Origin of the sequence: Longimicrobium sp., assembly GCF_036388275.1 — a bacterium.
GTDB lineage: Bacteria > Gemmatimonadota > Gemmatimonadetes > Longimicrobiales > Longimicrobiaceae > Longimicrobium.
Window position 1 is genome coordinate 170,060 of sequence record NZ_DASVSF010000008.1, and the last position, 57,671, is coordinate 227,730.

The following is a 57,671-nucleotide window of genomic DNA, read 5'->3' on the forward strand; positions in this document are numbered from 1 at the left end:
CTGCGCCGAACTTCAATCTGGGCATGGCCGCCTTCTTCTCCGGTGTGCAGTTCGTTCACAAACATGCCCCGCAGGGCCACACAACTGTACATCCCTGCCACATCAATGTCAACACTCTAGACGGATGATGACGAAGTGGGCAGCCGCTCCGCGATGGCGAATGTGTGTGTGCGGGAGAGTTCGTGGCGCGGCCGCGGGTGTGTAGCGCATCCCTCAGTCGCTGCAGAGTACGGCAATGGGTAGGTTCGTCGGGACCGCTCCATCGGGATGACAACCGCGGTGCCGGGGCGCGCCATACGGCCGAAGAGTGCACGTCAACAAGCCAGTCCACGAAGGTGGACTTTGTGTGGTTGTTGCAGCGAATTCATTCGCCCGTGCGGGCCTGGGGCTCCTTACCCGAACCGCCCAGCCGCTCCGCGATGGTCCACGCCAGCAGCGGAACCATGATCTCGTGGTGCCCCGTGATGGAGAACCCGCGCCCCCCGCCCGAGCGCGTGGGGCGCTCCACCACGTTCACCCGCGGCCGGTAGTGGCGCAGCATGTCCAGGTCGCAGGTGACGAAGCCGCGCGGGCGACCCTCGCCCAGGTTGCGCGCCACCGTAAGCGCCTTGAGGAACACCTCCGGCATCACTACGGCCGAGCCGACGTTGATCACCACGCCCCCCTCGTCCAGCCCCGCCAGCGAAGCCGCCAGTCGCCGGAAATCGCGGTGCCCCGTGTCGCCGATGGCCGCCCCGTTCGCGGCCGGATGCTGGTGGATGATCTCTGCCCCCAGCGCCGGGTGAAGCGTGTACGGCACCCCCAGCCGGTACGACTGCAGAAGGAGCGAAAGCTCCGGATACGCCAGGTCGTCGCGGGCGTCCAGGTCGCGGGCCAGCGACTCGCCCATCCCCCACCCCTCGCCCATCCCCCGGACGAACGCGCCGTTCATCCCGCGCCCCGTCTCGTCCGCCATCCCGAAGCTGCCATCGGCCAGGCCGGCCTCCACGTCCTCGCTGGTGCCGCCCCAGCGCGCCATCTCGTAGTCGTGCACCCCGGCGGAGCCGTTCGACGCCAGGTGGGTGATGGCCCCGCGCCTCATCAGGTCGATCAGCACGGGGGCGAGGCCGGTCTTCACCACGTGGCCGCCCAGCATCCACAGCACCGTCCGGCGCCGCTCCACCGCGGCGGCGACGGCATCGGCCACGGCCAGGAACGACTCGGCCTGCAGCACGCGCGGGAGCGAGGCGACGAACGCGACGAAGGTGCGCGCCCCCGGATCGGCGGGCGGGGGCGCGGCGAACTGTTCGGCGAGCACCTTGTTGGGCCGCCCGCCCACGGGAACGGTGGTCACACGCGAAAGGTCCGCCTCGGGAACCGTTCCCGTGGCGGACCCCGCGTCCTGTTCCGGCTGCCGTTCGGCGCTCACGTGCCGGGGCGGAAGGTGCGCAGCAGCATGGTCAGCGAGCCCACCACCGGCACCCGGCTGCGGATGAGCACGGGAATGCGGTGCTGGTCGTCGGAGAGGAACACCTCGGCGCGTCCGCCTTCGCCGAACAGCCCGTCGGTCTTGATCACCGGCTGCACCACGATGGTGCGGAAGCGGCCGGCCGGCACCGTGATCGTTTCGCGCCGCAGCACGCGGATCACCACGGGGTTCCCATCCGCCTTGAAGTACCTCTGCAGCGTGTACGTAGCGCCCACGTCCAGCGGCAGCGTGCGCGCGTAGTACAGGAACGACAGGTCGTCCAGCGGCTGGTTCGTGGGGATGGTGCCCGTGCTCCCGTTCTCGCGCCGGTAGGTGCGCGATTCCGGGAAGAAGTCGTAGGTGCGGTTCCGCCGGTAGCGAACCTCGTGGACGTTCTGGTGAAAGCGGTGCGAGAACAGCCCGTCCGTGTCGATCCAGCTTTCGTAAATGTCGTTCACGCGGGCCAGCGTCACGCGCCCGTTCAGCGTCATGCGCGTGTGGAAGGTCTGCTGGCCACGGATGTTCACCAATCCCAGCACCGCGAGCGAGCCCTGGCCCACGGACGCGCCCCCCAGCTTCACCTGGTACGTGGCGAGCTCGCCGGCCCGGAACGGGGTGCGGTTCTGCGCATCCACCCCGGCCCCGCCCGCTACGACCGCCAGCAGGGCCACAGCCAGCGGGCGTATCGACATCGAAGACAACTTCATCTATCCCTCGCTTTCGGAGGCCGGGGCATCCGCCCCGCCATCCGCTGCATTCTCGTTTTGTCCCACCGGCTTTCGCCTGCGCCGCGGGCGCCGGGGCCGCTTGCGGGCGCCCCCTTCCGAGGCCGCCTGCTCGCCGTCCGCCGCGCCATCCGCCGCTTCCTCGCCGAACGCTTCTTCTCCCGACACACTCGCGTCCGCGTCGCCGCCCTCCGTCCGCCTGGGCTTGCGGCGCCGCGGCTTCCGCTTCTTCACCACCGGCTCCGCCCCCTCGGCGGAGACGTCGGCGCCAGGCTCCACCGGCTCCGCGAGAGTCAACGTCTCAGCCTCGCCGCTCGGGACGGCGGCGCGTTCTTCCCTCGGCTGGCGCGTCCGCTCCGGTCGGGGACGCTTCGGCGGAGCCGCTTCGGCGTCAGAATCCTCCGCCGGGCGGCGCTCGCGGCGGGGACGGGCGGGCCGCTCGTCGCGCGCGGACTGACCGTCACGCTCGGGCCGGCCTTCACGCTCGGGCCGGCCTTCACGCTCGGGCCGGGGTGCTGCCGGGACTTCGCGGCGCGGCGCGGCGCGGGCAGGCGCTTCGGCGGCCGCGGGCTCGGCGGCGGCGGGCGCCTCCGCGCTCCGGCGGGGCAGCGTCGAGATGCCCGGGGTGGCGCGGAACAGCGCCCACGTTTCGCGGAGCGCGTCCCACGGCCGGAAGCGCGTTTCGCGCTCGCGGTGCGCGTAGCGCAGCCTCACCTCGGCTTCTTCGGCGCGGCGGGCGTGCGGCGCCACGCGCACCAGCAGCTCGGCGTTGGCCGCCCACCCGGACCGCTCCAGCAGCGGCTTGCCGTCCGCGTCGGACAGGGCGCGCCGCAGCACCTGCACGCGGTACCCGCGAAAGCCCGAGAACGGATCGCGGATTTCGCGCGGCAGGGCGGAGCGCTTCAGCAGCCAGGGCAGTCCGCGCCGCGACCAGCGCATGCCCCGCGTCAGCTCCACGTCCACGGCGGCGACGGTGGAACCCACGATGTCGGCCCCGCCCTCCAGGCGCTTGACGAGCGCCGGGATCTCTTCCGGCGGCTCGGTGAAGTCGGCCTGCAGGAACACGGCGACGTCGCGCTTGGGGTGCGTGCTGAGCGACGCCACCTCGCGGACCAGCGTTTCCAGGGCCGCCGCGTACCCGCGGTTGCGCTCGTGGCTCACGACGGTCAGCGGCAGCACGCGCGTGTACGGCTGCAGCACCTCGGCCGAGGCGTCGGTGGAGCCGTCGTCGACGACGACGATGTGGTAGTCGCGCCCGAAGTCGGCCATTACCTGGCGGGTCCGCCACAGCAGGACCCCCACGGTTTGCGCCTCGTTCAGAACGGGGATGCAGATGTAGATCAAGCCTCGTCGCCCTCGTCGTCGTTCAGCGGTCCAACCAGCGATGGACGATACCCTGTCCCGAAGCGCCTGGTTCCCCCCGCGGCGCCCTTTCGCCGGGGTGGCGGCCGCCCACACCGTTCGCGAATGAATGCCGGTCCGGGGCAATGCGCCCCGGACCGGTGCATGGTCCTTCGTCCTCGCCCTCTCTCCCGGCCGCTCCCCCGCAAACCCCGCGGGAGAGAGGAGAACTTCGATCGAGGGTTCGACGGGCTGACGTTGGCGCATGCCGCGGCCGCCCCCCTCTCCCGACCTCTCCCCCATAAACCCCATGGGGGAGAGGAGAATTCGAATGCGCTCCGGCCGGCCCGGCGCACTGGGCTGGCTCCCTTCTCCCGCGCAGTTTGCGGGGGAAGGGTTGGGGATGGGGGGCGCCGGCCAGACCACCGGACCCGCCTCGTCACACGAAACTCTGAAGTGTACCCCCTCTCCCACGCTGTTTGTGGGAGAGGGTGGCACGCGTGTCAGCGCGGCCGGGTGAGGGCCCCACGGCAGCCGAGGCCTCGGCTACGGTGACCGCTGCCGCGCCCGGGCTTGTACGTGTCCGCGGCCAGATCCTTCGGCCCGCGCGGAATCGGGTTCGGGCAGGTGCCGCGCGCCTGGGCCTCAGGATGACAGGGCACTTGGGTTGGCCTCGCGCACCCATCTGCGCGTGCAGTCCGCGAAGGCGGACTTCGTGACGTTCCAGACGCGACTTCAGTCGCCCCAGCAGAGCCCGAGCCTCGTCTTCTTTATCTCCTCTCCGTCGACGACCCTATCCCCGCATCCCCGCGCCCGCCAGCACCTCGGCGACGGTCTCGTCGGGCACCGGGTGGCCCCACACCCCGGCGGGGCCCACGAACGGCCGCCCCAGGTCCTGGATCAGCGAGTATTCCACACGGCCGTTGCGCGCCTTCTTGTCCACCCGAGTGAAGTCGATCACCTGCGCCGCCTGGAAGTCGATGGGGAGCGAGGTGGGCAGTCCCAGGCGGGTGAGGATGCGCCGCAGGTGCGCGGACGTGCCCGCCGCGGTGATGCCGCTGCGCTCGCCGATGCGCGCCTCTTCCACCATCCCCACCGCCACCGCCTCGCCGTGGAGCAGCGTGTAGCCCGACACCGACTCCACCGCGTGGCCGATGGTGTGCCCGAAGTTCAGCAGCTTGCGGGGCCCGCTTTCCTTTTCGTCCTTGGCCACGATCTCGGCCTTGATCTCTACCGACCGCATGATCAGCCGCGCCAGCGCGTCGGGATCGCCCGCCAGCAGGGGGTCGGCGTTCCGCTCGATCCACTCCAGGTACTCGGCGTCGGCGATGGCGCCGTGCTTCACGGCCTCGGCCATGCCGGCCCGCAGGTGCGCGTCGGGAAGGGTGCTCAGCAGCTCGGGATCCACCACCACGCAGTGCGGCTGGTGAAAGGCGCCCACCAGGTTCTTGCCGGCCGGCGTGTCTACCCCCGTCTTGCCCCCCACCGACGCGTCGATCATGGCCAGCAGCGAGGTGGGCACCTGCACCAGCGGCAGCCCGCGCATGTAGGTGGCCGCCACGAACCCGCCCAGGTCGCCCGGCACGCCGCCCCCGAAGGCGATCACCGCCGTGTCGCGGCCGCACCCGGCCTCCATCATGGCATCGCTGACCAGCGCCCACGTTTCGCGCGTCTTTTGCGCCTCGCCCGAGGAAAAGGCGTATACGTCGGTGCGGTAGCCGGCCGCGTGCAGCATGCGCGACAGGCGCACCGCGTACAGCTCGGCCACCCGGTCGTCGGTGACCACGGCGTAGCGGTGGGCGGGGCAGAAGCGCGACAGCACCGACGCCAGGGTGCCGAACAGCCCGGGCCCCACCAGCACCTCGTAGCCGCGCGAGTTCGCTTCGGGAAGTGAAACCTTGACCCTGTGGGGCGTGCTCATACCGTTTCCTCGAGTCTTGGCCGCGACCGGCGGTCCATGCCGGCGCCTGCCACCGTTTCGTCCGCCAGCCAGAGTGCCAGCGCCCCCCCGTTCCCCACCTGCTCGGCCCGCCCGCGGATGGCCTCGGCCGCGCACCCCCGGGCCAGCAGCTCCGGCAGCCGCGCCAGCTCGGCGGCGTCGCCCAGCGCCGCGGCTACGCCCTCCAGCCGCTCCGCCAGCCGCTCCGCCCATTCCGCCGCCGTGATGGTGCGGGGCTCGGCACTTTCCAGGTCCGCCAGCTCCGCGCGCGTTCCGTCGCGGCTGGCCCGCCAGCCGTTCTCGCTGAGCAGCGGCTGAAGGAACGACTCCGGCAGCGGCGTGTCCGGCAGCAGCCCCTCGGCGGCGCCGGCCACCACGGCCCGCGCCAGGGCCGCGGCGGTGATGGCGTCGTCGAGCCGCGGAGTGCAGTCCGTCACCCGCACCTCGATCGTCGGATAGCGGTGGTGCGGCCGCAGCTCCCAGTACAGCCGCCCCGGCCCGTCGATGCTCCCCGACGCCATCATCCAGCGCACCAGCGCGTCGTACTCGGCCATGCCGGCGAAGCGGGGCGGCGCGCCCGAACGGGGCCAGCGGCGCCACACCACCGAGCGGTACGAGGCGTGGCCCGTGTCGCGCCCGTCCCAGAACGGCGACGACGCCGTGAGCGCCAGCAGCACCGGAAGGTGAAGCCGCACCACGTTGCACAGCCGTGCGCGATCCATCCCCGAAGGCACGCCCACGTGCACGTGCATCCCGAAGATGGCCTGCTCGTCGGCCAGTGCGCGGTACTTCTCGCGCAGTTCCTGGTACACGGGGCCGTCGCTGAACGGGTGCCCCCCCGCCCGGCTGAACGGGTGGGCGCCCGCGGCCACGATGCGCATGCCCTCGGCCTCGGCGGCCACGGCCGCCATGAAGCGCAGCCGGGCCAGGTCGTCGCGAACCGCGTGCGAGCCCCGCCACACGCCGGTACCCACCTCGATGGTGTGTTCCTGCATCTCGGGCTTCAGCTCGCCCGCCCAGTCGCCCGAGATCACGTAGCGCGCACGGCTGCGCAGCGCGCCCGTGGCCGCGTCCACCAGCTGGTACTCTTCCTCCACACCGATGGTGAAGTCGTGGCTGCGGGACATCCTGCGTCGCGAAAAGGGACGCGCCCGGCGCGTGAAGAGCTTAGCCGGACGGGCGCCCGGGTGCAAGCGCCCCCGGTGGCGGATACAGCGGGCCCAGACGCTCCACCCGCTCCCGCGCCGCCCCCGAAGAAAGCAACTCCCGCGCCGTCTGGCCCAGTACGGGATGCCGCCACTCCGGGGCGATCTCGGCCAGCGGGTGAAGGACGAAGCCGCGCTGGTGCAGGCGCGGATGGGGCAGCGTCAGCCCCGGCACCTCCATCACCCGCGTTCCGAACGCCAGCAGGTCGATGTCGATGGTGCGGGGGGCGTCCGCGAAGGTGCGCACCCGCCCCAGCGCGCCCTCCACCTCGAGCACGGCGCGCAGCACCGCCTCCGGCTCGCCCCGGACTGTCCCCACGATCACGAGGTTGTAGAAGTCCGGCTGGTCGCGGTACCCCACCGGCTCCGTGCGATAGACGGACGACACGCGGCCGATTCGCACCACGCTGTCCAGGGCCACCACCGCGCGCCCGAGCTGCGCGAGGGGGTCGCCCAGGTTGGCGCCCAGGCCCAGGATCACTTCGTCATCAGGTGGATCGCCCATGCGGATGCGGTGGTATGGTTCGACGGCGGGGGCGTCTGGAACGCACCTGCAGGAAAACGGCGCCCCTCCCGAAGGAAGGGCGCCGCGTGTTCTCCGTGCCTGCCCGTCAGCGAAACCCGCGGCGTTAGTAGCCGGGGTTCTGCGTCAGGGAGGGGTTGGCGTCGATCTCGCGCTGCGGCAGTGGGAACAGCAGGCGGAACTCCGTTATCCCGAGCGAGGTGAGCAGGCTCGCGGCGAACGCCTGGTCGCCGAAGCGCTTCAGGTCGAAGAACCAGTGGCCCTCGAAGAAGAGCTCGCGGCGGCGCTCGTTGAGCACGGCCTGCAGCACCAGCGTCTGCGTGTTCACGGCCGTCGCGTCCAGCGAGGCAAGCCCGGCGCGGTTCCGGATCATGTCGACGTCGGCGCGCGCCTGCGCCAGGTTGCCCAGGCGCGCGGCCGCTTCGGCCCGGATCAGGTACAGCTCGGCGAAGCGGATCACCGGAACGTCGTCGGCCGTGCTGGAGATGTCCTCGTACTTGTTGCCGTACGAGGTTCCCTCCTCGTCGAACTGAACGGCGACGGCACGGCGCTTGTCGGAGCCGCTGAGGGTGGCGAGCAGGGCGCTCGACGGCGCGATGCCGCGGCGGCCGCCCAGCGCGCTGGTGTAGAACCAGAAGGCCAGCGACCCCGGGTCCGTCACGGTGAACGGAACCTCGAATACCGATTCGCTGGTCTGCTCGCGGGTGAACACGCCCGCGTAGTCGGCCTGCAGCGCGTACTGCCCGCTGACGATCACCGCATTGGCCATGTCGTACGCCTGCTGCCACTTGCGCTGGTACAGGTACACGCGGGCCAGCAGCGACCGCGCCGCGCCGGAGGTTGCGTGGCCCTGGTATTCGCGCGAAGTGCTGGCGGCCGACGGAAGCGCCGGGATGGCCGCGGCCAGGTCCTGCTCGATGAACGCGTACACCTCGGCTTCGGTGTTGCGCGCCTGCCCCGTGTTCGCGGGCGCAACCGTGATGGGCGTGGTGACGATTGGCACGCCTCCGAAGAACTTCACCAGGTTGTGGTAGTTCAGGGCCCGGACGAAGCGCGCCTCGGCCGTCAGGCGCGCGTACTCGTCGGCCTCGAACTCCGACTGGAGGGTCGGAATCGCGGTGAGCACGTTGTTCGCGCGGTCGATGCCGCTGTACGCGGTGCCCCACAGCCCCGGAAGGGCGGTGTTGGATGCCGTCACCTGGCGGCGGGAAACCTCGCGGTCGCTCACGTACGTTCCCGTGAACGACAGGTTGCCCGCGTACAGATCCGGGAAGAGGATCAGGTTGCGGCAGTACCCGCCATCGCAGTTCTGCAGCGCGTCGTACATCCCGTTGACGGCCGTCCGAACCTCGTCGGGCGAATTGAGCGCCTCGGCGGTCGGAATGTTCTGCTGCGGCGTCGGGTTGAGCGGGTCGTCGCAGGCTCCGGCGACAGCCGCCAGCGCAAGGACGCCGAGAATTCGTAGCTTCATTGGGTTCCCCATGGTTCAGAAGCCGAAGTTCAGGCCGACGGTGTACGTCCGCGCCTGTGGGAGCGTATAGAAGTCGATCCCGCGGGTGACGGTCGCCGCACCGCTGAAGTTGACCTCGGGGTCGAACCCGCTGTAGTCCGTCCAGGTCTTCAGGTTCTGTGCCTGAACGTACACGCGCATGCTGCCCATGCCCATGCGGCCGGCGAGCCGGGCCGGGACGTTGTAGCCGAGCACCGCGTTCTTGATGCGGACGTAGCTGCCGTCCTCGACGAAGCGGCTGGACGAGCGCGCGTTGGCGTTGCTGTCGTCGAACGTGGAGCGTGCCTCGGTGGTGCTGGGGTTCTCCGGCGTCCACCGGTCCCGGGCATGCGCCGAGTTGTTGTCGAAGTAGGTGCCGAACGCGTCGGTGTACTCGCGGTTGCCGTTGTAGATGTCGTTGCCCTGCGAGAACTGCGTGAACACGGTCAGGTCCAGCCCCGCGAACGACACGTTGTTCGTCCAGCCGCCCGTGTAGTCCGGCCACGGGTCGCCGATGCGCTCCTGGTCGGCCGAGGTGATCACGCCGTCGCCGTTCACGTCGTGGAAGCGCACGTCGCCCGGAACGGTGAAGGCGCTCTGGAACGCCAGCCCCGCCGCCGCGCAGCGAGTGTTGCGCTGCGCCGTCGTCTCACCCGTGGCGGTGTAGCAGATCGGGTCGCCGGTCTGGAAGATCCCTTCCATCACGTAGCCGCGGAAGAAGCCCAGGGGCTGCCCTTCCTCGACGCGCGCCACGAAGCTGCCCGAGATGGGCTGCTCGTTGTACAGCTTGGTGACCACGTTGTCGTTGTGGGACACGTTGAACTCGGTGTTCCACGAGAAGCCCTGGGGCGAACCCGCCCGCACCAGCTGCGCGCGCAGTCCCAGCTCCACGCCCATGTTCCGCATTTCACCGATGTTCTCGGTGATGGAGGCGAACCCGGTCGACAGCGGGATGGGCCGGTTCAGCAGCAGGTCCGACGTGTACTTGCGGTACCAGTCGAACGTCAGGCCGAAGCGGTCGTCCAGGAACCCGAGGTCCGCGCCCAGGTTCAGCTGGTCGGTCTTTTCCCAGCTCAGGTCGGGGTTGCCCAGCTGCACCGGCGCGATGGCCGGACGATCGTTGTACGCACCCGTGCCGCCGAACAGCCCGGCGGAGGCGAAGTCGCCCAGGCCCTCCTGGTTGCCCGTGCGGCCGTAGCTCGCCCGCAGCGCCAGGTTGCTGACGAAGCCCAGGTTCCGCATGAAGGGCTCCTCGCTCACGCGGTACTGCACCGCCGCCGACGGGAACAGGCCCCACTGGTTGTTCTCACCGAACCGCGACGACCCGTCGAGGCGCATGTTGAACGTGGTGGTGAGCCGGTCGCGGAAGGTGTGCTGTGCCCGGCCGAACACCGAGGCCAGGTCGTACTCCGTAAGGCTGCTGCTGCCGCCGGTGACGGTGGCCGCCGACGCGAGCTGCTTGAGCCCCGACGGGAACTGCGTTCCGAACACCGAGCTGAATTCGCTGTTGTTGCTCTCGTAGCTGGTGCCGACCACGCCCGAGAACGTGTTGCTCGCGTTCAGGTCGCGCTGCCAGTTCACCGTTCCCTCGGTAAGCACCTTGGTGGCGAACGAGTTGCCCACCTGGCCGTATCCGTTGGAGCCCGAGCCGGGCGGAACGAGCGGCGAATCGTACAGGTACCCCCGGAGCTGGTACTGGTCGAGGCCCAGGTTGACGCGGGCGTTCAGCCCCTCGGCCAGCGTGTAGTCCAGGAACGCGTTGCCCAGCACGTGGAAGCTGCGCTCCTCGGCCCGGTTCAGCTCGTTGAGCGCCACCGGGTTCACGTACGACAGGGTGTTGAAGTTGTACTCGCCCTCTTCGTCGCGCACCGGATCGGTCGGGGCGCTGGCCAGGGCGTTGGCGAACGGACCGTAGATCGTGTTGTCGCCGCGCGAGCGGTCGATCACGCCGCGCGTCAGCGACACGCTGGTGCCCAGCGTCATCCGGTCGTTGGCGGTGTAGTCCAGGTTCACGCGGCCGTTCATGCGCTCGAAGCCGTAGCCCGAAACGATGCCGTCCTGCTGGAACCGGGTGCCGCTCACGTAGTAGCGCGCGCGCTCCGTCCCGCCCGCGATGGACGCGGTCACGTTGGAGATCGGGGCCGACTGCAGCACCTCGTCGATCCAGTTGGTGTTCACGTCCGGATCGACTTCGATCAGCACGTTCTCGCCGGCGTACCCGAAGAGGTTGTCGACGCCGTACACGTCCTGGTAGCCGTCGGCGGTGAACCCCTCGTTGTACACCTCGATGTATTCCTGCGCGTTCAGGAAGTTGGGCCGGTTCCAGGCTTCCTGCGTGCCGGTGTAGGTCTGCACGCGGATGTCCGGGCGCTCGCCCGCGCGGCCGCGCTTGGTGCTGATGAGCACGACGCCGTTGGACGCGCGCGATCCGTAGATGGCGGCGGCCGAGGCGTCCTTCAGCACCTCGATGGACTCGATCTCGTTGGGGTTCAGGTCAGACAGGGCGTCGATGCCCTGCGTCTGCCCGATGGCGCCCTGGATCGTCGAGAAGTTGCCCTGGATCAGGGGTACGCCGTCGATCACGTACAGCGGCTCGTTGCCGGCCGTGATGGACGAGGCGCCGCGCACGCGAACGGAGATGGCCGACCCGGGCACGCCCGAGTTCTGCACCACCTGCACGCCCGCCACGCGGCCCTGCAGCACGTTCTCCACCGTGGGGGTGGGGGTGTTGGCGGTCACCTCGGACGGGCGGATCGAGGAGATGGCGCCGCCGCCGGCGTTGCGGCGCTCCACCTGGCCGTAGCCGATGACCACGATCTCGTCCAGGCCCAGCACGTCGGTGCCCAGCGCGAAGTTCACCTCGACGGGCTCGGCGCCCACCGTGACGGAGCGCGTCTGCGCCCCGTAGCCGATGCGGGCCGCGCGAAGGGTGCGCGCGCCGGCCGGCACGTTGGAAAGGGCGAAGCGGCCCTCCTGGTTGGTGACCACCGTCTGGCCTCCGCCCACGACGCTCACCGAGACGCCCTGCAGCGGGCTGTTCGAGCCCTGCTCGACCACCCGTCCACGGACGGTTCCCGCCTGCGCGACGGCCGCCACGGGCGCAAGCGCCAGGGCAAGAGCCACCGCAAGCAGCACACGAAGTCTTGTCATCCTGTCATCCTCCTGGTTTCGCGTCGGCCCGCAGGTAGGCCGACGATGCCGGAACAACACCTGCCCGATGCTGGTACCCGTTGCCGCGCGTCTCCGGCGCGGCCATCCCCCCTCCTCCTTCCCGGTCCGGCGTTCGCATGATGGGGCATCAAACAAGACGCGCGGCAGCCCGGGAACGTGACGCACCGGGTCGATGAAACGCACGCGGCGCCCCGGGTAGCGGGCCGGCGAACCGGAGGCCGTGCCTCCGCGACTGGACGTGGGTGGGGTTCCGGGTACTGATAAGGTGCGGGAAGTGTAACCGGGAACAGCGCTTGGCGCAAGCAGCAGGCATTCTGGTCCGGCCACCTACGGGAACGGGAGGGTCAGCGGGTGTTTACGTTCGAAACCACGCACCATGCGCTGTGGGCCGAAGAAGTGGCCCGCGACCACGGGGTGCCCGCCGAGGTGGTTCCCGCGCCGCCGGCCGCGCGGGCCCGGTGCAACCTGGCGCTGGAAACGCTCCCCGCCGACGAGGAGCGCATGGCGGCGCTGCTGGACGGCGCGGGGGTGCCGTTCGGGCGGTGGGCCGGGTGAAGTGCGTGAGTGCGTGAGTGCGTGAGTGCGTGAGTGCGTGAGTGCGTGAGTGCGTGAGTGCGTGAGTGCGTGAGTGCGTGAGTGCGTGAGTACGTGAGTGCGGGGCCTCTCCGCGGTTCCTCTACCCCGAGGCGTCGATCTCGGCCATCGCCCGTTCTTCGCATTCCGGGCAGTAGCCATGGGTCATCAGCAGTCCGTTGTCGGCCAGGAACGACACCAGGTGCCGCCACTCGCCCTGGCTTTCCTCCCCCGCGGGCACCCTGTGGCACTGGGCGCAGACGGGCAGGAACTCCTGGATCTTCTTCACGTGCCAGTGCGACTCCCGCAGCGCCTCCAGCGCCGAGCTCAGCTCGGCGGCCACCTTCGCCCGCTCGCGGGTGATGCGGGCGAGCTCGCTGGATAGCTCCATCAGCTCTTCCGCCACCTGCTTCTCGCGGTGCGACAGCGGCTCGCCGAAGAGCAGGCACGCGCCCCCCGCCCAGCGGACGCGGCAGGAAAGGGTGAACGCGTACCGCTCCCCGTCCGAAAAGGTCAGCAGCACGCCCTCCACCGGCCCCGCGCGCGCCGCCTCCATCGTGGCCAGGAGCAGCGACGCGCTGTTCGCCGTCAGCAGCCGTGCGACGGGTGTCCCTTCGGGGAGCGGCGCATGGGCCCCCCGCGCGGCCTCGTTCCACCGCACCACCCTGGCGTCGGGGGAGAGCACCAGGAGGTGCACGGTTTCCGCCTGCCAGACGAAGTCGTCCGCCAGCGGGAGCGTATCGACGACGAGCAGCGTCATGATGAGAGGGCGTATGATGATGGAAGGTCCTGCGAGGAAGCTCCAATCTCGCGGCAAAGAGGTCCGCGCGGCAGTACCCGGCACCTTTCCGCCCGCGCGCCGCCGGCCCCACCCCATCAGCCTTGCACAAACCCTGGATCAGGATTTCACGCAAAGACCGACGCTGCATGGGGTTCCAGATCTGGCGCATTTGGATCGGCCCCGTTATCATGGTATTCCCCACGGCCAGATCGGTCCGGGCTTCCCGCCCGGCACGCCGGTCCACTCCGCTGCCTCCCTGCTACCTTTTTTCGACGGCTCCACCGGCGTGCCGGCATTCCCCGGCGCGGCGCGCGGCCCGCGCTCCCTACCTCGATCCTTCATGACGGAACCATCCACGCCCCTGGCCCTCAAGGCTTCCACGGGCATCCAGGGCTTCGACGAGATGACGGGCGGCGGGCTGCCGCGGTCGCGCATTACCGTGGTGCTGGGCTCGGCCGGGGCGGGAAAGACCGTCTTCGCCCTGCAGACCCTGGTGTGCGGGGCCACCGAGCACCACGAGCCCGGCATCTTCGTGGCGTTCGAGGAAGATACGCGCCGCATCATGGAGAACGCCCACTCGTTCGGCTGGGACCTTCCCGCGCTGGAGCGCGACCGGCTCTTCTTCCTGGACGCCTACGTTTCGCCCACCGTGACGGTGGCGGGCGACTTCGACCTGGAGGGCATCCTGGCCCAGGTGGGAGAGCAGGCCCGGGCACTGGGAGCCACGCGCATCGTCTTCGACGGCATCGACGTGCTGCTGTCGCTGCTCGACGGGCCCGTGGTGCGGCGCCGCGAGGTGTACCGGCTGTACGAGTGGCTGGCGCAGCGCGACTTCACCGCCCTGCTCACCGTGAAGGCCGAGGGCCCCAACCTGCTGGCCGACCCCGAGTACCAGTTCCTTCCCTTCATGGCCGACGCGGTGGTGATGCTTACGCACGACATGCGCGAGCGGGTGAGCGTGCGCAGCGTTCGCGTGGTCAAGTACCGCGGCTCGGGGTTTTCGGAGAACGAATACCCGCTGACCATCACCTCGTCGGGGATCGAGGTGGCCACCTACGGCCGGGCCGAGCTTCAGTACCCCGTTTCCCGCGAGAAGCTGTCCACCGGCGTGCCGCGGCTGGACGCCATGCTGGGCGACGGCTGGTTCCGCGGCTCCAGCATCCTGATCACCGGCGTTCCCGGCACGGCCAAGACCACGCTGGCCGGCACCTTCGCCGACCGCTGCTGCCGCGGCGGCGAGCGGGTGATGTTCCTTTCCTTCGACGAGCCGGCCGACCAGATCGTCCGCAACCTGTCGTCGGTGGGGCTGGACCTGGGCCGCTGGGTGAGTGAAGGGGTGCTCGACCTGTGGTCGCTGCGCTCGGAAACACGGAGCGTCGAAGAGCACCTGATCGACATCAAGCGCCGGATCGAGAAGAGCGGGGCCACCGTGGTGATCGTGGACCCCCTGTCGGCGCTGGCCAAGGCAGGGGGCGAGGTGGCCGCGGTGGATGCCAGCCTGCGGCTGCTGGACTTCGCCAAGTCGCGGGGAATCACCGCGCTGTGCACCAGCCTGCAGAGCGGCAACGACCCGGTGATGGAAGCCTCGTCGCTGAACGTGTCGACCATCGCCGACACCTGGCTTCACCTGGCCTACCGCATTCGCGGGGGCGAGCGCAACCGCTCGCTCACCGTCATCAAGTCGCGGGGCATGGCGCACAGCAACCAGGTGCGGGAGCTGGTGCTGAGCGGCGAGGGCATCACCCTGTCCGACGTGTACAGCGCGGGCGGCGAGGTGCTGATGGGAACGGCGCGGTGGGAAAAGGAAGAGGAGATGCGGCGCGAGGCCGAGGCGGCCGAGCGCGAGACCCGCCGCCGCCGGGCCGAGATGGAAGCGTCCGCCGCGGCCGTGCGCGCCCGCATGGAGCAACTGGCCCGCGAGCTGGACGGGCTGGAGGCGGAGCGCGAGGCGCTGGCGGCCGACGCCGAAGCCCAGGCCCACGCCCGGCGGGAGGCCATGGACACCATCGGCGTCCTTCGCCGCGGCGACGCCGACGCGCCCCCCGCGCACGCCGGGGCCGAGCCATGACGGCCGGGCCGCCGCCGGAGGCCGGCATGCACCTGCGCCTGTACGTGGCGGGAAACGCCCCCAACTCCGCCGCCGCCGTCCGCAACCTGCAGCGGGTGCGCGAGGAATTGGGCGAGTGCGAAGTGGAGATCGTGGACCTGTCGCAGACCCCCGGCCGTGCCCGCGAGGACGGCATCCTGGTCACCCCCGCGCTGGTGTGCCTGGCTCCCCGCCGGGCCCTGGTGCTGGGCAACCTTTCCGATACCGCGGCGGTCCTTGCCGCTCTTGGCCGATGATTGCCCCCGCCCCCCCGCAGCAGCGCCTTCCCGAGCTCATCTCGCGGCTCGGCGCCCTTCTCGAAGAAATCGACGACGCCACCGGCGGCCAGGTGGACGCCCTGGTGGACCCGGCCGGCCAGGTGAGCTGGCTTCTGCGCGGCGCCCAGGAGGCGCTGGTGCGGCAGGAGCAGGAGTTCCGCGCCCTGGCCGAGAACTCCGCCGACCTCATCCTGCGCGTGAGCCCGGGGCTCCGGGTGCTGTACGCCAACCCCGCGGCGCTGGGGATGCGGGGTGAGCCGCTGGAAACGCTGCGCGGGACGCCCCTTCACGTGGTTACGGGAGGCGAGGCGGGAACGGACGAGCTGCAGGCCGAGATCCAGGAGGTCGTGGCGACGGGCCAGCCGCGCGAGGCCGAGTTCGTCTTTGGCGAAGGCGCCTCCGGGCGCGTGCTCCACGCGCGCCTGAACCCCGAGCTGGGGACGGACGGCGAGCTCGCCTCCGTCCTGGCGGTGCTGCGCGACACCACCGCCATCCATGCCTCCACCCGGGAGCTGGCGGCGGCGCACAAGCGCATCAGCGGCATCCTGGAAAGCGTCACGGACGCGTTCTTCTCGCTGGACGCCGGCTGGCGCTTCACGTACCTGAACTCGCGCGCCGAAACGCTGATGCGCCGGGAGCGCGCGGAGCTGCTGGGCCAGTCGCTGTGGGAGGCCTTTCCGTCCGCGGTCGGCACCCGGTTCGAAACGGAGTACCGCCGCGTGGCCGCCGAGCGCGTGCCGAGCGTGTTCGAGGAGTTCTACGCCCCGCTGAACACCTGGCGCGAGGTGCACGCGTATCCGGCCGAGGATGGCGGGGTGTCCGTCTACTTCCGCGACATCAGCGAGCGCAAGGCCCGGGAGCGCGAAACCGCCGACCTGGTGGAGCGGCTGGCGACCAAGCGCGCGCTGCTCGAGGCCGTGCTCCGCCAACTTCCCGTGGGCGTGGTGATCGCCGAGGCCCCGTCCGGGCGGCTGCTGATGGGCAACGAGCAGGTGGACCAGATCTTCGGCCACGGCTACCGGCCCTCGGCCTCCATCGGCGAGTACGGGGAGTGGGTGGGCCATCACCCCGACGGGCGCCGGGTGCAGTCCGAGGAGTGGCCCCTTTCCCGGGCGCTGCGCACCGGCGTGCCGGCCGGCCCCGACGAGTACCACGTGCCCCGGGCCGACGGCACGCGCGGCACCGCCCGGCTGAGCGCCTCGCCGGTGATGGACGCGCAGGGCGCGGTGATCGCGGGGGTGGTGGTGATCGCCGACGTCACCGAGCAGCGCGGCGCGCTCGACGCGCTGCGCGCCAGCGACGAACGCTTCCGGCTGGTGAACCTTGCCACCAACGACATCATCTACGACTGGGAGCTGGTGGCCGGCACGCTGGACTGGAACGCCGCCCTGGGCACCCTGGGACACGACCAGGCCACCGTTCCCCGGACGGCGGCCTGGTGGTACGAGCAGGTTCACCCCGACGACATCGTCCGCGTACGGGCCAGCCTGGACCGCTTCCTGGCCGGGAGGGGGCTCTTCTGGTCCGAGGACTACCGCTTCCGGCGCGCGGACGGCTCGTACGCCCGCGTGTACGACCGCGCCCACCTGGTGCGCACCGGCGACGGACGGCCGGAACGGATGATCGGCTCCATGCTCGACGTCAGCCAGCGCGACGCGGCCGACGCCGCGCTCCACCACCAGGCGCTGCTGCTGGACACCGTGGAGCAGGCGGTGATCGCCACCGACCCGCGGGGGCACATCACCTACTGGAACCGCTTCGCCGAAGAGCTCTACGGGTGGAAGCGCCACGAGGTGATGGGCCGCTCCGTGGTGGAGGTGACCCCCTCGGAAGAGATGATGCAGGAGGCCGCGAAGATCATGGAGCGGCTGTCGCGGGGCGAAAGCTGGTCGGGGCAGTTCCCGGTGCGGCGCAGGGACGGCACCACCTTCGTGGCCCAGGTGACGGACACGCCCATCTGCGGCCCCACGGGCGAGCTGGTGGGCGTGGTGGGAGTGTCGTTCGACATCACCGAGCGGCGCGAGCTCGAGGAGCAGCTTCGCCAGTCGCAGAAGATGGACGCCGTGGGGCAGCTGGCCGGCGGGGTGGCCCACGACTTCAACAACCTGCTCACCGTCATCCAGGGCACCGTCGAGCTGCTGAAGGCCGACCTGCCCCCGGCCGACCCCGTCCGCGACGACATCCACCAGATCGGCGAGGCGGCCGAGCGCGCGGCCACCCTCACGCGCCAGCTGCTGGCCTTCAGCCGCCGGCAGATCCTGAAGCCCCAGCCCGTGAACCTGGCCAGCCTGGTGAGCGGCCTGCTCCCCATGCTCAAGCGGCTGATCGGCGAGGACGTGGAGCTGCGCTTCCAGGCCGGCGCCGCGGCGGCGCAGGCCGAGGCCGACCCCGGGCAGCTGGAGCAGGTGCTGATGAACCTGGTGGTGAACGCCCGCGACGCCATTCCGGCCGGCGGCGGGCGGATCATGGTGGAAACGCGCGAAGTGGAGGTGCGGGCCGGCGACGAGGGTCCCGACGCCGGGCTGGCCCCGGGGCGCTACGCCGTGCTGGCGGTGCGCGACTCGGGAACGGGGATGCCGGAGGAGGTGCGCCGGCGCGTGTTCGAGCCGTTCTTCACCACCAAGGAGCCCGGGAAGGGCACGGGGCTGGGGCTGAGCACGGTATATGGCATCGCCAGGCAGAGCGACGGCCACGTCTTCGTAGACAGCGCGCCGGGGAAGGGCACCGAGTTCCGGGTGTACCTGCCCGCCCGGGCCACGCCGGAGCCGGCCGGCGCGGAGCCGCAGGCCCTGCCGCCCACCGGCACCGAGACCGTGCTGCTGATCGAGGACGAGGAGGCGGTGCGCAGCCTGACGCGCCGCGTGCTCACCCGCCACGGCTACACCGTGCTGGAGGCGCGCGACGGCTCGGAGGCGCTGGAGCTGGCCCGGCTGCAGGCCGACCGCATCGACCTGGTGATCTCGGACGTGGTGATGCCGGGGCGCAGCGGGCCGGCCGCGGCCGCGGAGATCTCGGGGATCGCAGGCGGCGTGCCCGTGCTGTACATGTCGGGATACACCGACGACGACATCCTCCGCCGGGGGATCCGCACCGCCGACACCCACTTCCTCCAGAAGCCCTTCTCGCCGCACGCCATCCTGGCCCAGGTGCGCTCGCTGCTCGACGCGCGGCGGTACTGATCCGCGGGGGGATGACGGAGCGATGCTCGACACTCCGGCCGGAGCCGCACCGGGCGCTCCGGCCGAAGCACGCGTGTAGCAGCTTGTCCGATACCGGCTCCGGGCCTACATTTGCGGCGCGGCGTCCGTTTCCGCGTCCTCCCAGGCACATCCCAAGGCACTACCGAGGTACCCCATGCGTTTCCTGGCCACGCTGCTCGGCCTGTCCCTGGCCGGGGCGGCCCCCGCCTTCGCGCAGGCACCGGTCATCACCGAGCAGGGCGACCCGTCCGTCCGCACCGACACCATCTACAAACTGGCGGTAGACCCGGCCGACTACCCCGAAGACGAGTACGTCGTGCTGCTGGACGACGGCGTGCTGCGCCGCGAGGCCGACGGCACCGGCACCTTCACCTACCGGATGGTGGCCCAGGTGCTCACCCCCGAGGCGGCCGAGCAGTTCGGCGAGCAGAGCTTCGGGTGGGACATGAAGCGCGAGCGCTTTCGCCTGAACTGGATCCGCGTGATCGACGCGAAGACGGGGCGGGTGATCAGCGACAAGCCCGTGCACGACCAGGAAAGCCGCGCCGAGGTGGAGTTCGACGCCCCCGTGTACACCGACCAGCAGACGCGGCGGATGTCGCTGGGCGGCGTGGTGCCGGGCACCATCGTGGACTACAGCATCACCACCGAAACGCTGGAGCCGGTGCTGCCGGGCGACTTCACGCAGTCGTGGAGCGTGCACATGGGCGTGCCCGTGCGCCGCTCGCGCCTGGTCGTGGACGTGCCCGACGGCTACCAGCCGCGCATCATCGAGAACAACCTGAACTTCCGTCCGCGGGTGGTGGCGCGGAACGGCCGGCGCGTGTACACCTGGGCCGCCGCCGACGTCGTGAACGTCAAGCCCGAGATGTTCGCGGCGACGGACAGCAACAAGGTGTACATGAACATCGCGGTGGGCGGGCGCACCGAGTGGGCCGACATCGCCCGCTGGTACGCCGGCCTTTCCGCCGGCCGCTACACGCTGACGCCGGAGATCGAGGCAAAGCTGGCCGAGGTGCTGAAGGACGCGCGCACCCGCGACGACTCGCTGCGCGCCGTGCACCGCTGGGTGGCGCAGGACTTCCGCTACGTGTCGCTCTCTCTCGGCATCGGCGGGTATCAGCCGCGCACCCCGGCCGAGGTGTTCCAGACGCAGTACGGCGACTGCAAGGACAAGGCGACGTTCTTCATCGCGGTGCTCAAGCGGATGGGCATCGACGCGTACCCCGTGCTGCTGAACTCGTACGGCGCGGCGGACGAGGCGCTGCCCTCGGTCCACCAGTTCAACCACATGATCGCGGCGGTGCCCAACCCGGGCGGGGGCTACACCTACCTGGACCTTACGGCCGAGCTGATTCCCTACGGCGAGGTGAGCCCCGGCTACCAGGGCGACCTGGGGCTGGTGGTGCACCCCGACGGCCGCGGCGAGGAGATCCGCTTTCCGCGCGTGGAGCCCTCGGCCAACCGCATGGAAACGTCCATCGCCGGCGAGCTGGCGGAGGACGGCACCTTCAAGGGCACGTACACCACGCGGGCCGCCGGCGCGGCGCAGTACAGCCTGCGCAGCGCCTTTTCGTCGCGCATCACCCCGCGCGACCGCGAGAACATCACGCGCACCATGGCGCAGAACGTGTTCGAGGGCGCCAAGGGCGACAGCCTGGAGGTCTTCGACGGCAAGGACCTGCGCGCCGAGCCGCGCACGCGCCTGTGGCTTTCGGGCGGCCGCGCGGCGCGCGCCTCGGGGGGCACCCTGATCCTTACCCTGCCCTTTCCCAACGGGCAGAGCAGCGAAGTGATCACCGGCCTGGAGTCGGCGGAGGGGCCGCGGCGCTTCGACATCGACGTGGCCGAGGTGATCGGGCCCGTCGAGATGGTGTGGGAAGCCCGGCTGACGCTCCCCGAGGGATTCCGCGCACGGCTCCCCGAGTCGGTGGACGCCAGCAGCGCGTTCGGGCGCTACTCGGCCGAGTACGCGCAGGAGGGGCGGGAGCTTCGCGTGACGCGGCGGATGGCCGGCACCCGCGGCACCCAGCCCAAGGAGCGCCTTCCCGACCTGCTGAAGTTCCTGCGCGACGCGAGCCGCGACGACGTGCAGTTCATCATCATCGAGCGCGCGGCGGGCTGACCGTTCCGGCTCCGCAACAAGACGACCGCCCCCGGCCGCCGCCGGGGGCGGTCGTCTTTCATCGCGCGGCGGACGCAGGACGAAGGGCGCGGATCGTGCCCCGGAAACGCAGTTGATCCGTGCACTTTGCGCACGGCTGGCGAGTTCGGTATGTTTTCGGGAACATGAAGGATCGCATCGTCATTCGCGGGGCCCGGCAGCACAACCTCAAGAACCTGGACCTGGACATCCCCCGGCGCGCCGTCGTCGTCGTCACGGGGCCGTCGGGTTCGGGCAAGTCGTCGCTGGCCTTCGACACCGTCTACGCCGAGGGGCAGCGGCGTTACGTGGAGTCGCTTTCCACCTACGCCAAGCAGTTCCTTGACCGGATGGAAAAGCCGGACGTGGACCGGGTGGAGGGCATTTCGCCCGCCGTGGCCATCGAGCAGCGCAACCCCACCAAGACCAGCCGCAGCACCGTGGGCACGGCGACGGAGGTGTACGACTACCTTCGCCTGCTGTGGGCGCGGGTAGGGCGCACCTACTGCCCCGGCCCGCACCCGGACCAGCCGTGCGGGCGCGAGGTGAAGCCCGACAGCGTGCAGTCGGCCACCGACGCCATCCTCGCGCTCCCCGGCGGCACCCGGCTGATGGTGTGCTTTCCCCTTCCGCTCTCCGCCCGCGTCACCCACGCGCTCGTGGTGGACAACCTTCGCGCGCTGGGCTTCGTACGCCTGCTGGCGGACGGGCGCGAGCTTCACCTGGACGAGCTGCCCGAGGGAATCGACCTCACCACGTCTCGCGAGCTGCTGGTGGTGGTCGACCGCCTGAAGGCCGACCCGGACGACGTCGCGCGCCTGGCGGACTCGCTGCAGACGGCCTTCGCCGAGGGCGAGGGCGAGGCCGTCGCCGTTCCCGTCGCGGCGCCGGCGCTGCGCTTCACGGAGCGGTTCCGCTGCCCGGACCACCCGGAGATCGAGTTCGCCACCCCCTCGCCCCAGCTCTTTTCCTTCAACAACCCGTACGGCTCGTGCCCGGAGTGCACCGGCTTCGGCGCGGTGCTGCGCTACGACGAGTCGCTGATCGTTCCCAACGCGTCGCGCTCGCTGGCCGAGGGCGCGGTAGACCCGTGGAGCAAGCCGCGGTATGAGGACCGCCGCCGCAAGCTCTCGGACTTCGCCGCCAAGCAGGGCGTGTCGATGGACACGCCGTGGACCGGGCTTCCGGAGGAGTTCCGCCGCGCCGTCCTCAACGGCACGCGCGGGTTCCAGGGCATGTTCCAGTTCCTGGAGGCGCTGGAGGAAAAGCGCTACAAGCAGTACATCCGCGTCTTCCTTCGCCAGTACCAGAGCAGCCAGGACTGCCCGGTGTGCGGCGGCGCCAAGCTGCGTCCCGAGGCGCTGCGGGTGCGCGTGGCCAACCGCACCGTGGCCGACGTTTCCGCCCTTCCCCTGGCCCGGCTGCGGCCCTGGCTGGCGGCCATGCTGCACGGCCGCGCGGGCGACCCCGACTGCCCTCAGCCGCCGCTGACCGGGCAGGAGCGCGAGATCGCCGAGTCCATCCTCAAGGAGCTGGACTCGCGGGTAGGCTTTCTGGTGGACGTGGGGCTGGGATACCTGACGCTCGACCGGCAGACGCGCACCCTCTCCGGTGGCGAGGCGCAGCGCATTTCCCTCTCCAACGCGCTCGGCAGCCGCCTGGTCGACACGCTGTACGTCCTCGACGAGCCCACGATCGGCCTACACCCCGCGGACAACGACCGGCTGCTTCGCCTGCTGGTGCGCCTGCGCGAGCACGGCAACACCGTCATCGTGGTGGAGCACGACCCCGAGGCCATGCGGCTGGCCGACTGGCTGGTGGAGCTGGGGCCGGGCAGCGGCGAGCTGGGTGGCGAGCTGATGTTCCAGGGCACGCTGGAGCAGCTGATGGTGGCCGACACGCTGACGGGCCGCTACCTGTCCGGCCGGGAAAGCATCGCCGTTCCCGCCCGCCGGCGGGCGGTTGACGGGCTGCGGCTGCGGCTGGAGGGCGCGCGCGAGCACAACCTGAAGGGCGACGCGGCCGTCTTTCCCCTGGGCGCCATCACGGTGGTGACGGGGGTGTCGGGATCGGGAAAGAGCACGCTGGTGCACGACGTTCTCTTCCGCGCGGTGGAGCGCGAACTCTCCGGCGGCGAGACCAGCGCCAAGCGGCACCTGGGCGAAACGGTGGGCGGATACGAGCGGCTGCAGGGCGTGGGCACGCTGCGCGAGGTGGTGCTGGTGGACCAGTCGCCCATTGGCCGCACGCCGCGCTCGAATCCCGTGACCTACATCAAGGCGTACGACGACGTGCGCCGCATCTTCTCGTCCCTCCCCGACGCCAGGCGGCTGGGGTTCGGGCCCGGGCACTTCTCCTTCAACGTGGCGGGCGGGCGCTGCGAGGCCTGCAAGGGCGAGGGGCAGGTGCAGGTGGAGATGGTGTTCATGGCCGACGTGTTCGTGCCGTGTGAAATCTGCGGCGGCGCGCGGTTCAAGCCCGAGGTGCTGGAGGTGAAGTACCGGGGCCGGTCCATCCGCGACGTGCTGGAGATGACGGTGGACGAGGCCATCCGCTTCTTTCTTCACGAAGACCGGCTGGGCGAAATCCTCTGGCACCTTCAGCAGGTGGGGCTGGGATACCTGCGGCTGGGGCAGCCCGCGCCCACGCTGTCGGGAGGCGAGGCGCAGCGGATCAAGGTGGCGCGTGAGCTGGCGATGGGGGCGCGGCGCGGCGGGCGGAAGCTGTACATCATGGACGAGCCCACCACCGGGCTTCACATGGACGACATCCGCAAGCTGCTGCGCGTGCTGGGAGACCTGGCCGACGCGGGGCACACGGTGATCCTGATCGAGCACAACCTGGACGTCATCAAGACGGCGGACTGGATCGTGGACCTGGGCCCCGGCGCGGGCCCCGACGGCGGGCACGTCGTAGCGATGGGGAGGCCGGAGGAGATCGTCGCGGTGCCGGAGAGCGTGACGGGCCAGTGGCTGGCGCCGCTGCTGGCTTCTGATTGAAACGAATAAACTGTATTTCACGCAGAGGGCGCAGAGAAGACAGAGAGGACGCAGAGGGGCCGTAGCTGCCCTCTGCGTCCTCTCAGTTCCCTCTGCGCCCTCTGCGTGAAACTGTTTTGGAGGGAGTCACCTCAGCACCGGTCGTGGCGCTGATGGTTTTCAGCCGCTCCTGGATGCGTCTGATCCACGGGCGGATGACTCCCGCCTCGCGCGCAAACCTCGGCCAGTCCGCGACCGCGGCGGCCACCTCCTCCTGGATCTGCTTCGACTCGCGCGGCGGGATGCTCATGCGCGAGGCGACCTGCTCGAACTCGCGGGTACCCGGCGCACGGCCTTCGCCCGCGACCGCCATGGTGTGCTCCCCGCCAGGCCCGCCGCTGAAGGTGAGGTCGTAGGCCGGCGTCAGCTCCCACGTTCCATCCGGCTGCATGAGAAAGGCGAAGTTCTTTGCGTGGTCGTCGCGGTTGTGGGCCAGCACGTTGAACACCATCCGCCGGAACGCCGCCTTTACGGCCACATGGCTGGCCGTGAGCGCCCACGCCGCGCGCAGGTAGCCCTCGTAGTCCAGGCTGGGCAGGCGGTAGTCGGCGTTCAGCAGGCCGGCGAGCGTATGGACGTGCCGCCGCTCGCCAGCCGGCCGATCGAACCGCTCCGCGCCGAAGAACCGCCCTCCGTCGCGCGTTTCGAACAGCCGGGCCGGCGGCACGTCGATTCCCGCGGCCCGCGCCATCGCCGCGTAGGCGAGCTCGATGGTCCCGGCGTCGGGCGGATCCTCGCGCGAGCCGAATTTCACGATGTACGCGCGGTATCCTTCCGGCACCTCGTCGCTTCCCGACACGATGGACCCGTCGCGCTCGTGGTACGCCACCACCACCTTGGGCCGCGCACCGCCGGGCGAGCCGCCCGCCCGCATCAGCTCGGGAAGCACGTCCTCGCCGCTTCCCTCGAGCAGCCGCTCCGACTGCGCGGCAAGCTCGGCCAGGTCCACCGCACCCCCTTCGTCGTCCGGGCCGGTTTCGGGATGATAGGTGAGCGCGCCCATCCCGCGGCGGCCCAGGTAGCTCAGGCGGTCGGCGGCGGTGATGGCTTCGCGGGTGATTCCGCGCTTCCGAAAGGCACGGTCCATCAGCAGCAGGCCCCACCCGTCCGGAAGCGAGTCGTTGAAGACGCCGTGAAGGCCGGCGAACGGCGTGGGCGGGGCCTCGAAGACGCCCGGACGCAACGGCAGGTGCAGCGGCGAAAGCTGGAGCCCGGTGTCCAGAAAGGCGGGGTCGTACTCGAACGCCATCACGCGGCCGTGCTGGACCAGCCGGCCCACGCGCACGTCGCGGGCGTCGGCCAGGCGCACCTCGAGCGCGCTCACGCGCGCCTCCGCGGCTTGCGGGCACGTACCCGCCCCGGACCCGACGCGCGCTCCAGCTCCGCCAGCGTGCGCGCGGGCGGCGGGGCGAACAGCCCGCCGAACGGCTCGATGGCGTCGAGCACCTTGGCGATCATCAGCAGGCGCTCGAGCGCGATCTTGCCCGTGCGCTCGAACCGGCGCAGTGTGTCGACCGCCACGCCGGCCCGCTCCGCCAGCTCCTGCTGCGTCCAGCCGCGCGCCAGCCGGAGTGCCCGCGCGCGTGCGGCCACCGTCATCGCCACCTCGGCGGGAGCCTGCAGAATAACTGGTATCATGTTATCGATTAAGGCCGGTTAGCCGAGATAAGTAGTAATATACTCCCATTTATCTGCGCAGGCAACCGATCCCTCCCCGTCCGTGGAGTGGGGACGGAGAAGCGCCCGGCGAGCATTGGCTCGCCGGGCGCTGTTCGTTGTCACTCACGCACGAACGCACTCCACGCACTCACGCACTTCCCTATCGGTGTGCCGTGCCCCAGCGGCGGTGGAACTCGTCGTGCGCGGCCTTGCACTCGCTGCGAACCTGCACCTGCCAGCGGATGTCCAGCGGACGCTGCGATGCGCGCTCGCGGCACTGGCGGTCGTGCGAGTAGTGGAATTCGCGGTGCGCCTCTTCATACGAGCCGTTGGTGCCGCCGTAACGGCTGTCGCGCGTGCGGCGCTCGTACTGGTCACGCGTTTCGTAGCGCCCGGTGCGGCTGTCCAACCGCTCCCATGCGGACGAACGGCTGTTGTACCGGCAGTTGGCGGCCGTGTTGTGCGGGTTGCCGCGGCCCTGGCACCAGCCCGGCGGCACCCTGCGCTCGCCGCGGCGCTCGAAGCGCGGCTCGTCGCGGTTGTCCCGGCTGTCGCGCGCCCGGCGCTCGTCACGATCGTCGTCGCGGTCGTACCGGTCGTCATCGTCACGGTCGCGGTTCCGGTCGCGCTGCTCCTGGCCCTGTCCGCGTCCGTTGCCGTTCCCACCCTTCTGCGCATCCACCGGCGAGGCCGAAAGGGCCGCCGCGAACGCCAGCACCAGGGGGAGGGAGAACTTCATCGTCTTCATCTGCTTGGCTCCAATGTTCGGTGTCGTGCGTCCGAATCTCGGGTGCCACAGAGGGCAATGCAGGTGCCAAGTGAAGAAGCCGCAAAAACTTAGGAACCACGCGGATGTTTCCGGATTCTGCTTCCGTATCAGCGCCCGGCTCGTCCTCCAACGGGGACGGGCGCTGTCTCCGGGCGAGTCCGGGCGGGGATGGGACGCTCCCCATGGCGGCCACGCCATGCCCGAAACCGCCGGAGGGTGAGCGAAAGACCCGTCCACACCAGCAGCGCGGCACCCAGCGACACCAGCCCGGCAACCGTCTGCCCTATAAGCCCCGCCACCTCGCCCGTGTGCGCGAAGCGAAGGAAGCTGCGCACCTGGCGCCCGCGGGTGCTCGCGGCGAACGGCTCCCACTTCTCCACTTCGCCCGTGGCGGAGAGCGACAGGCTCGCACGCTTCTGCGGCTGACCGCCGTCGCCCCGGTCGATGGTGAACGCCGCGGGCTTGCCGGGTTCGGAGGGGATCTGCAGGGCGATGCTTCGCCACCCGTCCACCTGCCGCTCGGCACGGACGCGCAGCGCCTCGATCCCCGCCAGCGTTGGTGACCCGCCCATTCCGCCGCGGGCGCCGGCCGACGCGCCGCCGCCCCCGCCCCCGCCCGCGGGCGGCGGGGGCGCCTCGCCCACGGCGCGATACACCAGGTCGCCCGCCCAGCGGTAGGAGATGACCACGCCGGAAAGGACGATCAGGAACAGCGGCACGGCAGACCAGAACCCGATGACGTTGTGCCAGTTGAAGTCGCGCGCCTTGCCCGGCAGCCCGCGCCGGAACACCAGCACGTTGCGCAGCGCCGCCGCGTTCCAGTTGCGCGGCCACCAGAGATAGAAGCCGCTGACCACGAGGAAGAGGAACATCAGGTTGGCGGCGCCCGTCAGCGCCTTGCCGCGGTCGCGCGCCGGTCCCTCGCCCTGCGCGCCCAGCCAGCGGTGCCACGCCACCACCGTGCGAAAGAAGCCGCGAACGCCGGGAGAGCCCGCGCTCAGCACCTGCCCCGTGTACGCGTTCACGAACACCGTCTTCTCGCGGCCGAACGCCACCTCCACGGGACGCTCGGGGTCCGCGTGCCACCGAAGCGTGGTGGGCTTTCCCTTCTCCGCCGCGGCCACCCGCTGCATCAGCACGTCCGCGGGAAGGCGCGCCGCGCCCGCGGCCGGAGGCGATCCGTCCAGCCCGCGCGTGTCGGCCCAGGCGGTCAGCTCCCGCTGGTAGGTCAGCAGCACCCCCGTCACCGACATCATCAGCACCACCAGGGCGGCGGGGATGGCCGTGAGCAGGTGTGCCCAGAAGATTACGTTTCGAAACTGCCGCATCGCCGGACGCTTTCGATATCGTATGACGTACAAGCCTGCCCACCCGCGGCGAGGAGCCGGAGCAGCAGGTTGAGAATGATTCTCAATCAGAGTACCGGACGATATCCCGAGGCCCCCGATCCCCGCAAGCCCCGGGGCCGTGGCGCCCTTGCCGGCCCTGCCCCGGCGGGCCTAAAATGGCCGGGACGTTCCCGCGGCCCACCATCGGCGATGCACGTGCTAAAAAACTTGAACGTGGGCCGCGCCTTCTTCCACCGAACGGAGAAGCCCCGATGAAGCGTTTGTTGTCCGCGCTGGCGCTGACGGCCCTGGCCGGGTGCGCGCGAGGCACGGCCGCGCCCCCCGCGCAGGGGCCCGCGCCCAGCACGGCGCAGCGGCAGTCCAGCGATCCCTTCCCGTCCACCTACCGCCCCCTGGCCTCGCGCCCCACGCTGATCCGGGGCGGCACGGTGATGACGGCGGCCGGGCAGGTCATCCCCAACGGCGAAGTGCTGATGGTGGACGGGCGCATCGCCGCCGTGGGCACCGCCCTGCAGGCGCCGGCGGACGCGGTGGTGCTGGACGCCACGGGCAGGTTCGTGACGCCCGGGGTCATCGACACGCACTCGCACCTGGGCGTGTACGCCAGTCCCGGCGTGCAGGCGCACAGCGACGGCAACGAGGCCACCAGCCCGAACACCGCCGAGGTATGGGCCGAGCACTCGGTGTGGCCGCACGACCCGGGCTTCACCCGGGCGCTGGAGGGCGGCGTCACCTCCATGCAAATCCTTCCGGGCAGCGCCAACCTCTTCGGCGGGCGCAGCGTAACGCTGAAGAACGTGCCCAGCCGCACCGCGCAGGGAATGAAGTTTCCCGGCGCGCCGTACGGGCTGAAGATGGCGTGCGGCGAAAACCCCAAGCGCGTCTACGGGCAGCGCGGCGGCCCGGCGACCCGCATGGGCAACGTCGCCGGCTTCCGCAGCGCGTGGATCCGTGCCCAGGACTACCGCCGCCGCATGGACGAGGCGGGCAGCGGCCAGGGGACCTCCGGCAGCACGGGCGGCGGAAGCGCGCCCACGCGCGACCTGGAGCTGGAAACGCTGGCGGGGGTGCTGCGGGGAGAAATCCTGGTGCACAACCACTGCTACCGGGGCGACGAGATGGCGCAGATGATCGACATCGCGCGCGAGTTCGGCTACCGCATCCGCTCCTTCCACCACGGCGTGGAAGCGTACAAGGTGCGCGACCTGATGGCCCGCGACAGCATCAGCGGCTCGCTGTGGGCCGACTGGGGCGGCTTCAAGATGGAGGCGCTGGACTTCACCCGGGCCAACGTCGCCATGCTGCACCAGGCGGGCGGCATCGCCGTCGTCCACTCCGACGACCCCACCGGCATCCAGAAGCTGAACCAGGAAGCGGCGAAGGCGCTCGAGGCGGGCCGGGAGATGGGGATGGAGATCAGCGAGAACGACGCGCTGCGCTGGATCACCGCCAACGCGGCGTGGGCGCTCGGCATCCACCAGCAGGTAGGCACGCTGGAGGCTGGGAAGCACGCCGACGTGGTGATCTGGAGCCACAACCCGTTCAGCGTCTACGCGCGGGCGGACCAGGTCTTCATCGATGGCGCGCTGCTGTACGACCGGATGAACCCCAACCGTCAGCCCCGCACCGACTTCGAGGTTGGGCTCTTCCCCGCGGAGGCCGTACGATGAACCGGATTCTTCTCACCGCGGCGGCGCTCTGCTTCGCCGCCGCCCCGGCCGGCGCCCAGGCCATCGCCATCGTCGGCGGCGACGTGTACACGGCCGACGGAACGCCCATCCGCGGCGGCACGGTGGTCATCCAGAACGGGCGGATCACCGCCGTGGGCGCCAACGTCGCCATTCCCGCGGGCGCGCGCCGGATCGACGCCACGGGCAAGTGGGTGACGCCGGGGCTCATCGAGAGCAGCACCACCATGGGGATCGGCGAGGTCAGCTCCATCGCCGAGAGCAACGACGCGGAAATCCAGGACGTCACCTCGCGCCGCGACACCGACGACCAGGTGCAGGCCGCCTTCACCGTGACCGAGGGATTGAACCCGCGGAGCATGGTGATTCCCATCGTCCGGATCATGGGCGTGACCACCGCGATCACGCGGCCGTCGGGAAGCCTGATCTCCGGGCAGGGCGCAATGATCGACCTGGCGGGCAACCGGGTGGAAGACATGACGGTGGTGTCTCCCATCGGGATGTACGCCAGCCTGAGCGAGAACGCCCGGGGGGCGGTCGGCGGGCCCCGCGCGGCCATCTCCATGCGGCTGCGCGAGGTGCTGGAGGACGCCCGGGCCTACGCGCGCAACCGGCAGAGCTTCGAGCGGGGAGAGACGCGAGAGTTCTCGGTGAGCCGGCTGGACCTGGAGGCGCTGCAGCCGGTGCTCGCGGGCCGGGAGCCGCTGGTGGTGGAGGCGCACCGCGCCAGCGACATCCAGCTCGCGCTGCGCATTGCCCGCGAGTACGACCTGCGGCTGATCATCACGGGTGGCACCGAGGCCTGGATGGTGGCGGATGATCTGGCGCGGGCGCGGGTGCCGGTGCTGGTGAAGGTGCTCAACAACCTGCCCGGGAGCTTCGAGTCGCTGGGCGCCACCTACGAGAACGCCGCGCGCCTTCGCCGGTCGGGTGTGCAGGTGGCGCTCACCAGCGGCGAGACGTGGCGGGCGTACACCATCCGGCAGGAGGCGGGGAACGCGGTGGCGTACGGGCTTCCCTGGGCCGAGGCGTTCCGCGCCGTGACGCTGTATCCGGCGCAGATCTGGGGCGTCGCGGACCGGTATGGCTCGCTGGAGGCGGGGAAAGTGGCGAACGTGGTGGTGTGGAGCGGCGACCCGTTCGAGCTGCTCACCCGCGTGGAGCACGTGATCATCCGCGGCCAGGAGGTGCCGCTGGTCAGCCGCGAGACGCAGCTGCGCGACCGGTACCGCACGCTTGACGAGAACGTGAGGACGTACCGCCAGCCGTGAACGGCAGTGCGTGAGTGCGTAAGTGCGGGATAGCCCGCATCACGCGCCCGAATCAGTCCTGAAGCGCCCCCGCGGACCCTGGTGTCCGCGGGGGCGCTCTTCATCGGCCTTGCGTGCTCCCTCTGTTCACGTTTACATTATGGACAGGGCGGTTCCTCCTGATCCGAGGGCTGTACGTGCCGGCGCTCGAACCCGCGCCATGGGATGCGGGGAGAGCCATCGTATGGGCGTTGGAACGCAGGGGGAGCGGTGGTCTACGGGTATCACCTGGCACGTGCACGGCATGCGGCCGCCCGCGAGCAAGCTTACGCTTTCGTCCGGGACGATGCGATGGCTGCGGGCATTAGCGGTCCAGCGCTCAGGCTGGCCGACATTGACGAGAAGGCGCTGGCAGTTTGGCGAACGTCCTGGAGTGGGCGCCATGCCTCAGGTGCAGGCAGGTGGGACTGGGCCAGGCTAGTGGACCAACTGCCGCACCGCGCCGCCGTGATGCCTCTGGCCATCTGGCTGGACGACGACCTTTGCGGGATGGCGCTGGGCCACCTGTCGCGGCCGCGGCTACCGCGGCGGCGCCATACGATGACGCTCACCCGCGTCGAGCGTCGGCCGGAGCCTCCGGAGGTCGCATTGCGGGGACGGATCGCCGTGCTAGCAATTTCGGTGACGGCGCACTACGGGAGCGAATTCGGGGCATCGCGGCTCCGGCTCGCCAACCCCGACCCCCGGCTGCTCAAGTTCTATCAATCACTCGGGTTCCAGGCTGTCTGGAAGGGTGAAAATCCAGTACATTGCGAGCGGGAGATCTGATCATGCAGAGCTTGAGAATGCCGATGACTGAATCTGCTCCGGAAGCCGAGAAACCGCTGGGCCTGTTCGCACGGCTCCGCCGCGCGCTGGCGCCGTCGGAAGAGGAGTGGCTCGAAGAGGCGCGCCGGCGCATGCGGAGCAAGCCGGGTTTTATCTCGTCACTCAGCCCGGAGGTTCTGGAAATGCTCCGTCAGAACGACGGCATCGACATCATGGGAGGACCCGCGCCGAAGCGCTCGGACCCGTAGTCTTGAATTTCCTCAAAGTCGCGCCCCCGCAGACCTTCGTGTCTGCGGGGGCGCCTCTGTATGGGCGTGCCCCCACGGCACAGGCTACCTCACGCACGCCAGTCCGCGGAGGCGGACTTCGTGTGGTTGTTGCCGCGAATTCATTTCATTCGCCCCGGCAGCCCTGCCTCGCGCACGTACGCGCGATCGTACGCGCAGGCATGCGCGCGCACTGGCGGAAAGCAGCCCCAAAGCGTACGTTGATGACCTTCTCGGCCCCCCTCTGCCCGGGGCACCGGACGGCCTCGCCGGGGTATCATCCCCCGAGCGCCCAAGTGCGCGTCAGGCAACGCTTTCCAGACCGTTCCACACGCCTAGATGTCCGACGACTTCACGCCAGAGACGCCCGACCAGGACGGCGACGAGCCGGTCATGGTGCCGGGGATTCCCGTTTCGCGCATCCTGCCCCGGCTGATCGAGCAGGAAATGCGCGAGTCGTTCATCGACTACTCGATGAGCGTCATCGTGCAGCGCGCGCTTCCCGACGTGCGCGACGGCCTCAAGCCGGTGCACCGCCGCATCCTGTTCGCCATGCAGGAGGCGGGGCTCATCCCCACCCGCGCCTACAAGAAGTGCGCTACGGTGGTGGGCGACGTGCTGGGCAAGTACCACCCGCACGGCGACTCCTCCGTCTACGACGCCCTCGTGCGCATGGTGCAGGACTTTTCCCTGCGCTACCCGCTGGTGGACGGGCAGGGCAACTTCGGCAGCATCGACGGCGACGCGGCGGCGGCCTACCGCTACACCGAGTCGCGCCTGGCGCCGCTGGCCATGGAGCTGCTGGCCGACATCGACAAGGAAACGGTCGACTTTTCGCCCAACTACGACGACCGGCTCATGGAGCCGAAGGTCCTCCCGGCGAAGTTCCCCAACCTCCTCGTCAACGGCTCCAGCGGCATCGCGGTGGGCATGGCCACCAACATTCCGCCGCACAACCTGCGCGAGGTGGTGAACGCCTGCGTGAACCTGATCGACAATCCCGACGCCACCTGGGAAGACCTTCACCAGTTCGTGCGCGGGCCCGACTTTCCCACCGGCGGCGTGATCTACGGGCGCGACGGCTTCCGCGGCGCGTACGAGCACGGCCGCGGCCGCGTGGTGCTGCGCGCGCGCGCCGAGGTCGAGGAAAAGGAAGGCGGCCGCGAGCGCATCGTCATCACCGAGGTGCCGTTCCAGGTCAACAAGTCGCGGGTGATCGAGCACATCGCCGAGCTGGTGCGCGACAAGAAGATCGAGGGAATCGCCGACCTTCGCGACGAGAGCGACCGCCGCATTCGCGTGGTCATCGAGCTCAAGCGCGACGCCATTCCCCACATCGTGCTCAACCAGCTGTACAAGCACACGCAGCTGCAGAGCACCTTCGGCATCATCATGCTGGCGCTGGCGGGGGGCGTGCCCAAGATCATGGGCCTTCGCGAGATGCTTCAGCACTTCGTGCAGCACCGGCACACCGTGGTGCGCCGCCGGGCCGAGTTCGAGCTTCGCAAGGCGCGTGAGCGCGAGCACATCCTGGAAGGCCTCAAGATCGCCGTCGACCACATCGACGAGGTGATCGCCATCATCCGCGGCTCCGAGACCACGGGCGAGGCGGGCGTGGCACTGCGGACGCGGTTCACGCTTTCCGAGCGGCAGAGCGACGCCATCCTGAACATGCGCCTCGCGCGCCTGACCGGGCTGGAGATCGAGCAGCTCGAGGCCGAGCTGGGCGAGGTGCGCGCCACCATCGCCGACCTCGAGGACATCCTGGGCAACGTCGAGCGGCGCAAGTCCATCATCAAGGACGAGCTGATCGAGGTGGCCGACAAGTTCGGCGACGAGCGGCGCACCGAGATCCTGGGCGACGCGTCGAGCCTCTCCATCGAGGACCTGATCCCCGACGAGGAGATGGTGATCACCGTCAGCCACACGGGCTACATCAAGCGCGTGCCCTCCGACACCTACCGCGCCCAGGCGCGCGGCGGGCGGGGGATCGAGGGGATGAAGACCAAGGAAGAAGACTGGGTGGAGCACCTGTTCCTGGCCAACACCCACGACTACCTGATGTTCTTCACCCGCGACGGCCAGTGCTACTGGCTGAAGGTGCACGAGATTCCCGTGGGCAGCCGCAACAGCCGCGGCAAGCCGGTGGTGAACCTGATCAACATTGCCTCCGACGAGAAGGTGGCGGCGCTGGTGCCGGTGCGCACCTTCAGCCCCGACAAGTCGCTGATCTTCGCCACGCGCAAGGGCGTGGTGAAGAAGACGTCGCTGGCGGCGTACGGAAACCCCCGGCGCGTGGGGCTGAACGCCATCAACGTGCTCGAGGACGACGAGCTGATCACCGTGATCCCGGCCGACGGCTCGTGCAACGTGGTGCTGGCCACGCGCGAGGGGATGGCCATCCGCTTCGAGGAAAAGGACGTCCGCGAGATGGGGCGCGCCACCACCGGCGTGCGCGGCATCACCCTGCAGGAAAATGACGAGGTGATCGGCATGGTGGTGACCAAGCCGGGCTCGTCGCTGCTGGTGATCACCGAGCTGGGGATGGGCAAGCGCACCCCGCTGGAGGCGTACCGCTGCCAGCGCCGGGGCGGGCGCGGGGTGATCAACGTGCGCATCTCCGACAAGACGGGGCGCGTCGTGGCCATCAAGGAGGTGCACGACGGCGATGAGCTGATGGTGATCACCAGGCAGGGCGTGATCATCCGCACCCCCGTGGACGGCATCCGCTCCATCGGCCGCAACACCCAGGGCGTCAAGCTGATCAACCTGGGCGCCAAGGACGCGGTGATGGACGTGGCGCGCGTGGTCAACGAGGACGAGGAGCCCAAGGCCATCCTGGCCGACGAGGACCCCGGCCAGGAGGTGGTGGACAGCACCGCGCTGGAAGAGTCGCTGGGGATCAACCCCGAGGACGGCGAGTTCGACGACGAGCCGGCCGACGCGGGCGACCTGATCGACGAGGACGCGGGCGACGACTCCATCGACGAGCTGCTCGGCGACGAGTAGACCTGCGACTGCCCAAGCGTCCGCTTGGCGCGCCTGAAGAACAGGGATCTCTCCGTAATGGAGGGGTCCCTGTCTTCATCCCGATCGGTGACTACAGCTACTGCTCGCCACCCGCGATTCTCGGAATGACCTCGGACAGAGCTACGATGACATGCTGACGTTCTGGATCATTCCATGAAGGTTCGGGGGAATCGCGCCGCGGGATGTGGGCTCCCGCTGGTCGTTCGCCACGCATTGCCAATCCGCATTCTGCGGCTGTACGCCAGGGCGTTGCGTCTCGCCTGCACGTCCGTCCTCGTCACGTTCGGGTGCACGGAGGAACCGCGGGAGCAGCCGTTGACAGCGCGTATGCCGTACGACCAGGCGCTGCGGGGGAGCGTAGGCGGAACCCAGTCGTACGTCGCGGAATCTCGAACGATACCAGGATTCGGCGGTGTTTACGCGGAAAAGTGCGACATCATCGTCCTTTCGACCAAGCCGGACTCCTCCGCCGCGGCAAAGGCGCAGGAGCGCTTCGCTGCGGATCTGCCCAGCGCTGGCGAATGCCGGGGCGTGGTGCGCGTGCGAGGGGCGCCGTATACCTGGGCGGACCTGACCCGGTGGCACGAGCAGCTGGCGCCGGGCGGAACGACGGGCGTCGTCGGTCATGCAGCGAACGTCATCCGGAACCGGGTCGTCGTCGCCGTCGAGGACGAGGCTGCAGCCGGCCGGGTTCGGGACGCTGTGCACCTCACAGGGGTTCCAGCAGGCGCGGTGCTCATTGCGATCACCGGCCCGGTGCCGCTGCCACTCCCGCGCTACATGCTGCGCGTGCACGCGCAGCGGGGAGAGGCACCCGGTCCCGTTACCGGTGTCATGGCCACGGTCTCATCGCCGGGGGGCGGCACGCTGGCCCGCGGCACCACGGATGCGGACGGGGATTGGCTCGTCGCGCTGGATGGGAAGGGAGAGTACGAGGTGCGCGTGAGCGCCCCAGGGGGCTACCAGCTAGCGCCCGGCCAACCGGGATCGAAGCGCGTCTGGGTAGGCGCCATGGACGAGGAGCCCACTTATACGCGCTTCAACTTCGTGCGGCGCCCCACCAGCCGTTGAGCGTCGGGGTCTGGGGCGCCGGGCAGGCGAGGATGCACCACTCGGGGCGCAGTACAGAGAAAGCCAGAGATACAGAGGAGAACGGGTCTTCCTCTGTATCTCTGGCTTTTCTCTGCCCCTCTGCAACTTCGATGTTGTTCTTCCCGATCCCGGGATTACTGCTTGTCGGACGAGGTGCCGACGGAGCCCGTGGCCGAGAGGTCGGCGGCAACGCTGTCGCCGGCGGGCGAGGCGCTGGGCACGGACGTGTCGGCGGCGGGCGGCACCGTGGCCTGCTCGGGAGGTGCCACCGCGTTGGTGCTGTCGGCCGGCGCCTCGGCGTTCCCGTTGCCGCCGCCGGGGCAGGCGGCCAGAAGCACCAGCGCGAAGACGGGAAGAATGCGAGCCTTCATGGGTACGCTCCATGTGGAGTGTGGTCCGGGCTCCTCGCCCGGCCGTTGGACGGCCTTCCGCGGCCGCCCTGGTCGGGCTCCCTGAAAGGCACAGGCGGTGCCCGGGTGCGCCGGTCGGCCGGAGAACCTCACAAGTTCTTGTGACAGGCTACTTTACGAACATCCGGAGTGCACGTCGACCGCCCGCGCGGGTGCGGGTGAGCGCGTTCATTGAACGTTCCGCGGTTCAGTGAACGGCCGGAGCGAACTCCCACCCGGCGGAACTGGTGCTGGCGGAGGGGCGGTGATCTTGCCACGTTGGCGCGTCGCGGGCCCTCCACCCGGGAGAGCCCGCGCCGGTTTTCACACCAGGAGATCTGACCGATGGCCGAAGCGAAGCGCGGTGACACGGTCCGCGTTCACTACAAGGGCACGCTGGACGACGGGAGCGTGTTCGACAGCTCGGAAGGGCGCGACCCGCTGGAGTTCACCATCGGCGGCGGGCAGGTGATCGCCGGGTTCGACCAGGGCGTCACGGGCATGTCGCCCGGCGACGAGCGCACCATCAACATCCCGTCGTCCGATGCGTACGGCGAGGTGCGGGCGGAGCTCCTGCTGCGCGTGCCCCGCGAGCAGTTTCCGCCCGACGTGACGCCCGAGGTGGGGCAGCAGCTGCAGATGAGCGACGGGCAGCAGACCTTCATCGTCACCGTCCGCGACGTGGCCAACGACGCGGTGTTGCTGGACGCCAACCATCCGCTGGCGGGTAAGGCGCTCACATTCGAGCTCACGCTGGTCGACATCCGCTGAGCGGCGCCAGCCCGGCCGCGCATGAATGCGTCGCCGGGCCGGCGGAAACTACCCACCGACGCGCCGCGTAGTCCCCGCGCCGCGACACCCGCGGCAAGCCGGGCGCTCTCGCCCCACCCGCACGTCTTCGCATCATGCCCAGCCGCCTGCACTCGCAGTTCACTTTCGTCTACAAGTGGATTTTACCGTGGATCTGGATCCCGGGCTTCGGCCTCGGCGTGATCTTCGTTGCGTTCGGCTTGGGGGAGGTCGACGGGGCGCCAGCGCATGGATTCCACAAGGTGGTCTTTCCAATAGGTTGGGTGATCACTTCGACGTTCATCCTCTGGTCCCCGCGCAGGCTGAGGACGGTGTACCTGCACGCGGACCACCTGACCATCGGCAACGGACGGGAGGAGGAGAACGTTCCCCTCGGCAGCGTGATCCAGGTGACGGAGAACTGGTTGTTCGATCCCAAGCTGATCACCATCCACTACTCACGCCCGAACGGCGAAGGGGGGCGCGCGCACTACATCGCGCGGTTCGTGGTGCACTGGCCCTTCTCTCCGCATCCCGACGTGCGCTACCTTCGTGAGCAGGTGGACGCGGCCCGGCAGGGCGCGCCGTCCGGGCAGCGGTACCGAAGAACCTGACGATCGGATGTGGACGAGCATGCGTGAGCCATGGGACGAGGGAGAGACGCCCACGTGAGGCAGCAGCTTCGACTCACGCATGGTGACACCTGCTGAGCGGGCGCGGCCGGCGCTTGACGGCGTCCTTCGACTACACCATCGTTGGTTGGCACTGCTCCCTTTGACTGGAAGGTTTCCGATGGCAGCCCAGATCCCCGCGAAGGAGCCGGCGGTGGAGAAAGGACCAACGCCGCGGCCTCGCGCCTCCTATGGTGGAGAACTCCTGGACCCGGAGCCTCCCCCGGATCACCTGGAGTTCGAGAACCTTGCCCTCCGAGGCGCTGATTTCATCCGCGGGAGGCTGGAAAAGCGGCGCCGGAAGTAGCGGATTGCTTCGCTCGCCCGTACAACGAACGGCCAGGATCCCCGCGGTTCTGGTCGTTCTCTCTTCCGTGGCCATCGATGCGCTACCCTGGTGAAGTCTGGTTGCTTCCGCCCGATGACGATGCCCAGGGCGACCCCAAGTGGCGACGCCATGTGTTGCTGACGGCGTGCGATGAAGGCTGTGACGATCCGGCGGTGTTCGCGTACGCGAGCACCCAGTCGACCGAAGCAGGGCGCGGCGCGGCGTACGTCTTGTTCGATCCCGCCAGCACACGGGATGGAAAGTCGGGGCATGCAGGGTTCACCGCGGCCACGTACATCTATCCCGCTCGCCTGGTAAGCGTCGACCCCGCGGACCTCCGGCAATTTCGAGGACGGCTGCTCGACGAGATGGCGGAGTTGCGCCTGAAACTCCACCAGGCACTGGGTCTGGGAACGGGCACTACACTCGGGCAAGGTGGTGCCGCGGGCTCCTGGCGCGGTCGAGTCATCCGCCTGACCCGGGACTACGCTGCACGCACGGGGTTCGAACTTGGATTGGTCGTTACGGAGCCGCAGTATTCCAATCGTCAGCGATACCAGATCATCGTACCGGTGATCCTGGACGTGGAGCCCGAGCCCGGAGAGGTCGTGGTCAGAGACAAGGGATGGCTCTCGGACGTCGAAGATGGGCTTTCCTTTGCGGTGCTGGCGGTTCCATTCGTCCACTCGGTGTTCCACCCGACCCGAGTGTCGGGCGATGTCGGGGCGGTGGTGGATGAGGTAACGATGATCGAGATCGATGATGCGTTGCGCGCTCTTTTTGCCCTGTGAGCCTGTGGCCGACCAGCAGCAAGTGATACCGGACGATGAACATGCGTGAGCCGTGGGACGAGGGAGAGACGCCCGACGAGCAGGAGGCGCGGCGCGAGGCCTACCGCCGCCTGGCCGACGCGGCGCGGCGCGTGGGGCTGTCGCTGGAAAGCCTGGGGGGCATGCTGCGCCAGGTGACCCACAACGAGGTAGAGACGCGGCGCTTCCTGGCCGAGAAGGTGTACGGCGTGCCCGACGAGTACCTGGACGACTTCCTCCGCACCCGCATGGAGGACGACAAGGAGGGCGGGAACGGATGAAAGCCACGCGCTTCACCCGTCCGGCGTTGCTGCTGGCGCTCGTGGCGCTGCTTTCCGCCTGCTCGCCCGGCTACTACCTGCGCGCCGCGTGGGAGCAGACCAAGATTCTCAACCGCCGCCACCCGATCGCCAGCATCGTGGCCGACACGGCGACGGACTGGGAAACGCGCAACAAGCTGCTGCTGGTGCTGCAGGCCCGGCAGTTCGCCGCCGACTCGCTGAAGCTCAACGCCGGCGACAGCTACACCCTCTTCGCCCGCGCGGAATCCGACACGCTGGTGATGGTGCTCTCCGCCGCGTACAAGGACCGCTTCGCGCCTCACACGTGGCGCTTCCCGATCGTCGGGCGGGTGCCGTACAAGGGCTTCTTCGAGCTGCGCGACGCCCAGAAGGAGCAGCGCAAGCTGGAGGCGCGCGGCTTCGACACCTACCTGCGCCCCTCGGCCGCGTACAGCACGCTGGGCTGGTTCAACGATCCGCTGCTCTCCACGCTGCTGCGCTACGACGAGATTTCGCTCGCCAACACCGTCATCCACGAGCTCTTCCACAACACCTTCTACGCGCCGGGGCAGGCGGTATTCAACGAGAGCCTGGCCAACTTCGTGGGCGGCCGCGGCGCCATCGAGTTCTTCTGCGGCCGCGACGGTCCCGATGCCGCCACCTGCCGCACGGCCACCGGCGCCTGGGACGACGACGTGACGTTCGGGGTGTTCCTGAAAGGGCTGGTGGACGACCTGGAAACGCTGTACGCCCGGCCAGACCTGTCGAGGGACGACAAGCTGCGAGAGCGCGAGCGCATCTTCAGTGACGCGCAGGCGCGCTTCGCCGCCGAGGTGCGCCCGCGGCTGAAGGTGGATACGTTCTCCGGCTTCACCCGCGACCCGCTGAACAACGCCACGCTGATCTCGCGCCGCATCTACTACGACCGGCTGGACCTGTTCGAGCGCGTGTACCAGTCGCGCGGCGGCGATTTTCGACGCGCGATGGATGACATCGTAGCCGCGGCGCGCACGAACAAGGACGACCCGTACGGCGCCGTAGAGGCCCTGCTGCGGTGAGCCGGAGCGGATGAATCCGCCGCTTCACCTGCACCCCACGGCACCCGCCGACGCGCAGCTATCATCCCGACGGAGCGGCCACCCGTCACCCGACCTCACGCCAGAAGACAGCAGCGACCGAGGGATCCGCCACACACTCCCGGGCGCGCCCCATGGTTCTCCTCACACGAAAACAGGCCAGTACGCGAAGGCGGGCTTCGTGTGGTCGTTGCAGCGAATTTCATTCGCCCGCCCGGGCGGAGGACACGCGACGAAGCCCCGACCCACGCTCTCCGCGCGGATTCGCCTGCAGCACGAACACTCAACGAACATGTAACCCGACTGGAACGGAACTCGCGCTTTCCCGCCGGTGAAACGAGCCGCGAGCGAGATCCGAACGTCCCGCCCCCGCGACCCAGCCACGGCGCTTTCCCACAGCCCGCGCCACGATGCTCAGAACGGTAGCCCTGCGCTTCGGCGCGGCCGAAGGCGACGAGCCGCTGCGGTTTTCCCCCGGCCCGATGACCGTGTTCGTGGGCCCCAACAACTCGGGAAAAAGCCTGGCGCTTCGCGAGGTGGAAGAGTGGATCGAGTCCGGCGGCGACTCGCTGCGCCACATCATCAAGCGCCTGGGGCTGCAGCTTCCGCCGGCCGCCGTGATCGAGAAGATGCTGCGTTCCCGTGCCGTCGGTGTGCCGGAGGACGGCGCGTCCGAGAACGAGGTGCGCGTGCTGCGGCTTCGCTCCGCGGGCGAGTACTCGCGGCGCCGCGCCACGGACAGCGCCGAGCCCCTGGTGGAGCACACCATCGACCTCCCGCGGCTGATGGCCGCCGTCGCCCACGCGCAGAACGCGTCGGACGAGGAGATGGACATCATCTGCCAGGACCTGCTCTCGCTCTTCACCCTGCGGCTCGACGGGCAGACGCGCCTGGCGCTCACCCAGCCGCAGGCAGCCGGCGGGCGGCACGCCAACCCCACCAACCACCTGGGCGTGCTGTTTCGCGACGACGAGGCCCGCGAACGCATTCGCGACATCACCTCCGACGCGTTCGGGCTGTTCTTCGTGATCGATCCCGGCAGCGGCAACCAGTTCCACGTGCGGATGTCGGAGCGCCCGCCCATCGACGACGACGAGGAGCAGGCCGGCGACGACCGCGCGCGCGCATTCCACGGCCGCGCGCACCCCATGTCGGAGATGAGCGACGGCATCCGCGCCTTTACCGGCCTGACCGCCGCGCTGCTGAGCGCCGACTACCGCATCATGCTGGTGGACGAGCCCGAAGCGTTCCTGCACCCGCCGCTCAGCCGCAAGCTGGGCAAACGCCTGACGCAGCTGGCGGCGGAGCGCGGGGCCACGGTGCTGGCCGCCACCCACTCGCCCGACTTCGTGATGGGGTGCGTCACCGCGGGGCAGGCGGTGAACATCGTGCGGCTGACGTACCGGAAGGGAATGCCCAGCGCCCGCCTCCTGGCCGCGCACCAGCTGGAAGCGATGATGCGCGACCCGCTGCTGCGCAGCACCGGCGTGCTGGGCGCGCTCTTCCACGAAGGGGCCATCGTCTGCGAGGCCGACGCCGACCGCGTGTACTACGCCGAGATCAACGAGCGGCTGCTGGCGCACCGTGGCGGAGGCGCGGACGGGTGCGTGTTCCTGAACGCGCAGAACAAGCAGACGGTGCGGCGCATCGTGCGGCCGCTGCGCGAGATGGGGTTGCCCGCGGCCGCCATCCTGGACCTGGACCTGCTGAAGGGCCGCGAAGACTTCCGCGACCTGATGAACGCCGCGTTCGTGCCGTCCGTCTTCTGGGAGCCGTGGGAGGACATCCGCAAGCGGCTTCAGCAGAAGATGAACAACGCCCACTACAAGGACGGCGGCATCTACCGGGTGAACGGCGAGGTGCGCAAGGAGTTCGAGGAGCTGCTGGCGAACCTGTCGGAGTACGGCATCTTCCTGGTGCCCGCGGGCGAGCTGGAGTGCTGGATGCCGGAGCTCGGCGTAGGCGGGCACGGGCCGGAGTGGCTGACGCAGGTGTTCCAGAAGATGGGGATGGACCCGTCCGACGACGTGTACCAGCGACCTGGCCAGGGCGGCGTGTGGAAGTTCATGCAGCGCGTGGCCACGTGGATCGCCGATCCGCGCCGCAAGGGAATGCGCGACGACGCGGTGCCGGTGGAGCGGCGCCTGGCCCCGCCCAAGGACGCGGACACCATCGTCACCCCGCTGGTTTCGGAGCCCCTGATGGTGCCGGAGGTCCAGCAAACCGTCGCCTGACCAGCGAAAGGCCGCTTGGTGGCGTCTCGGTGGGGCTGGTGTTTGGGACGGCCTCGTTGGCGGAGCTTGGTAAGGTTCTAAGACTCCGGCGCATGCCCCTGCTGCCCTCTTCCCCCAACCCCTCTCCCAAGCGTAAGAGGGGAGAATTCGGTTGCGCATCGGCTCGCAGTGCACGCGCGACTCTGGTGTGTACACCCTCTCCCGCTCGCGGGAGAGGGTGGCACGCGTGTCAGCGCGGCCGGGTGAGGGCCCCCACGGCAGCCGAGGCTCTGCTGCCTCCCCGGGAGACTCACCCTCGTTACCTCCCTACCCTCTCCCGCCGCGCCGAGCACCGTGGAGAACCTGCCCCAAGTGGACACGCGTGGGTCAATCGTGAGGACGAGGAGCATGTCGTCCACAGGCGGGGAGTGGGTCCGCGGTGACTCGAATGCGACGGTATGGCGCGTCGGGGCTGTACACCCGGCGGGCCGCAAGTGCGACACCGTTGCCCCACACGCCCCCGCAACATACATTGAGGATCCATCAGCCATCTCCGTGATTGCTGCGCCTGCGGCATCTGACGCCCGCTCTTCTCCAGCCACTCCCAATGAGCGACACGTCGCCCTCCGAGGTCCCCATCAGCGTGCTCATCGTCGACGACGAGGAGCTGCTGGTAAAGAGCTGCGGGCAGATCCTGGGCAGCGAAGGGTACCAGGTGTACACCGAGGGCCGCGGCAAGGCGGCCCTCGACAGCCTTCGCCGGCACCGCCCCGACATCGTCCTGACCGACCTGCACCTGCCCGACATGGACGGGCTGGCCCTGCTCAAGGAAATCAAGAAGCAGGCGCCGGAAACGCTCGTGGTGATGATCACCGGCTTCGCCACGGTCGACAGCAGCGTCGAGGCCATCCGCGCCGGCGCCTACGACTACATCCCCAAGCCGTTCACGGCCACGCAGCTGCGCATTCTCATCGGGCGCGCCGGGCAGCAGGTGCAGCTGGTCCGCGACAACGCCCACCTGCGCGACCAGCTGAAGAAGCACTACAGCTTCGACAACATCATCGGCACCAGCGACAGCATCCAGAAGGTGTTCTCGGTGGTGTCGCGCGTGGCGCCCACGGATGCCAGCGTCTTCATCTCGGGCGAGTCCGGGACGGGCAAGGAGCTGATCGCGCGCGCCATCCACGCCAACAGCCGGCGGAGCGCGCGGCCCTTCATGGCCATCAACTGCGCCGCGCTTCCCGACAACCTGCTCGAAAGTGAGCTGTTCGGGCACGAGAAGGGCTCGTTCACCGGCGCCGACACGCTGCGGCGCGGGCTGCTGGAGGTGGCTTCGGGCGGAAGCTTCTTCCTGGACGAGGTGTCGGAGATGAGCATGGACCTGCAGGCCAAGCTCCTTCGCGTCATCCAGGAGCGGCGCATTCGGCGGGTGGGCGGCGAGAGCGAAATTTCCATCGACGTGCGGTGGATTTCGGCCACCAACCGCGATCCCGAGCAGGCGGTGCGCGACGGCAACCTGCGGCAGGACCTGCTGTACCGGCTGAACGTGGTGCCGGTGAAGCTGCCCGCCATGCGGCAGCGGCGGGAGGACATTCCCGCGCTGGCCCAGCACTTCCTGCGCAAGTTCGCCGAGGAGTACGACCGCGGAAACCTGCGCTTTACCCCCGAGGCGCTGCGGGTGATGTGCGACTACTCGTGGCCGGGCAACGTGCGCGAGCTGCAGAACATGGTGGAGCGCATCGTTTCGCTGTGCCTCCCCGGGCAGGAGATCGGGGTGGAGGACATTCCCGAGGAGCTGTCGGCGGCGCCCTCCAGCGGCACCCGCACCGCCATGTCGTTCAGCGCCGACCAGCCGTTTCACGAGGCCAAGAACGACGCCATCACGGTGTTCGAAAAGGAGTACCTGCGCGACCTGCTGAACCGGCACAACGGCAACATCTCGCACGCCGCGCGCACCGCGGGGATCGACCGCAAGACCATCCACCGGATGCTCACCAAGTACGACCTCGACGGCCGCGAAGTCGCCTGGTAGATGTCGATGTCCGCATTCCAATGACTGGCCGAATGATCGGCCCGCTGTCGGCGACAAAGGGTTGACATCACGGAACGGACCCTGCAACCTGTGGGGAGCAGGCCGAGATTCTCCTCGCGAACGGGATACCATGAGCAACTCCACCCGCCGTAGCAGTGCACGCGGGAAGACGAATGCATTCCTGTGGGGTGCGGCACACGCACTGGATCTCGGGGGATTGTTGTTGACGAACGTCGACTGGCGTGGTTTTTCGGCCGACGCGGAAGCACTCCGGCGAGACTGGCAGATAGCACTCGGGAGAGCGGGGGCGGAGGCGGATGTCACAGAAACAGACGAGCGGGGATCGACAGCTTTCGCCCCAGCGGGATAACGCAGTCGCAGGCTCCTCCGAAGGGCCTGCGATTCTCCGTCAGGAGGAATTGTTCCCCGCCGCGATTCACGTTTCGGAGTCGTCATCGTTCTCCGGGCCCCTTCCGCCGCCAGACCTTCTGGCCGAGTACGAAGCGGTGGTACCCGGCTTGGCCGATCGGATCGTCAGAATGGCCGAGGATGAGGGCGGGCATCGCAGGAAAATGCAAAGCGGGTTGTTGCGGCTCTCGTTCCTGGGTCTCGGGTCAGCGTTCATCATCACGATGACCGGGATACTCGGGGGCTTCTACCTGATCAACGGGGGCAAGAGCCTGGAAGGAATCGCCACCTTCATCGGTGCGCTCGGGAGTTTGCTCCTCGTGTACCTTTCTCGCGGCAAGGCGGCCCCGCCTAAAGCCCAGATCGACGAAGGGAAGCAGAAGCTCGACTGACAGGTACGACAGAGAAGGCCGGCGCCGCGCACCCGCGGCACCGGCCTTCCACGTTCCGCATCCGAGACGGCCTAGATCGTGGTGGCCCGCAGCAGCTCGCGCGTGGCGGATTCGGGATCGTCCGCGCGCATGACCGCGCTGATCACCGCCACGCCGGCCGCGCCCGATTCCACCACCGCCCGCGCGTTGCCGACCGCGATCCCCCCAATTCCCACGACGGGGATCTTCACCGCCGCGGCCACCTCCGCGATGCGTCCAAGGCCGATGGGCTCGCCCGCGTCGGCCTTGCTACCCGTGACGTAGACGGGGCCGACGCCGACGTAATCCGCGCCCTCCACCTCCGCCTGCAAGGCCAACTCCACGCTCTCCGCCGAAACGCCCAGCAGAAAGCCGGGGGCCGAAACGCGCCGCGCCGCGCTGACGGGAAGGTCGTCCTGGCCCACGTGCGCGCCGTCTGCCCCGGCGATCACGGCCACGTCCACGCGGTCGTTGACGAACAGCAGCGCCCCGGCGAGGCGCGTCTCCGCGAGCAGCGCCTGCGCCATCTCCACCATGTCGCGCGCGGCACCATCCTTCATCCGCAGCTGGATGGCCGGCGCGCCGCCCCGCAGCGCCGCGCGGACGACGTCCACCAGGTCGCGCCCGCCGCAGTCCGCATCGGTAACCACGATCAGCCGCAGCCGCTCGGCGAGCGTCACCGGCGGGCGCCCGGCTGCGCGGCGCGAAGCTCCGCGCGCGACTTGGCGACCTCGCGCAGGTGCTCGTTGTACGTCCGCGTGAACACGTGCGTGCCGTTGCGCCGCGCCACGAAGAACAGGAACTCGTGCTCCGCCGGGTTCAGCGTCGCCTCCACCGCCCCGCGGCTGGGAGACGCGATGGGGCCGGGCGGCAGCCCCTTGTGGCGATACGTGTTGTACGGATCGGCGGCAACCTGCTGGATGTGCTTGCGCAGCAGCCGCTTCTGGTGCTCGCCCAGGGCGTACTGGACGGTGGGGTCCGCTTCCAGGCGCATTCCGCGCTGCAGGCGGTTGTGATAGACGCGGGCGATGGTGGGCCGCTCGGTCCACACGCGCGCCTCCTTTTCCACGATGGAAGCCAGCGTCACCACCTCGCGCTCACTCATCCGCAACGCCTGGGCACGCGCGCGCATGGCGGGCGTCCACTGGCGCTTGTACTGCCCCGTCATCTCGCGAAGGATGCGGTCCAGCGACGAGCCCATCGGCAGGGTGTACGTCGCGGGATACAGATAGCCCTCCAGCGTGGGCCCAGGCACGCCGTACTTCTGCGCCAGGGCGGGGTCCATCAGCCGCGACAGCACCGAGTCGTTGGGCAGCCCCGTGGCCTGCGCCAGCCGCGGGGCGATCCCGCGCAGGTCCCACCCCTCGGGAATGACGACGCGCGTCTTCACCACGTCGCCCGTGGTGAGCTTCTGCACGATCAGCCCGTACGACGCGCCGGGGCGCACCTCGTACACGCCGGGCTTCAGCTTGGGCGCGGCACCCTGCATCCGCGCGTACAGCTTGAAGGTGGCGGCGGAGCCTACGACGCCGCGCTTTGCCAGCGTGTCGGTGACGGACGACAGCCCGCTCCCCTCCGGCACCTTGAAGCGCACCGGCTCGCCCTTCCCCTCGCCGCTGCCGCACGCCGCCAGGAGCGCGAGCGCGAGGATCGCCATCGATCGACCGAACCTCATTCCGTCTCTCCCGAAGCCCTGCGCTGGTTGCGGCGCAGAGCCAGCCAGGTTTCCAGGATCACCGCCGCCGCCGCGGAATCGATGCGTCCCTTCTGCTCGCGGTCGCTCTTCTTGAGCCCCATCCCGCGCACCGCCCGCTCGGCGCTGATGGACGACATGCGCTCGTCCATCCAGTGCACCGGCAGCCCGGTGCGCCGCGCCAGGTCGTCCCCGAAGCGGCGCACCTCGGCCACCCACTCGTTCTCTTCGCCGGCCAGGTCCAGCGGCAGCCCCACCACCGCCTCGTCGGCCTCGCTTTCCGCGACCAGGGCGGCGATCTCGGGCCACGGCGGGCGCTTTCCGGCACGCCGCTGCAGGGTGGTCAGCGGCGACGCGATGGTCCGCGTGGGGTCGCTGACCGCCACGCCAATGCGGCGCTGGCCGTAGTCGAAGGCGATGGTTCGGGACAAGGGCGAGTGCGTGAGTGCGAAAGTGCGAAAGTGCGTGAGGGAAACTACACTCTCCCTCGCGGAAAGAAAAACGAGGCCGCTGATGTCATCCCGACGGAGCGGCCACGCCTCACTTGCCCCTCACATTCCAGCCGGCAGCGACCGAGGGATCCGCCACACACCCGAGGTGCCGCGTGAAACCCGCCCACTACAAGTCCACGTCCCTCGCCGCCGAGTCGCGACCCTACGCAGGAACGTACGTTAACCTGATCACGTCCTCGCCGATCCGATCGTGAGCGATCAGGCGGAGCGGCGGCCGGGGTCCGGCGAAATACGGGCTGCCCCGACCAAGCACCACCGGGTGCAGGTAGATTCGATACTCATCGATCAGGCCAAGCTCGGTGAGGCTTTGCGCCAGGTCCGGGCCGGCAACTTCGATCTCCCCCTTGCGCTCGGCCTTGAGCGCGCGGATGGCGCCCTCCAGGTCATCGCCGACAAGGCTGGCGTTGGGGCCCACCGACGTCAACGTGCGCGAGACCACCCATTTCGGCTGCTTCCGCCACGCCTCCGCGAAGGCGTGCTCATCTGCATTCCATTCAGGGTGATCCTCGTCCCAGTACCGCATGATCTCATAGATCTTGCGGCCGTACACACTCCCCGCCTGCCCCCGGGCTTCTTCGACGAAGTGGCGGAACAGCGTGGGATCCGGCGCAAACTCCGTATGGTCGACGTAGCCGTCCAGGGACTGGTTCATTCCGAACACGAGCTTCGCCATACCCGTTTCCCTTTCGTCAGTAGCGCTCGTCGTAGTCCACCCCCGCCACTACCTCATCATCGAACGGCTCCGTGAACGGGTCCGCGGGGGGCTGCTCGCACGCGCCGTCCCCGCGGGAAACGCGGCCCCAGCACTGGAACGTGTCGTTCATCCAGTCGTAGATGGACGTCAGCGACGCCTGCAGACGCTCCATGCTGGCGGCCCGCTCGTCGGCCGGGAGGACCAGGGCGTCGCGGATGCGCAGGGCGGTTCCCTCGGGGTCGTACGGGTTGATGTGCAGGGCGTCCTCCATCGCCTCGGCCGCGCCGGCGAAGAGCGAGAGCATCAGCACGCCGTTGCGGTCTACCTGGCTGGCCACGTACTCCTTGGCCACCAGGTTCATCCCGTCCTGCAGCGAGCTGACGATGCACACGTCGGCCAGCCGGTACAGGGTGGCCAGGCGGTCCACCGGCAGCGACTGCTTGATCAGGTGAATGGGGCGCCAGTCGGCCGTGGCGAAGCGCTCGTTGATCTCGCGCACCTGCCGGTCTACCCGCTGCGCCAGGTCGTCGTACGCCTCGATGTCGCCGCGGCTGGGCACCGCCACCTGCACGAAGGTAAAGCGCCCGCGGAACTCCGGGTAGCGGTCCCACAGGAACTCCAGCGCCTTGAACTTTTCCGGCAGCCCCTTGCTGTAGTCAAGCCGGTCCACCCCGATGCCGATGCGCCCGCCGCCCGGCGCGTACCGCTGGCGGATGCGCGCCATCTGCTCTTCCACCCCCGGCGCCGTGGCCGCGTCCTGGAACTGCTGGATGTCGATGGAGATGGGGAACGCCCCCACGTGGCAGGTGTGCCCGTCGAGGGTGGCGGTCCGCGCCTGCCAGTTCACCTCGGCCCCCGCGATGCGCCGCGCCGCGCGCAGGAAGTTGTCGGCGAAGATGGGCAGGTGAAAGCCCATCAGGTCGTTCGCCAGCAGGCCGCGCAGCAGGTACCCCGCCTGGGGCGCCAGGCGAAAGATGTCGATGGGCGGAAACGGGATGTGCCAGAAGTGCGCGAGCGACAGGTCCGGCCGGCGGCTGCGCACCAGGTGCGGCGCCAGCGCCAGGTGATAGTCCTGGAACCACACCGCGGCGTCCTTGCCCTTTACTTCTTCGAGCACCGCGTCGGCGAAGCGCCGGTTCACGCGGCGGTAGCGCTCCCAGTAGCGGCCGCGAACGCGGGTGAGGTCCGGCCGCAGGTGGCACAGCGGCCACAGGAACTGGTTGCTGAACCCCAGGTAGTAGCGGTGGATGTCGCGATCCGTAAGCCACACGCGGCGCAGGGTGTAGCTGGGGTCCTCCGGCGGAACGCGAACGCGGTCGTCGCTGTCCACCGCCTGGGCGTCGGCGTCGCCCGAGCCCCAGGCCACCCACATGCCGCCCAGCGCCTGCAGCAGCGGGTCCAGCGCCGAGGTAAGGCCGCCGGCGGGGCGCCCCACCTCCATCTCACCCACCTCCTGCGACCACTTGTGCTCGTACGGCTCGCGGTTCGACACCACCACGAACCGGCGGCCGGGAAAGTTCTCGCGGAACAGCGGGCCCAGGTCCCGCGGATCGGTCGGCATCGGTGCAAACCTCGTGTATGCGAAGGCCGCCGGGACTGCGGGCGGCCCGAGTTCGTTCGGTCGAACGCGCGGCTACAGCGTGAAGCGGTGCTTCGCCATCCGCGCCGCCGCGCCCTTCCCCGCCCCGTCCCGGCCCTCGGCCGGCGCGCGCATCCCCCGCGCGCGAGCGACGGCGTCGCCGCCGGAAGCGCGGCCCGGCGAGAGCAGCAGGGCCGCGCCCACGCCCAGCATGGCACCCAGGGCAAAGCCGCGCAGGACGGTGCGGCGCCGCGACTGTTCTTCGTATTGCATGAGACTCGAGCCTGGGATCGGGGGAAAGCCGCGGCGGGGCGCGCGCTGGGCGGGGGCAACGCGCGTGCCAGCGGAAGGGCAGAGGTCCGGGGGGCCAGCCTTGCCACGCCCGACCACGGGGGTATAATTAACGCCTTGCCCGCGCCATCGCGCGGCGGGGTGGGCGTCAGACGGAAACTGGACAGGAGGCACTTCGGGATGGCGGATTCCAGCAAGACGGTCCTGCTCGTGGAGGACAACGAGGACAATCGGACCGTCTACCGGACGATCCTCGAGCACTTCGGGTACCAGGTCATCGAGGCCCGCAACGGCGAAGACGGGGTGCGCATGGCGCGCGAAGACCATCCGGACCTGATCCTGATGGACATCTCCATTCCCATCATCGATGGATGGGAGGCCACGCGCATCCTCAAGGGCGACGCGGCCACCAGCTCCATTCCCATCATCGCCCTCACCGCGCACGCCCTGGCTACGGACCGGGCGAAGGCCACCGAGGTGGGCTGCGACGGGTACCTGGCCAAGCCCTGCGAGCCGCGCCGCGTGGTCGCCGAGGTGGAAAAGTTCATCGGGTCCGGCCGGGAGGCGAACGCTTGACCACGTCCGCCGGGGTGACGGAGGACGGCCCCACCCGCGTGCTGGTGGTGGACGACGTTCCCGACAACGTCGAGATCCTTCACGCCCGCCTGGCTTCGCGCGGCTACGAGGTGGTCACCGCCACCAACGGCCCCGAGGCGCTGGAGGCCGTCAAGGTGCAGGCCCCGCACCTGATCCTGCTGGACGTGATGATGCCCGGGATGGACGGCCACGAGGTCACCCGGCGCATCAAGGACGACGACTCGCTCCCCTTCATCCCCATCATCCTGGTGACCGCGCTGACGGAAACCGAGGACGTGGTGCAGGGGCTGGAGTCGGGCGCCGACGACCACATCAGCAAGCCGTACAACTTCAACGAGCTCGAGGCGCGCATGCGCGCCATGCTGCGCGTCAAGCGCCTGCAGGACGAGCTGGACCTGAAGAACCGCGAGCTGGAGCACGCCAACATCCGGCTGAAGAAGCTCTCGGTCACCGACGGCCTGACGGAGCTGTTCAACCACCGGCACGTGCACGAGCAGCTTCACGACGAGTGGGAGCGCAGCCGCCGCACGGGCGAGCCGGTGGGCGTGGCCATGATCGACCTCGACAAGTTCAAGCGCATCAACGACACGTACGGCCACCCCACGGGCGACGTGGTGCTGTACGAAACGGCGCGCATCATCAAGGAAACGGCGCGCGAGATCGACATGGTGGGGCGGTACGGCGGCGAGGAGTTCATCGCCATCCTTCCCAACACCGACGAGCAAGAGGCCGCCGCGTTCGCCGAGCGCGTGCGCGCGGCAGTGGAGGAGCACCTGTACCGTGACGGCGCGGTGGAAATCCGCATGACCACCTCGTGCGGGGTGGCGTCGTCGCAGGCCTCGCAGGCCGACACGCCAGAGGAGCTGCTGAAGGCGGCAGACGAGGCGCTGTACGAGGCCAAGCGCAGCGGACGCAACCGCGCCGTGCGCGCCACCCAGGTCGAAACGCCGCAGCCGCAGGCATGAGCCCCGCCGCCCCACCCGAGGCGGCCGCCCGGGCCGCCGAGCTCCGGGAAACCATCGAGCAGGCGAATCACGAGTACTACGTGTTGGACGCGGCCACGCGGTCTGACGCGGAGTACGACCGCCTGTTTCGCGAGCTGCGCGAGCTGGAGGCGGCCCACCCCGGGCTGCGCACCCCCGACTCTCCCACGCAGCGCGTGGGCGCCGAGCCCGCCAGCCGTCTGGAAAAGACGGAGCACCTGGCGCCCATGCTTTCCCTGGACAACGCGTTCGGGCCCGACGAGCTGCGCGCGTGGGAGGTGCGCAACGCGCGCATCGCCGACGAGGTGCTGACGGCGGGGTACGTGGCCGAGCCCAAGATCGACGGCTTGGCCATCGCGCTGACCTACGAGGACGGGGTGCTGGTGCGCGGGGCCACGCGGGGCAACGGCACCATCGGCGAGGACGTGACGCGAAACCTGCGCACCATCCGCGAGATCCCGCTTCGGCTTCGCGGCGACGCGCCCGTGCCCCGGCGCATGGAGGTGCGCGGCGAGGTGTACTTCTCCCTCTCGGGCTTCGCCGCGCTCAACCAGCGCCGCGCGGCCGAGGGGCACGCCACCTTCGCCAACCCGCGCAACGCGGCGGCGGGAAGCCTTCGCCAGCTGGACCCGGCCGTCACCGCCTCGCGTCCACTTCGCTTCTTTGCCTATGCGGTGGAGACGGACGGCCGCGATCCGCTTCCCTTCAGTTCCCAATGGGAGCTGCTGGAGACGCTGCGGGCGTGGGGCCAGCCGGTGAACCCGCTGGCCCGCCCCTGCACGGACCTGGAGGCGGTGCTCGCCTTCGTGAACGAGTTCGAAGGGTCGCGCGCCGAGCTGGACTACGAGGTGGACGGCGCGGTCATCAAGGTGAACCCGCTTTCCCTTCACGACGAACTGGGAATCGTGGGCGGGCGCGACCCGCGCTGGGCCATCGCCTACAAGTACGCTCCGGCGCTGGCCATCACCACGCTCCGGTCCATCGAGCTGAACGTGGGGCGAACGGGCGCGCTGAACCCCTACGCCGTGCTGGAGCCGGTGGAGGTGGGCGGGGTGATCGTGAAGCTGGCGACCCTCCACAACGAGGACGACATCCGCCGCAAGGACCTGCGCGCCGGCGAAAAGGTGCTGGTGAAGCGGGCGGGCGAGGTGATTCCGCAGGTGGTCGGGCCGGTGCTGGAAGAGGGGCAGGTGCGGGCCGAGGAGTTCCGCATGCCCGACCAATGCCCGTCGTGCGGCACGCCGGTGGAGCGCCCCGAGGGCGAGGCCCTGCTGTACTGCCCCAACTCGGCCTGCCCGGCGCGCATCTACTGGGGGCTGGCGCACTTCGTCTCGCGCGGGGCCATGGACATCCGCGGCCTGGGCGAGCGGACCATCGCCACCCTGCTGGAGCGCGGGATGGTGCGCGACGTGGGCGACATCTACGCGCTCACCCAAGAGCAGCTGCTGACGCTGGAGGGCTTCAAGGAGAAGTCCGCACAGAACCTGCTGGCCGGCATCGACGCGTCCAGGCAGCAGGGGCTGGCCCGCGTGCTCTTTGGGCTGGGCGTGCGGCACGTGGGCGAGATCGCGGCGCAGACGCTCGCGAGGCACTTCGGCAGCATGGAGCGCCTGGCGACCGCGACAACGGAGGAAATCGAGGCCGTCCACACCATCGGCCACACGATGGCCGAGGCGCTTCACTCCTGGATGGCCGAGCCGCGCAACCAGGAGGTGGTGGCCAAGCTGGCGGCCGCAGGCGTCAAGATGACGGAGGAGCGCACGGAGCCGGCCCAGGGGCCGTTCACGGGCAAGGCCTTCGTGATCACGGGCACGCACCCCACGATGACGCGGCCGCAGATGGAGGAGTTCATCCAGCAGCGCGGCGGCCGCGTGGCGGGAAGCGTCTCCAAGAAAACGGACTACCTGGTGGCCGGCGACGATGCCGGCTCCAAGCTGGCCAAGGCGCGCGAGCTGGGCGTCAAGGAGCTCAGCGAGGCCGACCTTCTCGCGCTCCCGGAGCTGTTGGCCGCCGGGTCTGCCGAGGCCGATCCCGATCCATCCACCGAACCCGCCGCCGTCGCTGGTGGCGCCGTCCAGGAAAGTCTCCTATGAACGCCATCGCCGCCCCGCCGCGCTTTCTGCAGGTGCCCGCCACGCTGCTGGCCTCGGTTCGCACGGCCGTCGTGGGCGACCGCCAGCCGATGGAGGCCGTCACCGTGCTGCGCCAGCTGGGCTACGAGCTGGGCGAAGAGGTGTACGCCTCGCTGCAGGAGCGGGTGGCACGCGACTTCGCGGGCATCGACTGGGGCCGGCTGAACCCCGCGGAGTTCTGGCGCGCGGCGGCCGGCTTCTTTGCCGATCGCGGCTGGGGGCGGCTGGAGTTCCGCGACCTTCACCCGGCAGTCGGGGCGATCGACCTGACGGACTGGGTAGAGGCCGAGGCCGGTGGCGGGCCACGCGGCGCGCACCTGACCACGGGGCTGTTCAGCGCGCTGCTGGAGCGGCTGGCGGGCTCGGGCGTGGCGGTGATGGAGGTGCCGTCCGGGTCGGCGGACCGCACGCGCCTGCTCTTCGCCCGCGGAGACATCCTAGGGCAGGTGTACGAGGGCGTCCGCACCGGCACCCCCGTCGAGGACGTCGTCGCGCGGCTGTAGAGAGCAAGGCTAGCATCACGCCTTCTTCCAGTCTGCAGGATCGGCCGCCATCAGAGGGCCGTTTCAGTGGCGGCAGCATCCAATGCCAGGCGGGACGGGCCGGTCAACACGTACTGCTGGCGCGGACGGCCACGGCGTCCCGTCGGCAGGGTCGAGGTTTCTACCAGGTATCCCTTCCGCTGCAGATCCGAGAAGAGCGAAGAGGTGCTCGTTGCATTGAGGCTGAGCATCCTGCCCGCTTCTGCCTGCGTCAGCGAAGCATCCACACCCTGTGAGGCGATACGCCGAAGGTGGTCGGCCTGAGTCTGCGTCAGGTCCGATTGAAGCTTGGCCTGGTAGATGGTGCGCAGGACGGGAACCATCCGCTCGAAGTCCATCGGCGCAGTAGGATCCTCTCCCCGCCCCACGAGTACCTTCGCCGCTTCGTCCAGGGCATGCAGGGTACCGCGCAGGTTTCCCTGGAACAGCCTGTACAGCCGGCCAACCGCTTCGCGCGTCACGGCTATTCCATGCGGCCGCTCGTCCGAAACCGCCAGGTACTCATACCGTCGCTCCAGCAATTCATACAGCTCATCTTCGCCGAGCGGCTGCAACGAGCCAGGATTGCTGAACACGCTGCGCAATTGCTCCTGGCTGGAGATGATGGTGCGAATGGCATCATCCGTCCCGACCAAGATGTAGTGAAACCCGGCATGCATCAGGGCGGAGTCCCGAAGATCCCGGATGATCTGGGCGGCGCGGGCCTGATCCGGCTCTGCGACGTTCTCCAGGTTGTCGAGATGAATGAGTATCCCCGGTGCCTGCAGGTGGTCGTGGGCAATCGCGCTGAGATCGCGAAGCAGCCGGGCGGGCTGAACGGCCAGTGCACCCGGGCCGGTAAATCGATGGGGCCCTGCGCCGCTGCCCACTCCACCGACGCCGGGAAGCGAGACGGTAACGCTGTACGACCGCGCACGCTCGACGTCCAGCAGCTGCCTGACGTCCTGCATGGCGTCGAGGTTCAGGAGGGTCTTGTCGCGTGCGCCGAGCGCATCGTGCACCGACCCCAGGACCTTCAATAGCAGATCCTCGGCGGTCGCTGCGCTGGTAACCGGGATCGCCTCGGATTCCGCCAGCCAGCCGCTCTCAGCCGCGGCCGCTTTCACGTACTGCACGAGCGTTGTCTTTCCGACTCCCGGCGGCCCCTGGACGGCATGGCGGCTGTGAGGGGCACCGCCAAGGCCGCGCAGGATGTGGTCTGCCTCGCGCTTCCGTCCGACGAACAGACTCACCGGATAGTGGCCACCCGTGCTCGGGTCCAGTGGATCCTGAAAGAACGGGCTTTCTCGCAGGTTCAGGATGTTCCAGATGTTGGTGACAGCCATGGCGCCAGATCGGGAGCGAGGAACTCGAAAGTGTACAGAGTCTACTCGTCCCCGCGTGCTTGGGCCAGCATCGAATTAATTCGGGGTTGGCGCCGGACAAATTCGAAGTAATTCATCGGGCGCTCGATAACACTGGGTGCAACGGAATTTATCCGGGGTTCCGACCGGAGTAATTCGAAGTAATTCCTGTCCCCGGGAAAGGGCCCTATCCAGCCGTCGCAGCTGAAAGGTCCACGGGGTCGGTGTATGGCTCCATGACTTCCCTGTACTCGTCCAAGAGCGACGGCGGAGCGGGCACCTTCTTCTGCTCCACCATCGACTGCAGCATCAGCGCGTTGGCGACCGCCTTGCCGCGGAAGTGGTTGTTGGTTACCACGAACACGTCTTCCGTCGGCGCCTCCGCGGCGATCTCGGCGGTGCGCGTGGCCCAGGGCTGCAGTTCCTCCGCCGTGTACAGGTAGTCGTAGCGCTCGTCGCGCCCCGCCTTTTCCCGGAACCAGTCCTTGTAGTTGCGGCCGTGCACCCGCACGTATCCTACCGGCGACGTCACGTGCGCGGTGGGCTTGATGCTGTCGTGAAAGAGCGGCTGGTCGATGTTCACGAACCCGATTCCCCGCTCCATCAGGCCGCGGAAGAACTCGGGCGTGTTCCAGGTGGCGTGGCGAACCTCCAGGACGAGGGGGTAGCCGGCGAACGTCGTCGTCACGTCGTTCAGCCACTCGCGGTTCTCGTCCGTGCGCCGGAACGACCAGGGAAATTGCAGGAGCACCGCGCCCAGGCGCCCGCTTTCCATCATGGGATCGAACCCCGCGCGCACCTCGTCCACCTCCGTGGCCGTCCACGCCGCGGTGCGCTGGTGAGTGAAGCGCTGGTGAAGCTTGAGGGTGAAGCGGAAGTCGGGGAACTCCTCCACGCGCCGCACCCAGCTCTGCACCGTCGTCGCGCGGGGCGGGCCGTAGAACGACGAGTTGATCTCTACCGTGTCGAAGTACCCGGCCAGGTAGCGAAGGGGATCGAACCCCTTGGGCTTGGGCGCGGGGTAGACGACGCCCTCCCAGTCCTTGTACTGAAACCCCGCCGGCCCGTACCGTATCATCGCCGCTCCCGGTTCGCTATCGCACCTGTGGCGGCAAATGGGGCAAGGTTCAGACCTGCCCCGCGTTGGCGCTGGGACTTTCGCTTCGGCTTCAGTTGTTTACGTTCATTAAGTCCTGGATCGGATCCTCGCGGTTTCTCCCCTTCCTCACATTCGCCCGCCCCCACGATGGCCCTGAATGCCTGCCGCCAATGCGGCACTCCCATGCCCGCCCATTCCCGTGAATGCCCGAAGTGCGGGGCCACGCTGGCGCCCGGTCCGATCGCGTACCGCCCCCCACCGCCCCGCCCGCCGCAGGAGCCGGAGGGCTCCTCGTGGCGGACCGCAGCCGGATGGGTGCTCCTTCTGGCCGTGCTTACGGTATGTGGGATCTTCTTCTACCGCGTGTCCGCCGCGATAGACCAGCATGCCCTGGCAGAGGCGGAGGTGGAGCGGGAACACGAGCAGGTGCTCACCGCCCTCGCATGGGTGCAGGACACCCTGCCCACCACCCCGGCCCCGGACAGCGGTCCCATGCCCACCTCCCCCCTGGCCAAGCGGATGTGGGTGATCCGGCGGATGGAGGTGGCCCGGGCGGTATGGGAGCGGGAGATCAGGGCGCGGCACGGCGCCAGCGGCCACAACCCGCCCGCTCCGTGGCCCTCCGTGCAGTACCAGGGAAACGCACGCTCCCACCCCGCCCTGGCAAAGTGGTTCGAAGGACGCGTGGCGGCGGCCTCGGAGATCCGGCAGGCGTCCGCCGCCTGGATCGACGAGCGCACCGCCGCGTTCGCGAAAGAGTCGGGAATGCCCGCCGCGGAGATCGCCGCGATTTTTCCGCGCGACCACCGCGGCGTGCCGGAGGCGGAGGCGAAAGTGGCGGAGGCGTTTCTGGAGGTGCACCGCCACCTCGTGAACACGGACCCGTGGGTGCGCCCCGGCGAGGGACACTCGTTGGCCTACCAGCGCGAG

Annotated in this window: 48 protein-coding genes (2 of these 48 running past the window's edge); 26 read left to right on the forward strand and 22 right to left on the reverse strand. The window is 69.5% G+C overall.

Annotated features, from left to right (window positions below; genetic code table 11):
* The 9 genes from VF632_RS03385 to VF632_RS03425 all read right to left on the reverse strand — a co-directional run.
* Window positions 1-25 carry the beginning of a hypothetical protein gene (locus tag VF632_RS03385; protein WP_331021437.1) on the reverse strand. Its footprint begins 191 nt before the window's first position, so the window shows 25 of its 216 coding nt (coding positions 1-25); the start codon lies at window positions 23-25; its stop codon lies off the left edge, out of view.
* A gap of 339 nt (window positions 26-364) precedes the next feature.
* Window positions 365-1,408: a hypothetical protein gene (locus tag VF632_RS03390; protein WP_331021438.1), complete on the reverse strand. Its 1,044-nt coding sequence runs from the start codon at window positions 1,406-1,408 to the stop codon at window positions 365-367.
* Complete coding sequence (locus VF632_RS03395; RefSeq protein WP_331021439.1) at window positions 1,405-2,154, reverse strand: DUF3108 domain-containing protein; 750 nt, start codon at window positions 2,152-2,154, stop codon at window positions 1,405-1,407. Before VF632_RS03395 ends, VF632_RS03390 begins: the two co-directional genes overlap by 4 nt.
* Entirely contained in the window at window positions 2,155-3,516 is a 1,362-nt protein-coding gene (locus VF632_RS03400) for a glycosyltransferase family 2 protein (RefSeq protein ID WP_331021440.1), read from the reverse strand.
* 790 nt (window positions 3,517-4,306) lie between these two features.
* Window positions 4,307-5,434 carry a 3-dehydroquinate synthase gene (gene aroB, locus VF632_RS03405; protein WP_331021441.1) on the reverse strand — a complete coding sequence of 376 codons (1,128 nt, stop codon included), beginning with the start codon at window positions 5,432-5,434 and terminating at the stop codon, window positions 4,307-4,309.
* The gene (locus VF632_RS03410) at window positions 5,431-6,579 is read right to left on the reverse strand and encodes a carboxylate-amine ligase (RefSeq protein ID WP_331021442.1); all 1,149 of its coding nucleotides are present in this window, start codon (window positions 6,577-6,579) and stop codon (window positions 5,431-5,433) included. Before VF632_RS03410 ends, aroB begins: the two co-directional genes overlap by 4 nt.
* Before the next feature lie 40 nt (window positions 6,580-6,619).
* Window positions 6,620-7,162 carry a 2-amino-4-hydroxy-6-hydroxymethyldihydropteridine diphosphokinase gene (gene folK / locus VF632_RS03415; protein WP_331021443.1) on the reverse strand — a complete coding sequence of 181 codons (543 nt, stop codon included), beginning with the start codon at window positions 7,160-7,162 and terminating at the stop codon, window positions 6,620-6,622.
* A 124-nt stretch (window positions 7,163-7,286) separates the two neighbouring features.
* Complete coding sequence (locus tag VF632_RS03420) at window positions 7,287-8,651, reverse strand: RagB/SusD family nutrient uptake outer membrane protein (RefSeq protein ID WP_331021444.1); 1,365 nt, start codon at window positions 8,649-8,651, stop codon at window positions 7,287-7,289.
* Window positions 8,652-8,666: 15 nt separating this feature from the next.
* Complete coding sequence (locus VF632_RS03425; protein WP_331021445.1) at window positions 8,667-11,819, reverse strand: TonB-dependent receptor; 3,153 nt, start codon at window positions 11,817-11,819, stop codon at window positions 8,667-8,669.
* A gap of 372 nt (window positions 11,820-12,191) precedes the next feature.
* Between VF632_RS03425 and VF632_RS03430 the strand changes: the two genes are divergently transcribed.
* From VF632_RS03430 to uvrA, 7 genes are all read left to right on the forward strand, one after another.
* The gene (locus tag VF632_RS03430; RefSeq protein WP_331021446.1) at window positions 12,192-12,395 is read left to right on the forward strand and encodes a DUF3343 domain-containing protein; all 204 of its coding nucleotides are present in this window, start codon (window positions 12,192-12,194) and stop codon (window positions 12,393-12,395) included.
* A 178-nt stretch (window positions 12,396-12,573) separates the two neighbouring features.
* Window positions 12,574-12,798: a hypothetical protein gene (locus VF632_RS28205; RefSeq protein WP_414682879.1), complete on the forward strand. Its 225-nt coding sequence runs from the start codon at window positions 12,574-12,576 to the stop codon at window positions 12,796-12,798.
* Between the two features lie 736 nt (window positions 12,799-13,534).
* Window positions 13,535-15,262, forward strand: coding sequence for a circadian clock protein KaiC (gene kaiC / locus VF632_RS03440; protein ID WP_331021448.1), 1,728 nt, complete (start codon window positions 13,535-13,537; stop codon window positions 15,260-15,262).
* Complete coding sequence (locus VF632_RS03445; protein WP_331021449.1) at window positions 15,259-15,537, forward strand: circadian clock KaiB family protein; 279 nt, start codon at window positions 15,259-15,261, stop codon at window positions 15,535-15,537. Before kaiC ends, VF632_RS03445 begins: the two co-directional genes overlap by 4 nt.
* A complete protein-coding gene (locus VF632_RS03450; protein WP_331021450.1) occupies window positions 15,534-18,737 on the forward strand; it encodes a PAS domain S-box protein in 3,204 nt (1,067 codons plus the stop codon). Before VF632_RS03445 ends, VF632_RS03450 begins: the two co-directional genes overlap by 4 nt.
* 175 nt (window positions 18,738-18,912) lie before the next feature.
* Window positions 18,913-20,883: a DUF3857 and transglutaminase domain-containing protein gene (locus VF632_RS03455; RefSeq protein ID WP_331021451.1), complete on the forward strand. Its 1,971-nt coding sequence runs from the start codon at window positions 18,913-18,915 to the stop codon at window positions 20,881-20,883.
* Window positions 20,884-21,047: 164 nt separating this feature from the next.
* Entirely contained in the window at window positions 21,048-23,900 is a 2,853-nt protein-coding gene (gene uvrA / locus VF632_RS03460; RefSeq protein WP_331021452.1) for an excinuclease ABC subunit UvrA, read from the forward strand.
* 82 nt (window positions 23,901-23,982) lie between these two features.
* Here the strand turns inward: uvrA and VF632_RS03465 are convergent, their stop codons facing one another.
* The 4 genes from VF632_RS03465 to VF632_RS03480 form a co-directional block, all read right to left on the reverse strand.
* Window positions 23,983-25,263, reverse strand: a complete 1,281-nt coding sequence (locus VF632_RS03465) for a type II toxin-antitoxin system HipA family toxin (RefSeq protein WP_331021453.1) — start codon at window positions 25,261-25,263, stop codon at window positions 23,983-23,985.
* Window positions 25,260-25,577 carry a helix-turn-helix transcriptional regulator gene (locus VF632_RS03470; RefSeq protein WP_331021454.1) on the reverse strand — a complete coding sequence of 106 codons (318 nt, stop codon included), beginning with the start codon at window positions 25,575-25,577 and terminating at the stop codon, window positions 25,260-25,262. Before VF632_RS03470 ends, VF632_RS03465 begins: the two co-directional genes overlap by 4 nt.
* Window positions 25,578-25,758: 181 nt before the next feature.
* Window positions 25,759-26,346, reverse strand: a complete 588-nt coding sequence (locus tag VF632_RS03475) for a hypothetical protein (protein ID WP_331021455.1) — start codon at window positions 26,344-26,346, stop codon at window positions 25,759-25,761.
* Window positions 26,347-26,474: 128 nt separating this feature from the next.
* Window positions 26,475-27,695 carry a PepSY-associated TM helix domain-containing protein gene (locus VF632_RS03480; RefSeq protein WP_331021456.1) on the reverse strand — a complete coding sequence of 407 codons (1,221 nt, stop codon included), beginning with the start codon at window positions 27,693-27,695 and terminating at the stop codon, window positions 26,475-26,477.
* 272 nt (window positions 27,696-27,967) lie between these two features.
* On the opposite strand from VF632_RS03480, the gene VF632_RS03485 reads away from it, so the two are divergent.
* From VF632_RS03485 to VF632_RS03510, 6 genes are all read left to right on the forward strand, one after another.
* Window positions 27,968-29,386: an amidohydrolase gene (locus VF632_RS03485; RefSeq protein WP_331021457.1), complete on the forward strand. Its 1,419-nt coding sequence runs from the start codon at window positions 27,968-27,970 to the stop codon at window positions 29,384-29,386.
* Complete coding sequence (locus tag VF632_RS03490) at window positions 29,383-30,675, forward strand: amidohydrolase family protein (protein ID WP_331021458.1); 1,293 nt, start codon at window positions 29,383-29,385, stop codon at window positions 30,673-30,675. The genes VF632_RS03485 and VF632_RS03490 overlap by 4 nt, the downstream gene beginning before the upstream one ends.
* Before the next feature lie 489 nt (window positions 30,676-31,164).
* Window positions 31,165-31,482 carry a hypothetical protein gene (locus tag VF632_RS03495; RefSeq protein ID WP_331021459.1) on the forward strand — a complete coding sequence of 106 codons (318 nt, stop codon included), beginning with the start codon at window positions 31,165-31,167 and terminating at the stop codon, window positions 31,480-31,482.
* A gap of 2 nt (window positions 31,483-31,484) precedes the next feature.
* On the forward strand, window positions 31,485-31,730 hold the full coding sequence (locus VF632_RS03500; protein WP_331021460.1) for a hypothetical protein: 246 nt from the start codon (window positions 31,485-31,487) through the stop codon (window positions 31,728-31,730).
* A gap of 411 nt (window positions 31,731-32,141) precedes the next feature.
* A complete protein-coding gene (gyrA, locus tag VF632_RS03505; RefSeq protein ID WP_414682880.1) occupies window positions 32,142-34,757 on the forward strand; it encodes a DNA gyrase subunit A in 2,616 nt (871 codons plus the stop codon).
* A gap of 336 nt (window positions 34,758-35,093) precedes the next feature.
* On the forward strand, window positions 35,094-35,849 hold the full coding sequence (locus tag VF632_RS03510; RefSeq protein ID WP_331021462.1) for a carboxypeptidase-like regulatory domain-containing protein: 756 nt from the start codon (window positions 35,094-35,096) through the stop codon (window positions 35,847-35,849).
* Between the two features lie 155 nt (window positions 35,850-36,004).
* Here the strand turns inward: VF632_RS03510 and VF632_RS03515 are convergent, their stop codons facing one another.
* Entirely contained in the window at window positions 36,005-36,241 is a 237-nt protein-coding gene (locus VF632_RS03515; protein WP_331021463.1) for a hypothetical protein, read from the reverse strand.
* Between the two features lie 363 nt (window positions 36,242-36,604).
* On the opposite strand from VF632_RS03515, the gene VF632_RS03520 reads away from it, so the two are divergent.
* The 8 genes from VF632_RS03520 (at window position 36,605) to VF632_RS03555 (ending at window position 45,258) form a co-directional block, all read left to right on the forward strand.
* A complete protein-coding gene (locus VF632_RS03520) occupies window positions 36,605-37,030 on the forward strand; it encodes a peptidylprolyl isomerase (protein ID WP_331021464.1) in 426 nt (141 codons plus the stop codon).
* 134 nt (window positions 37,031-37,164) lie between these two features.
* On the forward strand, window positions 37,165-37,662 hold the full coding sequence (locus VF632_RS03525) for a hypothetical protein (protein ID WP_331021465.1): 498 nt from the start codon (window positions 37,165-37,167) through the stop codon (window positions 37,660-37,662).
* 441 nt (window positions 37,663-38,103) lie between these two features.
* Window positions 38,104-38,838, forward strand: coding sequence for a hypothetical protein (locus VF632_RS03530; protein WP_331021466.1), 735 nt, complete (start codon window positions 38,104-38,106; stop codon window positions 38,836-38,838).
* A 41-nt stretch (window positions 38,839-38,879) separates the two neighbouring features.
* On the forward strand, window positions 38,880-39,137 hold the full coding sequence (locus VF632_RS03535) for a hypothetical protein (RefSeq protein ID WP_331021467.1): 258 nt from the start codon (window positions 38,880-38,882) through the stop codon (window positions 39,135-39,137).
* Window positions 39,134-40,195: an aminopeptidase gene (locus tag VF632_RS03540; RefSeq protein ID WP_331021468.1), complete on the forward strand. Its 1,062-nt coding sequence runs from the start codon at window positions 39,134-39,136 to the stop codon at window positions 40,193-40,195. Before VF632_RS03535 ends, VF632_RS03540 begins: the two co-directional genes overlap by 4 nt.
* A gap of 428 nt (window positions 40,196-40,623) precedes the next feature.
* A complete protein-coding gene (locus VF632_RS03545) occupies window positions 40,624-42,447 on the forward strand; it encodes an ATP-binding protein (RefSeq protein ID WP_331021469.1) in 1,824 nt (607 codons plus the stop codon).
* A 586-nt stretch (window positions 42,448-43,033) separates the two neighbouring features.
* A complete protein-coding gene (locus VF632_RS03550) occupies window positions 43,034-44,458 on the forward strand; it encodes a sigma-54 dependent transcriptional regulator (RefSeq protein ID WP_331021470.1) in 1,425 nt (474 codons plus the stop codon).
* A 317-nt stretch (window positions 44,459-44,775) separates the two neighbouring features.
* Window positions 44,776-45,258: a DUF2335 domain-containing protein gene (locus VF632_RS03555; RefSeq protein ID WP_331021471.1), complete on the forward strand. Its 483-nt coding sequence runs from the start codon at window positions 44,776-44,778 to the stop codon at window positions 45,256-45,258.
* Between the two features lie 71 nt (window positions 45,259-45,329).
* Here the strand turns inward: VF632_RS03555 and thiE are convergent, their stop codons facing one another.
* The 6 genes from thiE to VF632_RS03585 form a co-directional block, all read right to left on the reverse strand.
* Window positions 45,330-45,956: a thiamine phosphate synthase gene (thiE, locus tag VF632_RS03560; protein WP_331021472.1), complete on the reverse strand. Its 627-nt coding sequence runs from the start codon at window positions 45,954-45,956 to the stop codon at window positions 45,330-45,332.
* Window positions 45,953-46,951 carry an endolytic transglycosylase MltG gene (gene mltG, locus VF632_RS03565; RefSeq protein WP_331021473.1) on the reverse strand — a complete coding sequence of 333 codons (999 nt, stop codon included), beginning with the start codon at window positions 46,949-46,951 and terminating at the stop codon, window positions 45,953-45,955. Before mltG ends, thiE begins: the two co-directional genes overlap by 4 nt.
* A complete protein-coding gene (gene ruvX / locus VF632_RS03570) occupies window positions 46,948-47,400 on the reverse strand; it encodes a Holliday junction resolvase RuvX (protein ID WP_331021474.1) in 453 nt (150 codons plus the stop codon). The genes mltG and ruvX overlap by 4 nt, the downstream gene beginning before the upstream one ends.
* Window positions 47,401-47,623: 223 nt before the next feature.
* A complete protein-coding gene (locus VF632_RS03575; protein ID WP_331021475.1) occupies window positions 47,624-48,154 on the reverse strand; it encodes a dihydrofolate reductase family protein in 531 nt (176 codons plus the stop codon).
* A 16-nt stretch (window positions 48,155-48,170) separates the two neighbouring features.
* A complete protein-coding gene (locus VF632_RS03580; RefSeq protein WP_331021476.1) occupies window positions 48,171-49,736 on the reverse strand; it encodes a trehalose-6-phosphate synthase in 1,566 nt (521 codons plus the stop codon).
* Window positions 49,737-49,808: 72 nt separating this feature from the next.
* On the reverse strand, window positions 49,809-50,027 hold the full coding sequence (locus VF632_RS03585; protein WP_331021477.1) for a hypothetical protein: 219 nt from the start codon (window positions 50,025-50,027) through the stop codon (window positions 49,809-49,811).
* A gap of 198 nt (window positions 50,028-50,225) precedes the next feature.
* Here VF632_RS03585 and VF632_RS03590 point away from each other — a divergent pair, with 198 nt between their 5' ends.
* The 4 genes from VF632_RS03590 to VF632_RS03605 are packed head-to-tail and all read left to right on the forward strand — an operon-like array spanning window position 50,226 to window position 54,260.
* Window positions 50,226-50,621, forward strand: a complete 396-nt coding sequence (locus tag VF632_RS03590; RefSeq protein WP_331021478.1) for a response regulator — start codon at window positions 50,226-50,228, stop codon at window positions 50,619-50,621.
* The gene (locus VF632_RS03595; protein ID WP_331021479.1) at window positions 50,618-51,607 is read left to right on the forward strand and encodes a diguanylate cyclase; all 990 of its coding nucleotides are present in this window, start codon (window positions 50,618-50,620) and stop codon (window positions 51,605-51,607) included. The genes VF632_RS03590 and VF632_RS03595 overlap by 4 nt, the downstream gene beginning before the upstream one ends.
* Window positions 51,604-53,718, forward strand: coding sequence for an NAD-dependent DNA ligase LigA (ligA, locus tag VF632_RS03600; protein ID WP_331021480.1), 2,115 nt, complete (start codon window positions 51,604-51,606; stop codon window positions 53,716-53,718). The genes VF632_RS03595 and ligA overlap by 4 nt, the downstream gene beginning before the upstream one ends.
* The gene (locus VF632_RS03605) at window positions 53,715-54,260 is read left to right on the forward strand and encodes a hypothetical protein (RefSeq protein ID WP_331021481.1); all 546 of its coding nucleotides are present in this window, start codon (window positions 53,715-53,717) and stop codon (window positions 54,258-54,260) included. The genes ligA and VF632_RS03605 overlap by 4 nt, the downstream gene beginning before the upstream one ends.
* Before the next feature lie 50 nt (window positions 54,261-54,310).
* Here the strand turns inward: VF632_RS03605 and VF632_RS03610 are convergent, their stop codons facing one another.
* Entirely contained in the window at window positions 54,311-55,624 is a 1,314-nt protein-coding gene (locus VF632_RS03610) for an AAA family ATPase (protein WP_331021482.1), read from the reverse strand.
* Window positions 55,625-55,829: 205 nt separating this feature from the next.
* Window positions 55,830-56,720 (reverse strand): DUF72 domain-containing protein, encoded by an 891-nt coding sequence (locus VF632_RS03615; RefSeq protein WP_331021483.1) that lies wholly within the window; start codon window positions 56,718-56,720, stop codon window positions 55,830-55,832.
* Window positions 56,721-57,056: 336 nt separating this feature from the next.
* Between VF632_RS03615 and VF632_RS03620 the strand changes: the two genes are divergently transcribed.
* Window positions 57,057-57,671 carry the 5' portion of a hypothetical protein gene (locus VF632_RS03620; RefSeq protein WP_331021484.1) on the forward strand. It continues 135 nt past the right edge of the window, so only the first 615 of its 750 coding nucleotides appear in the window; it begins with the start codon at window positions 57,057-57,059; the stop codon falls past the right edge of the window.

Bases quoted from the DNA above. Each gene is read 5' to 3' on its own strand.
- VF632_RS03475 (WP_331021455.1), bottom strand. From the start codon at position 26,346: ATGAAGACGATGAAGTTCTCCCTCCCCCTGGTGCTGGCGTTCGCGGCG.
- VF632_RS03555 (WP_331021471.1), top strand. From the start codon at position 44,776: ATGTCACAGAAACAGACGAGCGGGGATCGACAGCTTTCGCCCCAGCGG.
- VF632_RS03455 (WP_331021451.1), top strand. From the start codon at position 18,913: ATGCGTTTCCTGGCCACGCTGCTCGGCCTGTCCCTGGCCGGGGCGGCC.
- VF632_RS03395 (WP_331021439.1), bottom strand. From the start codon at position 2,154: ATGAAGTTGTCTTCGATGTCGATACGCCCGCTGGCTGTGGCCCTGCTG.
- VF632_RS03610 (WP_331021482.1), bottom strand. From the start codon at position 55,624: ATGGCTGTCACCAACATCTGGAACATCCTGAACCTGCGAGAAAGCCCG.
- VF632_RS03530 (WP_331021466.1), top strand. From the start codon at position 38,104: ATGCGCTACCCTGGTGAAGTCTGGTTGCTTCCGCCCGATGACGATGCC.
- VF632_RS03520 (WP_331021464.1), top strand. From the start codon at position 36,605: ATGGCCGAAGCGAAGCGCGGTGACACGGTCCGCGTTCACTACAAGGGC.
- VF632_RS03500 (WP_331021460.1), top strand. From the start codon at position 31,485: ATGCAGAGCTTGAGAATGCCGATGACTGAATCTGCTCCGGAAGCCGAG.
- VF632_RS28205 (WP_414682879.1), top strand. From the start codon at position 12,574: ATGGGTCATCAGCAGTCCGTTGTCGGCCAGGAACGACACCAGGTGCCG.
- kaiC (WP_331021448.1), top strand. From the start codon at position 13,535: ATGACGGAACCATCCACGCCCCTGGCCCTCAAGGCTTCCACGGGCATC.
- VF632_RS03575 (WP_331021475.1), bottom strand. From the start codon at position 48,154: ATGGCGAAGCTCGTGTTCGGAATGAACCAGTCCCTGGACGGCTACGTC.
- aroB (WP_331021441.1), bottom strand. From the start codon at position 5,434: ATGAGCACGCCCCACAGGGTCAAGGTTTCACTTCCCGAAGCGAACTCG.
- gyrA (WP_414682880.1), top strand. From the start codon at position 32,142: ATGGTGCCGGGGATTCCCGTTTCGCGCATCCTGCCCCGGCTGATCGAG.
- VF632_RS03495 (WP_331021459.1), top strand. From the start codon at position 31,165: ATGCCTCTGGCCATCTGGCTGGACGACGACCTTTGCGGGATGGCGCTG.
- VF632_RS03590 (WP_331021478.1), top strand. From the start codon at position 50,226: ATGGCGGATTCCAGCAAGACGGTCCTGCTCGTGGAGGACAACGAGGAC.
- VF632_RS03490 (WP_331021458.1), top strand. From the start codon at position 29,383: ATGAACCGGATTCTTCTCACCGCGGCGGCGCTCTGCTTCGCCGCCGCC.
- VF632_RS03485 (WP_331021457.1), top strand. From the start codon at position 27,968: ATGAAGCGTTTGTTGTCCGCGCTGGCGCTGACGGCCCTGGCCGGGTGC.
- VF632_RS03550 (WP_331021470.1), top strand. From the start codon at position 43,034: ATGAGCGACACGTCGCCCTCCGAGGTCCCCATCAGCGTGCTCATCGTC.
- VF632_RS03480 (WP_331021456.1), bottom strand. From the start codon at position 27,695: ATGCGGCAGTTTCGAAACGTAATCTTCTGGGCACACCTGCTCACGGCC.
- mltG (WP_331021473.1), bottom strand. From the start codon at position 46,951: ATGAGGTTCGGTCGATCGATGGCGATCCTCGCGCTCGCGCTCCTGGCG.
- VF632_RS03450 (WP_331021450.1), top strand. From the start codon at position 15,534: ATGATTGCCCCCGCCCCCCCGCAGCAGCGCCTTCCCGAGCTCATCTCG.
- VF632_RS03515 (WP_331021463.1), bottom strand. From the start codon at position 36,241: ATGAAGGCTCGCATTCTTCCCGTCTTCGCGCTGGTGCTTCTGGCCGCC.
- VF632_RS03615 (WP_331021483.1), bottom strand. From the start codon at position 56,720: ATGATACGGTACGGGCCGGCGGGGTTTCAGTACAAGGACTGGGAGGGC.
- VF632_RS03580 (WP_331021476.1), bottom strand. From the start codon at position 49,736: ATGCCGACCGATCCGCGGGACCTGGGCCCGCTGTTCCGCGAGAACTTT.
- VF632_RS03425 (WP_331021445.1), bottom strand. From the start codon at position 11,819: ATGACAAGACTTCGTGTGCTGCTTGCGGTGGCTCTTGCCCTGGCGCTT.
- VF632_RS03585 (WP_331021477.1), bottom strand. From the start codon at position 50,027: ATGCAATACGAAGAACAGTCGCGGCGCCGCACCGTCCTGCGCGGCTTT.
- ligA (WP_331021480.1), top strand. From the start codon at position 51,604: ATGAGCCCCGCCGCCCCACCCGAGGCGGCCGCCCGGGCCGCCGAGCTC.
- VF632_RS03605 (WP_331021481.1), top strand. From the start codon at position 53,715: ATGAACGCCATCGCCGCCCCGCCGCGCTTTCTGCAGGTGCCCGCCACG.
- folK (WP_331021443.1), bottom strand. From the start codon at position 7,162: ATGGGCGATCCACCTGATGACGAAGTGATCCTGGGCCTGGGCGCCAAC.
- VF632_RS03525 (WP_331021465.1), top strand. From the start codon at position 37,165: ATGCCCAGCCGCCTGCACTCGCAGTTCACTTTCGTCTACAAGTGGATT.
- VF632_RS03470 (WP_331021454.1), bottom strand. From the start codon at position 25,577: ATGATACCAGTTATTCTGCAGGCTCCCGCCGAGGTGGCGATGACGGTG.
- VF632_RS03445 (WP_331021449.1), top strand. From the start codon at position 15,259: ATGACGGCCGGGCCGCCGCCGGAGGCCGGCATGCACCTGCGCCTGTAC.
- VF632_RS03545 (WP_331021469.1), top strand. From the start codon at position 40,624: ATGCTCAGAACGGTAGCCCTGCGCTTCGGCGCGGCCGAAGGCGACGAG.
- uvrA (WP_331021452.1), top strand. From the start codon at position 21,048: ATGAAGGATCGCATCGTCATTCGCGGGGCCCGGCAGCACAACCTCAAG.
- VF632_RS03410 (WP_331021442.1), bottom strand. From the start codon at position 6,579: ATGTCCCGCAGCCACGACTTCACCATCGGTGTGGAGGAAGAGTACCAG.
- VF632_RS03420 (WP_331021444.1), bottom strand. From the start codon at position 8,651: ATGAAGCTACGAATTCTCGGCGTCCTTGCGCTGGCGGCTGTCGCCGGA.
- VF632_RS03540 (WP_331021468.1), top strand. From the start codon at position 39,134: ATGAAAGCCACGCGCTTCACCCGTCCGGCGTTGCTGCTGGCGCTCGTG.
- VF632_RS03535 (WP_331021467.1), top strand. From the start codon at position 38,880: ATGCGTGAGCCGTGGGACGAGGGAGAGACGCCCGACGAGCAGGAGGCG.